This window comes from Paenibacillus sp. JCM 10914, assembly GCF_001315105.1.
In the GTDB taxonomy this organism is placed as follows: domain Bacteria; phylum Bacillota; class Bacilli; order Paenibacillales; family Paenibacillaceae; genus Paenibacillus_AQ.
This window is the reverse complement of sequence record NZ_BAZR01000029.1, coordinates 1-57,671: the sequence shown is the minus strand read 5'-3', so window position 1 is coordinate 57,671 and position 57,671 is coordinate 1. Positions and strand designations below refer to the sequence as shown.

52 protein-coding genes, 6 pseudogenes and 1 riboswitch (1 of these 59 running past the window's edge) are annotated in these 57,671 nt (G+C 50.8%); of the genes and pseudogenes, 37 read left to right on the top strand and 21 right to left on the bottom strand.

Annotated features, from left to right (window positions below; translation table 11 throughout):
• Positions 1-233, top strand: partial view of a hypothetical protein gene (locus JCM10914_RS23095; protein WP_023965274.1) — the 3' end only. The gene continues 670 nt to the left of window position 1, outside the view; only the last 233 of its 903 coding nucleotides appear in the window; its start codon lies beyond the left edge, outside the window; its stop codon occupies positions 231-233.
• A 163-nt stretch (positions 234-396) separates the two neighbouring features.
• On the opposite strand, the gene JCM10914_RS23090 is transcribed toward JCM10914_RS23095, so the two are convergent.
• The 4 genes from JCM10914_RS23090 to JCM10914_RS23075 all read right to left on the bottom strand — a co-directional run bounded on the left by JCM10914_RS23090 (position 397) and on the right by JCM10914_RS23075 (position 3,582).
• Positions 397-624 (bottom strand): YezD family protein, encoded by a 228-nt coding sequence (locus tag JCM10914_RS23090; protein ID WP_023965272.1) that lies wholly within the window; start codon positions 622-624, stop codon positions 397-399.
• Positions 625-733: 109 nt separating this feature from the next.
• Positions 734-1,603, bottom strand: a complete 870-nt coding sequence (gene cysW, locus JCM10914_RS23085) for a sulfate ABC transporter permease subunit CysW (protein WP_023965270.1) — start codon at positions 1,601-1,603, stop codon at positions 734-736.
• Positions 1,604-1,617: 14 nt separating this feature from the next.
• Positions 1,618-2,466: a sulfate ABC transporter permease subunit CysT gene (gene cysT, locus JCM10914_RS23080; protein WP_023965268.1), complete on the bottom strand. Its 849-nt coding sequence runs from the start codon at positions 2,464-2,466 to the stop codon at positions 1,618-1,620.
• Positions 2,467-2,505: 39 nt separating this feature from the next.
• Entirely contained in the window at positions 2,506-3,582 is a 1,077-nt protein-coding gene (locus tag JCM10914_RS23075) for a sulfate ABC transporter substrate-binding protein (RefSeq protein ID WP_036719711.1), read from the bottom strand.
• A 367-nt stretch (positions 3,583-3,949) separates the two neighbouring features.
• On the opposite strand from JCM10914_RS23075, the gene sleB reads away from it, so the two are divergent.
• The gene (gene sleB, locus JCM10914_RS23070) at positions 3,950-4,609 is read left to right on the top strand and encodes a spore cortex-lytic enzyme (protein ID WP_023965264.1); all 660 of its coding nucleotides are present in this window, start codon (positions 3,950-3,952) and stop codon (positions 4,607-4,609) included.
• Positions 4,610-4,715: 106 nt separating this feature from the next.
• Here the strand turns inward: sleB and JCM10914_RS23065 are convergent, their stop codons facing one another.
• Positions 4,716-5,627 (bottom strand): phosphotransferase family protein, encoded by a 912-nt coding sequence (locus JCM10914_RS23065; protein WP_023965262.1) that lies wholly within the window; start codon positions 5,625-5,627, stop codon positions 4,716-4,718.
• 220 nt (positions 5,628-5,847) lie between these two features.
• A complete protein-coding gene (locus tag JCM10914_RS23060; RefSeq protein ID WP_023965258.1) occupies positions 5,848-6,912 on the bottom strand; it encodes a lactonase family protein in 1,065 nt (354 codons plus the stop codon).
• A gap of 177 nt (positions 6,913-7,089) precedes the next feature.
• Here JCM10914_RS23060 and JCM10914_RS23055 point away from each other — a divergent pair, with 177 nt between their 5' ends.
• From JCM10914_RS23055 to JCM10914_RS23045, 3 genes are all read left to right on the top strand, one after another.
• On the top strand, positions 7,090-8,256 hold the full coding sequence (locus JCM10914_RS23055) for a copper amine oxidase N-terminal domain-containing protein (RefSeq protein WP_023965255.1): 1,167 nt from the start codon (positions 7,090-7,092) through the stop codon (positions 8,254-8,256).
• A 145-nt stretch (positions 8,257-8,401) separates the two neighbouring features.
• Entirely contained in the window at positions 8,402-8,767 is a 366-nt protein-coding gene (locus tag JCM10914_RS23050) for a mll3904 protein (protein ID WP_023965253.1), read from the top strand.
• A gap of 206 nt (positions 8,768-8,973) precedes the next feature.
• Positions 8,974-9,384 (top strand): hypothetical protein, encoded by a 411-nt coding sequence (locus JCM10914_RS23045; protein ID WP_023965251.1) that lies wholly within the window; start codon positions 8,974-8,976, stop codon positions 9,382-9,384.
• A 91-nt stretch (positions 9,385-9,475) separates the two neighbouring features.
• Here the strand turns inward: JCM10914_RS23045 and JCM10914_RS23040 are convergent, their stop codons facing one another.
• A complete protein-coding gene (locus JCM10914_RS23040) occupies positions 9,476-10,864 on the bottom strand; it encodes a DUF4179 domain-containing protein (protein ID WP_023965249.1) in 1,389 nt (462 codons plus the stop codon).
• Entirely contained in the window at positions 10,857-11,384 is a 528-nt protein-coding gene (locus tag JCM10914_RS23035; protein WP_036719729.1) for a sigma-70 family RNA polymerase sigma factor, read from the bottom strand. The genes JCM10914_RS23040 and JCM10914_RS23035 overlap by 8 nt, the downstream gene beginning before the upstream one ends.
• Before the next feature lie 560 nt (positions 11,385-11,944).
• Between JCM10914_RS23035 and JCM10914_RS23025 the strand changes: the two genes are divergently transcribed.
• From JCM10914_RS23025 to JCM10914_RS23015, 3 genes are all read left to right on the top strand, one after another.
• Entirely contained in the window at positions 11,945-12,724 is a 780-nt protein-coding gene (locus JCM10914_RS23025; protein WP_023965243.1) for an MBL fold metallo-hydrolase, read from the top strand.
• Positions 12,660-13,247, top strand: a complete 588-nt coding sequence (locus JCM10914_RS23020) for a TetR/AcrR family transcriptional regulator (protein ID WP_036719706.1) — start codon at positions 12,660-12,662, stop codon at positions 13,245-13,247. The genes JCM10914_RS23025 and JCM10914_RS23020 overlap by 65 nt, the downstream gene beginning before the upstream one ends.
• A 132-nt stretch (positions 13,248-13,379) precedes the next feature.
• Positions 13,380-13,871: a CcdC family protein gene (locus tag JCM10914_RS23015; protein ID WP_023965239.1), complete on the top strand. Its 492-nt coding sequence runs from the start codon at positions 13,380-13,382 to the stop codon at positions 13,869-13,871.
• A 76-nt stretch (positions 13,872-13,947) separates the two neighbouring features.
• Here JCM10914_RS23015 and JCM10914_RS23010 read toward each other — a convergent pair whose 3' ends face one another.
• Positions 13,948-14,961 carry an NADP-dependent oxidoreductase gene (locus JCM10914_RS23010; RefSeq protein WP_023965237.1) on the bottom strand — a complete coding sequence of 338 codons (1,014 nt, stop codon included), beginning with the start codon at positions 14,959-14,961 and terminating at the stop codon, positions 13,948-13,950.
• Positions 14,962-15,038: 77 nt separating this feature from the next.
• Positions 15,039-15,299, bottom strand: coding sequence for a metal-sensitive transcriptional regulator (locus JCM10914_RS23005; RefSeq protein WP_023965235.1), 261 nt, complete (start codon positions 15,297-15,299; stop codon positions 15,039-15,041).
• 260 nt (positions 15,300-15,559) lie between these two features.
• Between JCM10914_RS23005 and JCM10914_RS23000 the strand changes: the two genes are divergently transcribed.
• Positions 15,560-17,305 carry an alpha-glycosidase gene (locus JCM10914_RS23000; protein ID WP_023965233.1) on the top strand — a complete coding sequence of 582 codons (1,746 nt, stop codon included), beginning with the start codon at positions 15,560-15,562 and terminating at the stop codon, positions 17,303-17,305.
• 136 nt (positions 17,306-17,441) lie between these two features.
• Here JCM10914_RS23000 and JCM10914_RS22995 read toward each other — a convergent pair whose 3' ends face one another.
• Entirely contained in the window at positions 17,442-17,912 is a 471-nt protein-coding gene (locus JCM10914_RS22995; protein WP_023965231.1) for a hypothetical protein, read from the bottom strand.
• A 193-nt stretch (positions 17,913-18,105) separates the two neighbouring features.
• Between JCM10914_RS22995 and JCM10914_RS22990 the strand changes: the two genes are divergently transcribed.
• The 4 genes and pseudogenes from JCM10914_RS22990 to JCM10914_RS29390 form a co-directional block, all read left to right on the top strand.
• The gene (locus JCM10914_RS22990; RefSeq protein ID WP_023965229.1) at positions 18,106-19,056 is read left to right on the top strand and encodes an AraC family transcriptional regulator; all 951 of its coding nucleotides are present in this window, start codon (positions 18,106-18,108) and stop codon (positions 19,054-19,056) included.
• 120 nt (positions 19,057-19,176) lie between these two features.
• Positions 19,177-20,259, top strand: coding sequence for a Gfo/Idh/MocA family protein (locus tag JCM10914_RS22985; protein WP_023965227.1), 1,083 nt, complete (start codon positions 19,177-19,179; stop codon positions 20,257-20,259).
• A 32-nt stretch (positions 20,260-20,291) separates the two neighbouring features.
• A pseudogene (locus tag JCM10914_RS22980) lies at positions 20,292-21,132 on the top strand (hypothetical protein).
• A 161-nt stretch (positions 21,133-21,293) separates the two neighbouring features.
• Positions 21,294-21,531, top strand: a pseudogene (locus JCM10914_RS29390) (ATP-binding cassette domain-containing protein); the annotation flags it as partial.
• 28 nt (positions 21,532-21,559) lie between these two features.
• Here the strand turns inward: JCM10914_RS29390 and JCM10914_RS22975 are convergent.
• A complete protein-coding gene (locus JCM10914_RS22975) occupies positions 21,560-23,260 on the bottom strand; it encodes an alpha-amylase family glycosyl hydrolase (RefSeq protein WP_023965221.1) in 1,701 nt (566 codons plus the stop codon).
• Between the two features lie 580 nt (positions 23,261-23,840).
• Between JCM10914_RS22975 and JCM10914_RS22970 the strand changes: the two genes are divergently transcribed.
• The 4 genes and pseudogenes from JCM10914_RS22970 (at position 23,841) to JCM10914_RS29385 (ending at position 28,476) form a co-directional block, all read left to right on the top strand.
• Positions 23,841-24,872 (top strand): LacI family DNA-binding transcriptional regulator, encoded by a 1,032-nt coding sequence (locus tag JCM10914_RS22970; protein WP_023965220.1) that lies wholly within the window; start codon positions 23,841-23,843, stop codon positions 24,870-24,872.
• Between the two features lie 121 nt (positions 24,873-24,993).
• Positions 24,994-25,643, top strand: a pseudogene (gene pgmB, locus JCM10914_RS22965) (beta-phosphoglucomutase).
• A gap of 60 nt (positions 25,644-25,703) precedes the next feature.
• Positions 25,704-28,010, top strand: coding sequence for a glycoside hydrolase family 65 protein (locus JCM10914_RS22960; RefSeq protein ID WP_023965216.1), 2,307 nt, complete (start codon positions 25,704-25,706; stop codon positions 28,008-28,010).
• Between the two features lie 274 nt (positions 28,011-28,284).
• Entirely contained in the window at positions 28,285-28,476 is a 192-nt protein-coding gene (locus JCM10914_RS29385) for a transposase (protein WP_023965214.1), read from the top strand.
• A 328-nt stretch (positions 28,477-28,804) separates the two neighbouring features.
• Here the strand turns inward: JCM10914_RS29385 and JCM10914_RS22950 are convergent, their stop codons facing one another.
• Positions 28,805-29,851 carry an EAL domain-containing protein gene (locus tag JCM10914_RS22950; protein WP_023965212.1) on the bottom strand — a complete coding sequence of 349 codons (1,047 nt, stop codon included), beginning with the start codon at positions 29,849-29,851 and terminating at the stop codon, positions 28,805-28,807.
• Between the two features lie 198 nt (positions 29,852-30,049).
• The gene (locus JCM10914_RS22945; RefSeq protein ID WP_036719699.1) at positions 30,050-31,582 is read right to left on the bottom strand and encodes a GGDEF domain-containing protein; all 1,533 of its coding nucleotides are present in this window, start codon (positions 31,580-31,582) and stop codon (positions 30,050-30,052) included.
• 213 nt (positions 31,583-31,795) lie between these two features.
• On the opposite strand from JCM10914_RS22945, the gene JCM10914_RS22940 reads away from it, so the two are divergent.
• The 6 genes and pseudogenes from JCM10914_RS22940 (at position 31,796) to JCM10914_RS22915 (ending at position 36,410) form a co-directional block, all read left to right on the top strand.
• Positions 31,796-32,179, top strand: a complete 384-nt coding sequence (locus JCM10914_RS22940; protein WP_023965208.1) for a VOC family protein — start codon at positions 31,796-31,798, stop codon at positions 32,177-32,179.
• A gap of 126 nt (positions 32,180-32,305) precedes the next feature.
• Positions 32,306-32,419: riboswitch (TPP riboswitch) on the top strand.
• Positions 32,420-32,534: 115 nt separating this feature from the next.
• Positions 32,535-33,572, top strand: coding sequence for an ABC transporter substrate-binding protein (locus tag JCM10914_RS22935; protein ID WP_023965206.1), 1,038 nt, complete (start codon positions 32,535-32,537; stop codon positions 33,570-33,572).
• Between the two features lie 33 nt (positions 33,573-33,605).
• Positions 33,606-33,899 carry an MTH1187 family thiamine-binding protein gene (locus JCM10914_RS22930; RefSeq protein WP_023965204.1) on the top strand — a complete coding sequence of 98 codons (294 nt, stop codon included), beginning with the start codon at positions 33,606-33,608 and terminating at the stop codon, positions 33,897-33,899.
• A pseudogene (locus JCM10914_RS22925) lies at positions 33,896-34,649 on the top strand (ABC transporter permease). Before JCM10914_RS22930 ends, JCM10914_RS22925 begins: the two are co-directional and overlap by 4 nt.
• A 34-nt stretch (positions 34,650-34,683) precedes the next feature.
• Positions 34,684-35,514, top strand: a complete 831-nt coding sequence (locus tag JCM10914_RS22920; RefSeq protein ID WP_023965198.1) for an ABC transporter ATP-binding protein — start codon at positions 34,684-34,686, stop codon at positions 35,512-35,514.
• Between the two features lie 86 nt (positions 35,515-35,600).
• On the top strand, positions 35,601-36,410 hold the full coding sequence (locus tag JCM10914_RS22915) for a TatD family hydrolase (RefSeq protein WP_023965196.1): 810 nt from the start codon (positions 35,601-35,603) through the stop codon (positions 36,408-36,410).
• Between the two features lie 16 nt (positions 36,411-36,426).
• Here JCM10914_RS22915 and JCM10914_RS22910 read toward each other — a convergent pair whose 3' ends face one another.
• From JCM10914_RS22910 to JCM10914_RS22900, 3 genes are all read right to left on the bottom strand, one after another.
• The gene (locus tag JCM10914_RS22910; protein ID WP_023965194.1) at positions 36,427-36,615 is read right to left on the bottom strand and encodes an aspartyl-phosphate phosphatase Spo0E family protein; all 189 of its coding nucleotides are present in this window, start codon (positions 36,613-36,615) and stop codon (positions 36,427-36,429) included.
• Positions 36,616-36,806: 191 nt separating this feature from the next.
• Positions 36,807-37,550 (bottom strand): oxygen-insensitive NADPH nitroreductase, encoded by a 744-nt coding sequence (nfsA, locus tag JCM10914_RS22905; RefSeq protein WP_023965192.1) that lies wholly within the window; start codon positions 37,548-37,550, stop codon positions 36,807-36,809.
• Positions 37,551-37,645: 95 nt separating this feature from the next.
• Positions 37,646-37,849 (bottom strand): cation transporter, encoded by a 204-nt coding sequence (locus JCM10914_RS22900; protein WP_023965191.1) that lies wholly within the window; start codon positions 37,847-37,849, stop codon positions 37,646-37,648.
• 300 nt (positions 37,850-38,149) lie between these two features.
• Between JCM10914_RS22900 and JCM10914_RS22895 the strand changes: the two genes are divergently transcribed.
• From JCM10914_RS22895 to JCM10914_RS22855, 9 genes are all read left to right on the top strand, one after another.
• Positions 38,150-38,767 carry a DUF5317 domain-containing protein gene (locus tag JCM10914_RS22895; RefSeq protein WP_023965189.1) on the top strand — a complete coding sequence of 206 codons (618 nt, stop codon included), beginning with the start codon at positions 38,150-38,152 and terminating at the stop codon, positions 38,765-38,767.
• 324 nt (positions 38,768-39,091) lie between these two features.
• Positions 39,092-40,948 (top strand): diguanylate cyclase, encoded by a 1,857-nt coding sequence (locus tag JCM10914_RS22890; RefSeq protein WP_023965187.1) that lies wholly within the window; start codon positions 39,092-39,094, stop codon positions 40,946-40,948.
• A 98-nt stretch (positions 40,949-41,046) separates the two neighbouring features.
• Entirely contained in the window at positions 41,047-41,280 is a 234-nt protein-coding gene (locus tag JCM10914_RS22885; RefSeq protein ID WP_023965185.1) for a hypothetical protein, read from the top strand.
• A 103-nt stretch (positions 41,281-41,383) separates the two neighbouring features.
• Positions 41,384-42,511, top strand: a complete 1,128-nt coding sequence (locus tag JCM10914_RS22880; RefSeq protein WP_023965183.1) for a glycosyltransferase family 39 protein — start codon at positions 41,384-41,386, stop codon at positions 42,509-42,511.
• 148 nt (positions 42,512-42,659) lie between these two features.
• Positions 42,660-43,421, top strand: coding sequence for an ankyrin repeat domain-containing protein (locus tag JCM10914_RS22875; protein ID WP_036719694.1), 762 nt, complete (start codon positions 42,660-42,662; stop codon positions 43,419-43,421).
• A 142-nt stretch (positions 43,422-43,563) separates the two neighbouring features.
• Positions 43,564-44,061 (top strand): sigma-70 family RNA polymerase sigma factor, encoded by a 498-nt coding sequence (locus JCM10914_RS22870; RefSeq protein WP_036719691.1) that lies wholly within the window; start codon positions 43,564-43,566, stop codon positions 44,059-44,061.
• A complete protein-coding gene (locus JCM10914_RS22865; protein ID WP_023965177.1) occupies positions 44,054-45,223 on the top strand; it encodes an anti-sigma factor in 1,170 nt (389 codons plus the stop codon). The genes JCM10914_RS22870 and JCM10914_RS22865 overlap by 8 nt, the downstream gene beginning before the upstream one ends.
• 107 nt (positions 45,224-45,330) lie before the next feature.
• The gene (locus JCM10914_RS22860; RefSeq protein WP_023965175.1) at positions 45,331-45,843 is read left to right on the top strand and encodes a sigma-70 family RNA polymerase sigma factor; all 513 of its coding nucleotides are present in this window, start codon (positions 45,331-45,333) and stop codon (positions 45,841-45,843) included.
• Positions 45,844-45,866: 23 nt separating this feature from the next.
• Positions 45,867-47,267 (top strand): DUF4179 domain-containing protein, encoded by a 1,401-nt coding sequence (locus JCM10914_RS22855; protein WP_023965173.1) that lies wholly within the window; start codon positions 45,867-45,869, stop codon positions 47,265-47,267.
• 55 nt (positions 47,268-47,322) lie between these two features.
• Here the strand turns inward: JCM10914_RS22855 and JCM10914_RS29380 are convergent, their stop codons facing one another.
• Positions 47,323-47,484, bottom strand: a complete 162-nt coding sequence (locus tag JCM10914_RS29380) for a hypothetical protein (RefSeq protein WP_023965171.1) — start codon at positions 47,482-47,484, stop codon at positions 47,323-47,325.
• Between the two features lie 144 nt (positions 47,485-47,628).
• Between JCM10914_RS29380 and JCM10914_RS22850 the strand changes: the two genes are divergently transcribed.
• The 4 genes and pseudogenes from JCM10914_RS22850 to JCM10914_RS32010 form a co-directional block, all read left to right on the top strand.
• A complete protein-coding gene (locus tag JCM10914_RS22850; protein WP_023965169.1) occupies positions 47,629-50,091 on the top strand; it encodes a UvrD-helicase domain-containing protein in 2,463 nt (820 codons plus the stop codon).
• A 186-nt stretch (positions 50,092-50,277) separates the two neighbouring features.
• Positions 50,278-50,685, top strand: coding sequence for a VOC family protein (locus JCM10914_RS22845; protein ID WP_023965167.1), 408 nt, complete (start codon positions 50,278-50,280; stop codon positions 50,683-50,685).
• 225 nt (positions 50,686-50,910) lie between these two features.
• A pseudogene (locus JCM10914_RS22840) lies at positions 50,911-52,417 on the top strand (MDR family MFS transporter).
• 4 nt (positions 52,418-52,421) lie between these two features.
• Positions 52,422-52,604, top strand: a pseudogene (locus tag JCM10914_RS32010) (PadR family transcriptional regulator); the annotation flags it as partial.
• A 489-nt stretch (positions 52,605-53,093) separates the two neighbouring features.
• On the opposite strand, the gene JCM10914_RS22830 reads toward JCM10914_RS32010, so the two are convergent.
• From JCM10914_RS22830 to JCM10914_RS22820, 3 genes are all read right to left on the bottom strand, one after another.
• Complete coding sequence (locus JCM10914_RS22830; RefSeq protein WP_023965161.1) at positions 53,094-53,924, bottom strand: aldo/keto reductase; 831 nt, start codon at positions 53,922-53,924, stop codon at positions 53,094-53,096.
• A 166-nt stretch (positions 53,925-54,090) separates the two neighbouring features.
• Positions 54,091-54,462 (bottom strand): hypothetical protein, encoded by a 372-nt coding sequence (locus tag JCM10914_RS22825; protein WP_023965159.1) that lies wholly within the window; start codon positions 54,460-54,462, stop codon positions 54,091-54,093.
• Positions 54,463-54,565: 103 nt separating this feature from the next.
• A complete protein-coding gene (locus JCM10914_RS22820) occupies positions 54,566-55,150 on the bottom strand; it encodes a nitroreductase (RefSeq protein WP_023965157.1) in 585 nt (194 codons plus the stop codon).
• Positions 55,151-55,440: 290 nt separating this feature from the next.
• Between JCM10914_RS22820 and JCM10914_RS22815 the strand changes: the two genes are divergently transcribed.
• A complete protein-coding gene (locus tag JCM10914_RS22815) occupies positions 55,441-57,435 on the top strand; it encodes a S9 family peptidase (protein WP_023965155.1) in 1,995 nt (664 codons plus the stop codon).
• The last annotated feature ends 236 nt before the right edge of the window (positions 57,436-57,671 follow it).

Below are 57,671 nucleotides of genomic sequence, written 5' to 3'. Positions count from 1 at the left end.
CGGTGACTCTGGTTAATCTAGTCTGGAGTGAAGCTGCTCCGTATGTCTTAACCACACAATTGTTAATATGCCTGGCCGGGTTTCGAGTCAATATGACTCGCAAGCGGCGAGAACGTCCTTACGTGGGTCATACTGAGCTCCTTGAGCAGTTCGCTCAGCCTGTTGAAGAGCCGATAAGCGAACCTGGTTCGATTGAGGCAGACGTAACCAGCAGTCCGCTAAGGTCGAAATAGCTTTGAATCGTTTGAAGCTTTCGTCCCATATTTCCAGCCCGTCTGCACACCAATGCCGGACGGGCTGATTGACGGTGTATATAGCCAAAAAAGAACCTCCGCATGATATTGCGGAGGTTCTTTAAACATGTACTTATTAAAGATTGCCGATTAAGTAATTGATCTACCTTGAACTCGTTCTTCGATTCGCTGACTGTCCACCCGTGCGCGGCGTTGCAGACGATTTGACGGTGCCGGAGGCCGTATTCTCAAACCGCTTGCGCTCCGTTCGTTCCATCTGAACGATCTGACCCTCATGCACTACAATTTGCAGCGAACCGAATTCCATGTCGTTCAGCAGACCCGCAATGCGTTCAAGCCACATCTCATCCACCTTTAGGGGTTTAGCCATGGATACGCCTCCTCACCGGGCAGAGCCATATTCTATGCGTCTCTTATTTAATCATTCTTTTCCAACCAACATAGTATGAATTAACATTAGCATGAGTTGGAAACGACTGTCAATGGGCATTTTTTCGTGTAAACCAATTTTTGAGTACAAGAGTAACGAGAGCTAGTAACAACAGTAACGAAGCCACCGCGAACGAAGCGGAGAATTGATATTCGTTATACAAAATCTCCACGTGCAGCGGCAAGGTGTTCGTCTCCCCCCGAATATGACCGGATACGACCGACACCGCTCCAAACTCGCCCATCGCTCTCGCGTTACACAGAATGATGCCGTACAGCAGGCCCCATTTGATATTGGGCAGGGTGACCTTCCAGAAGATTTGCCAGCCTTTGGCACCCAGCGTAACCGCGGCTTCCTCCTCGCTTGTTCCCTGATCTTCCATCAGCGGAATAAGCTCTTTCACTACAAACGGAAAGGTGACGAACAAGGTCGCCAGCACGATGCCCGGCACGGCGAAGATGATCTTGATATCATGAGCTCCAAGCCATGGCCCAAACCAGCCTTGACGCCCGAATACGAGTACAAAGATCAGACCTCCGATAACCGGCGAGACGGCAAACGGCAGGTCGATCAGCGTCACAAGCAAATTCTTCCCCTTGAATTGAAATTTGGTAATCGTCCAAGCGGCAATGACACCGAATATCGTATTCAGCGGAACAGCAATGGCAGCCACGAGCAAGGTTAGGCGAAGCGCGGATAGTGCATCCGGTTCGGTTAATGCCGCGATATACACGTCCCATCCCTTCTTGAGCGCTTCTGTCATCACCGTAACCAGCGGCAATACAATCAGCCATAGCAATACGAGCCCCGCTAATCCAACAAGCGTCCATTTCACCCACGTCTTCTCCCCAGCTGCCGGAGAGGAGGAGGGGGCGCTGCGTTTCGTCTTGGAAGCCGCAGCAGGCACAGAACCAGCCATTTCTCTTCCCTCCTTTAGCGCGCGGTTTTCCGCATCCAATGCTGTAGAATGTTAATGCCGAGCAGAAGAATGAAGGAGATGAGCAGGAGCAAGAGTGCGACTGCCGTTGCGCCTGCATAATCGAACTGCTCCAGCTTGGTCATAATGAGCAGTGGCGCGATCTCCGTCTTCATCGGCATGTTGCCCGAGATGAACACCACGGACCCATACTCGCCTACTCCGCGGGCGAATGCCAGCGCAAAGCCTGTCAGCAGCGGAGGAATCAGCGTAGGCAGAATAATGGTGCGGAAGGTGCGCCATCGGCCAGCTCCCAGAGTGGCTGCGGCTTCTTCGGTATCCCGTTCGGCATCCTCCAGCACTGGCTGTACCGTTCTTACGACGAACGGGATACCGATGAACATCAACGCGAGCGTAATTCCGAGCGGTGAGAAAGCGGCCTTGATGCCGAGCGGCTCCAGCAAGGAGCCGATCCAGCCGTTAGAGGAATAGATCGCGGTCAACGCAATTCCTGCCACGGCCGTCGGCAGAGCAAAGGGCAGATCGATCAAGGCATCCCATATCTTTTTGCCGGGAAAATCATATCGAACCAGCACCCAGGCCAATAACAGTCCCAAGATCGTGTCCACCAGCGCCGCCAGCGCTGCCGTCGTCAAGCTCACCCGGTAAGAGGCCAGCACCCTTGGATCGCTTGCGACCGCCCAGAATTTCTCCCATGTCAATCCGGTATGATTCAGAAGCAGCGCCGATAGCGGAACCAGAACGACCAGACTCATATACAGCATGGTAAGACCCATTCCGATTCCGAATCCGGGAAGTACGCGGCGGTGGCTCCGGCCTTGCTTCGTTACTTGGGGCAGACCCATATCCATTCATCCTCTCTTGCCTTCGGCTTGCAATGCCGATCAGCTGCCTGGCACGTAAATCTGATTAAAGATACCGCCGTCGTTGAAATGCTTGCTCTGCGTCTCTTCCCATGTTCCGAATACGTCCTTCAAGGTAAACAGCTCGATGTCCGGGAATTTATCTTTGAACTTCTCGCTTACGCTCGCCAGCGTCGGACGGTAGTAGTTCTCGGCAGCAATCGTCTGGCCTTCTTCGCTGTAGAGATATTGCAGATAAGCTTCTGCAACCTCGCGAGTGCCGCGTTTATCTACGTTTTTGTCCACGATCGCCACCGGTGGCTCGGCCAAGATACTATAAGAAGGATTGACGATCTCAAATTTATCCGGTCCCAGCTCATTGATCGACAGGTAAGCCTCATTCTCCCAAGCCAGCAGCACGTCGCCGATACCTCGCTCTACGAATGTTGTCGTTGACCCCCGCGCCCCGCTGTCCAGTACAGGTACATGGGTGAATAACTCCTTGACGAATTCCTGCGCCTTCGCTTCATCGTTGTTGTTATGCTTCAGTGCATAACCCCAGGCTGCGAGGTAGTTCCAGCGTGCACCACCCGAGGTCTGCGGATTCGGTGTAATAACCTCTACTCCGTCCTTGATCAGATCCGGCCAATCCTGAATGCCTTTCGGGTTGCCCTTGCGAACGAGAAATACGATGGTCGATGTATACGGCGCGCTATTATGTTCGAATTTGCTCTCCCAGCCCTCATTGATCAGACCTTCTTGACGAATCGCATCAATGTCATACCCAAGCGCCAGCGTAACCACATCAGCCTCTAACCCGTCGATAACGGATCGACTCTGCTTACCCGAACCGCCATGTGATTGCTTAAAGGTAACCTTCTGGCCCTGCTCTTGCTCCCAGTGTGTCGCAAATGCCTTATTGTATTGGTCGTATAGTTCACGAGTCGGATCATAAGAAACGTTAAGCAGTTCGATGCTTGCCTTGCTTGAACCCGAAGCAGGCTGATCTTCCTGTGGAACAGCGGCCGTATCTGTTTTTGTTGTGCCGCAAGCTGCAAGCGATACACTCAACATTAATGTTAACCCTGCGAGAACCCCTTGTTTGAACACCTTTTTCATATGGATCACTTCTTCCCCTATTATTCTCTACTAAACAGGCATCAAGGTAGCACAAAAAGACGGAGGAAAGCTCGTCAAAATAAAGTCAAACCGGCCATGATAAACCGTGCCTGCTCATTCTTCGAGCGTTCCTCCGTCGATACGGTGAGAACAATATAATATAATTCCTACCTGTTTAGTATGTTATGTTGTTATTGTAATGAGCCTCTGCCTGTTTGTCAAACCTTTTTTTTCAAAAATTTTCAAGTTATACTCTCTCGTTCTGAAGAACCATTTTAGGGGCTGTAAGTGCAGCAACCACGCTGATTTCCATTTACTGATGGTTGTATGAACCCCTTTCCATCTTTATAATTCAACCCGGAAGGAGATGGTCACAATCAAAAGACAATCATGGAAGACAATTACTGCTCTATTCCTGAGTATTCTTCTATTCATACCCTTATTTGCCCCTGCAGCAGAGGCGGCACCGCTCCTAAAACCAGGGAGCTCTAACGGAGATGTATGGGATCTTCAATATCGCCTGAAAACGCTGGATTTCTATACCCAGCCGCTGGATGGTCAATACGGGCCTAACACCACAGCAGCCGTTAAGCGTTTCCAGCAGGAGTACGGTGTTCCGGCGGACGGAATTACCGGCGCACTGACCTGGAGACAATTAAAGAAATATACGTTAAACCAAGCCGAAATGGACATTATGGCTAAGGTCATCTATAGCGAAGCACGCGGCGAACCTTACAAAGGACAAGTTGCCGTTGGCGCGGTTGTCATGAATCGTATTCAATCTAGTGAATTCCCGAACGATATTCGCGGGGTCGTCTTTCAGCCAAGAGCTTTCACCGCAGTGGATGATGGCCAATACTGGTTGACCCCTGATCGTACCGCTTATCTGGCGGCATTCGATGCTGTCCGCGGGTGGGACCCGACTTACGAATCGCTCTATTATTTCAATCCCAAAACAGCAACCAGTAAGTGGATATGGACAAGGCCGCAAGTCGTGCAAATCGGCAATCATATTTTTGCTCATTAATCTACGGAATCATCATGAATAAAGAAGCAGTTTGAGGCCCGCTTCGGCTTCAAACTGCTTCTTCTGTTATTTCGATACACCAGCCGACTTATAAACGCCCTTCCTTCTATATATAAGTCAACAGCTGCTTCGCATTGCGCTTCATGTCCTCTGGACGCTGTCTGTAAGCGCTGTAAGCGATATGATCGAGGCCAATGTGAACAAGGCAGCACAGAAGACGCTCTTTCATCTGAAGCGGTCGCCCACCGTGTTCGTCCCAGTGGCGGTCTAGAATTTCCTGCAAGTCAATGTCCTGCCACCCCGGATACCACGGCCACCAGTACAGAAACCACGCAATATCATAGAGAGGATCGCCGTAGAATGCATTCCCCCAATCGATGACCCCGGTCAGCCGACCTCCACTCACCAGCACGTTCCGATTCAAGAGATCACTATGGACGATTCCCCGATGCTCACTTAACTGTGGTAACCGTTGACGCAATGTATCCACCCCGGCATCGAATACCTGTGCCTCATACGGAGAGGCATCGAGTCGCTCACGCCAGCCTGGTAGGCGATCTCTGGGTTCAGCTACGGATAGAAGCTTAACCGCCCAATCATGACCGGCCCCCTTCGGATACCAAATGCCAACTTGTTGCGTAGCTGTGAAGTCAAACCTCTGGAAGTCATGAAGAGCGCCTAGCAATTGTGGCAGGACCAGCCGCATCTCAGGCTCGCTCAGCTCATCGAGATGTATTCCCGCTACTCGCTTGGATACGGCATAATAGCCGCTCTCCGTCTCACCTACCTCTAGAACCTTCGGAATCGGAAGCGTTTCAGAGGAATAGAAGCCCATTGCGCGATCCTTTTCGAAGTCCTCCGAATGGGCGCCGAAGCGAATAACCATATCTTCCCCGTCTAGCAGAAAGGAGTAGGCTTTAGACCAGTCCCCGGCCGCAAGGGGCAAGAGGTCACGGGCCCGTTCGCCAAAGCGTTCCTTCACAAAACGATGCGCAGCTTGCATAACATCCTCCACCATACTTCCTCCTTATAGAAATTGCTTGGGGTTAGCCTCCTATATTTAATGCTTCGCTCTTCGATTAGCCCCGTACATACCTAATTTGAAGACGGCGTATGCCGTTAAACCGAGTTTGCCATGATTGAAACAAGGGCTGCCACCCGGCAGCCCTTCTGGTCTTGAACTATGCTGCAAGGTATCTGCACCATGAGCTTCATTCAATTAGCTCGTTTAACAGCTCTCATGCCTTCGCTTTCTCCACAGGACAGATGCACACCGGACGCGTAACTTCTAACGTATAGCCGGTGGCAACGAGATTTCCCGTATCCGGGTCCAAGCGGTAGCTTGCGATCAAGCCGCTGTCCTGATTCGCTGTCAACAGGAAGCCGTCCGGCAGAATATTGAAGTGGCGCGGTGTCTTACCGCCGGAAGAAACCCAGTTCACCGCACGCAGCGTTCCTTCCTCTTCATCGATGACATATTGTACGATACTGTCATGCCCCCGGTTGGAGGCATACAGATAACGTCCGCATGGCGACACGAGCAGGTGCGCTGACGTGTTATTCTCCATGACTACATCTTCCGGCATCGTTGAGATATGCTGAAGGATTTTCAAATCGCCGAACGTTGTGTCATTGGCATAAGCCGTTACCGTGCTGTTCAACTCATTCGTACCGTACACCCACTTCCCTGTCGGATGAAAAGCAACATGACGCGGGCCGGCTCCTGGCGGAGCACTGATCTCACGATGCGTGACCAGCTTGCCGTCTTCCAGACGATACAGATTCACATCATCCATTCCCAGATCACTAACGACGATATATTTGTTGATCGGATCCTCGAATATGGAGTGCGGATGAGCCTCGGACTGACGATCATCACGAAGGCCACGTCCACTATGTTTAATCTTTGAGGTTACCTCTCCGACTCTGCCGTCCTGCTCCAGCGCCAATACCGAGATCTGTCCATCGCCATAGCCGGTCGTCAACAGATACTTCCCATCGGCAGTACGGGATACATGGCACGCACCCGATGAACCGGTACTCTGTACATTTAACAGCGTTAACTCGCCGCTTACCAGGTTCGCCGAATATGCCGACACTTCGCTCTCACCCTTCTCACTGGCAGCATAAAGGACTGAAATAGACTCATCAAAATCGAGATAGGTCGGATTCTCAATCCCCGCAGTCCCCCCCAGAAGGCGAAGCTCGCCTGTAGCGCGATCCATGGCGCCCCAATGAATCCGGTTCTCATCCTCCGAGCCGTATGTACCTATGTAAAATATCAATTCCTGCCCTGTTGCCATGTGATCCACTCTCCTTGTTATATTGTGAATAGAGCCGATAAACGACTCGATGCTTTACTATGTATTACCCAGTGCCGCCCACTTCGAAGAAATGTATTGCCGCTAATAACTTTATCATGTAATATTTACCACAATTACATCCCTATTCTACCATTCGTTAAAGGAGATGACATCTACTTGAAGAAAAAAATCAGCCTTATCGCCATCACGCTGCTGTTCGTATTCGCGAGTGCCGTACAAGCCGCTCCTGCGAAGGCGCAGGCAAGCATCCGCGTCTATCTGGACGGACAGGAGATCAAATTCCAGGCACCACCAGTCATGAAGAACGGTGTCACCTTCGTGCAGTTCCGACCGCTGTTTCAAGCGCTCGATTACTCGGTCCAATGGAATAACACAAACAAGCAAGTTACGGGTACATACATCGACCAGAAGCTTCAGATGACGATCGGGCAGAAGACGGCCTACGTGAATGGTGTAAAGACCACACTAGAGATTGCACCTTTTACTGAATCCGGCAATACGTTGGTCCCACTCCGGTTTGTAGCGGAAGCTACGGGACTACCTGTCAAGTGGGACCAGAAAGCGCGCACGATCCACATTGATCGCCAAGGCGCGATCGATAAGGCGGAGGCTGCGGCGACCAAACTTTATCAAGCGCTGGATGCAGCAGAGACCGCCAAGAACCTTGAGCTGGCTAAGCAATCCATCCTTCCGAAATCGCCGGCCCTGGCCTACCAGCAGGAACTCTACGATGAACAATTCAAGCGCGACCTGAAAGTATCCAGTCGAGTACTGGAGGTTACGGTGGCCGGCTCTTCCATTCATGCCTTCACGGCGCGCAGCTTTGAACGGGTTAGTGGACCGTTCTCCTGGGATGCGACAATCTATTATGAGTCGTTGCTGAAGAAAGATGCCGGCGGCAACTGGAAGCTGCATGACATCAACGAATATGATATGGAATATCTGGTAAGCGATGAACTGCTTGATGCTAAGCCTAACGTGCCTGAGAACGTACAGAAGGCCATCAGCGAGACGATTGATACACAGTACAAAGGCTTTAACGATGAAGACGGGCCGCTACTCATGTCGGTCATCCATCCGGAGTCATCATTCTACGATATTTTCAAGACCAGCATCGATGAAGGGATCTTTGATGAAGTTAACTTCAACCTCAAGGCTGAGGTGATCCGCACCATATTCCATCAAGGAGATGATGCGGTCCTCTATATCGAAGAGGTCGATGATGCCGACGGCGATATGTTCTACAGCACTTCGCTATACTGGCTCAAGCAATCTGGCGGCAAATGGTTGATCTATGATGTGCTTGAACTCGATATTCTATAAATTCACTTAAGCGTTCTATCATAGTGGGGCCGATGATCCTGAAAAGGATGGTCGGCTCTTTTTTTTCAGACAGAATGTCCTGCTACTGGTCTACTTTACAGCCTATGGCATATATCATAGTAGTAATCCTTAAAGGAGGAATTTCATGGGAATCCGCTTAATCAAAATTGCCGTCGTCTATTTTGTCATCGGGGTATTGCTCGGCATGTACATGTCCATCTCCCATAGCTACGACTACGCTTCGGTGCATGCGCACGTGAATCTTCTCGGTTGGGCTTCATTGGCCCTTGCTGGCGTGATCTATCATATATTCCCTGCTGCGGGTGAGTCCACCTTCGGTAAAGTCCACTTCTGGCTGCATAACATCGGTCTGCCCATCATGATGATCGGTCTCTTCCTGCTTATGAGCGGTGTCGAGCCGGTCGAGCCGGTTATTGCTGTAGGTGGCATACTCGTTACGCTGGGTGTACTCGCTTTCCTGTACAATGTTTTCACGCAGGTGAAAAAGTAAAAATTGTTCCCTTCATTTGAAATATAGTCATCTTATGGTAGAGGGTATCTCAAAAGATCCTAGATCTTGCGAGATGCCCTTTTCTCGCGGTTTGAAGACACGGCGCGTAAGCGACGCAGTAATAACACTCCGGGATGGGTGTGGGTCAGCATGACCGACTTTTGGGTATAAAATAAATACCTTTCATTGAAGGAGGAATCATACTAATGAAATCGACAGCAGATATACAAGTTCATTTCAACTGCCATCAATGCGAAACGGATATCCGGGTTACGTTCCGTACACAGCAATTTACGACCTTGCAGTGCCCGCGATGTCAATATAGCCATTCCTTAATGAAACCCACCATCGGTCAGGAAATCCTGCTGGATTGGGAGAAGGAAGCCGCCTTCCAGAAAATACGGGCTGACCAGACCGAACACGACAAGATGGAGCTGATGCTCCTTGTCATTAAGGTCGTCGAGCTGCTGACCTGGAGAGATGAGGGTAACGGACAAGTCCGGGCCATCGAGACCCTGCGGCAGTGGCTGCTGCTGAATGGCGTACCCAAGGCACTCGTCGAGCTGCTCGACGCTAGAGGCCCTGACGGCAGTTCCCCTACCGAGCACCGAGTTTAACCATCAAAAGCGTGAATCCTTATATAGGTACAACTTAGAAAAAGGAACTGCCCTGTGCAGTTCCTTTTCGCGCGGAAGATTCTCCCTGGTTCTATAGTATGGGCACTCGCAAACCTTGTTTCATAACACCAGGATAACTGCTCAATTCAAACGTCAGTGGTTGTGGATAGGTTTCCGGTTCGAGATAGAGGTATTGCGTCATTTTATTTATCCCCCCCGCAGAATCAGATCGTGTCGAGAAGCTAATGCCTCTCCCTGTATCGAGTGTATGTTCGTTCCCTTCGCCATCCATAAATTCAGGCTTGATTGAGACACTTCCCCTATTACTGTCTACTTTCTCTTCGTATTCCAGGGTCAGGGTATGTTCCGCATACTCACCAAAACGAATGCCTCCGTCAGGTGATCGGAGTACCTGCCCTTTATCTGTGTCCACGACTACCGTCATTTCCGCAGGATCAACGGCATGGAAGCCCCCCGCCTTCAACGTGATCGACTCCGGATTGTCCAGGATGTTACTTGCGAAGAAATACGTCATCTCGTCACCTTCACCTGGTAAGAATGCGGAACCGCTCCCTAAGCGAACCGGCTGTCCGTCCACAACGGATTCTAAATACACATCCCATAAACCGGTTACCTTCATGGTGTTGCCGGAGGGAACCTTGGCCTTCAGTACGATGCCGGCTGGTGACAGCACAGCTTCCACCAAATAGAACCGCTGCTTCTCAATCTGCAGCATCTGGTTCAGCGGAACGGTTTTAACATACTCGCGAACAGTACCCAGATCCAGCGTTACATTGATATCGAGCACTTGTTCATTCTCGGTTTTGCGATCATACACGGTGTTGGTTGAATACGGCGCTATCGCAAAAGAGAACGTCAGATTCTGCTGCAGCTGGCCGCTTTCTTGCATAAAAACATTCAGTTGAGCCTGATGAGTGCCTTTACCCAGCTGATAACCTCCGGACGAGCCTACACTATAAGGCAACTCTTCAGCGGATCCTTGACGTTTGATCTCCACTCTCTTCACGTCCAAGGGCACTTCTGTCTTATTCTCGATGGTATAAAAAATCTCCATTTGCTGCGTGCCGATTAATATGCCGTTCACGGTTACCCTGTAATCGCCTTGGTCCGCCGATTGATGGATCGGCTGGATCAGGCCGTGTTTATTGGCTGTGTTCAGCGTAATATCCTCACCCAGATCAAATCCCGTCAATGGGGGATAAGGCCCTTGAGCCAATTGATGCTTAGGCCCTACTAAGCTGCCCGGAACACTTCCCCACATAACCAGCAGCAAGGCGGCGGCTAGAACCACCGCAATGGCCGAGAAAGTGCCCCGTCTGCTTCTGTACTGTAACCTGCGCTTCCCGCCCCGAATGCCGCTTCGAATCACCGCATCCAGCGCTTCGTCAGATACGGCTTCGGTATTGTCCGCCGTCTCCCGTTTCATCTCCCGTAGCATCCGTTCTTCCTTCTCAAACATGAAGCATCACACCTCCCGGGCCAATTTTATGCTTCAGCAGCTTCAACCCCTGATGTATTCGAGTCTTCACCGTGCCCTCGGGACACTCCAGGATGTTCGCGATATCTGCAATGGTCATATCCTGGTAATACTTGAGGATCAGTACATGCCGATATTTAGGCTTTAATCGTCCCAAGGCTCGTTCCAGATCGAGCTTGCTGTCACTGATCATCTCGGTCGATGCTCCCGTATTCGGAACGTGATCAACCGGCACCATCCGTTTCCTTCGCTTCTGCTCATCCACGCACAGATGAATCAGAATTCGGATGATCCACGGCACAAACGCTTCGGGCTGCTTCAGCTTCCCGCACTTCATCCAAGCCCGGCATACCGCCTCCTGCAGCAGCTCCAGCGCGTCACCCTCATTGTGCAAATAACTATATGCGATCTGATACAGACGCCTGCGGTGGATCGTAACGAGGGCATAAAACGCCTCCTCATCGCCCTTGCAAGCCGCCCGAGCAAGCTCCAGCTCCTCCATGTTCTTCAACTTCCCTTCCTCTCCCGGTCTCTCGATCTTTAACATCTATATAGTAAAGACTGCGAAGCACCACCAAAACGTTTTTTAATTTTTCCTCACAAAAAAAAGCCTGCCTTGACGGCAGACGGACGCTTTATTGCTATATGATCAAGCTTAGCTAACCTCGTCTTCTACGTCTTTTGAACAGGTAATGATAGCCCAAGAATCCGATGCCGCACAAAAGTAACAGGAGTGCCGAAAACCAGATGACTGGAAGCAGATAGGGCGCATGTTGACTGGCCACGTAGAGCAGCATTGCGGATAAGACATACATCACCATCAAAATAACGATGCGTTTGAATATATCCATATCCGTCCGCCCCTCATTGTTTTGATGAAACGCAATCTACAGTATTTACCGTAATTCTAACTTTATGGTAACGCATATCCTTCCATATTGCATTCAATATTTGGTAGAAAAAAGTTTTTTTTTATTTTAGTAACATTTAGCATTGCATAAACTAATAACATTAGTTATTATACTAATATAATTAGTTAACAACGAAAGGGGTTTATTATCCATGATTAAAACGACGATAGCCCAAGTAACGCAAGTATCATTCCTCCCCCGCCTTTTCCCAATCAACGTATACCTCGTTGAGGAGAACGATGGTTTAACACTTATTGATGCCGGTATGTCTTTCACGCAGAAAGGGATCGTTCGTGCCGCTGCCGCGATGGGTAAGCCCATTACACGCATTGTATTAACCCACGCTCATGGTGATCATGTCGGCGCACTCGACGGGTTAAAGGCCGTCTACCCCGATGCCACCGTATATATTTCGCAGCGCGATGCTGAATTGTTAAAAGGCAACAGCGCGCTTCAGCCGGGGGAACCCCAGACTCCCGTTCGTGGTGATTTGCCCAAGAATATTCAGACCGTTCCTGATGTCCTGCTGAAAGATGGCGACACGGTGGGCTCTCTGTTAGCGATAGCGACCCCAGGACATACACCCGGACATATGGCATTCATGGATCAGCGCTGCCGCATACTGATCGCTGGCGATGCTTGGCAGACCCGAGGCGGATTAGCCGTATCCGGCGTCCTTAACCTCTGGTTTCCGTTCCCCGCCATAGCGACGTGGAATAAAGAGCTCGCACTACAGAGCGCTGCCGCACTGACCGCGCTGAAGCCTACCGTTCTGGCTGTTGGCCATGGCAATATGCTGAAAGACCCTGTAGAACAAATGCAGCAAGCGGTCAACAGGCAGAATCTCTCCTCAAGGAGCGTACAACATGAGTCCAAGACCCGGTATCGATCGACTTCATCTACTTCAGACCGCAGCAGAACTTGCAGATGAGAGCGGATTTCATACGATTACCTTGGCAGCGCTAGCAGGCAGACTCGGAGTCCGCTCTCCCTCTCTATATAATCATATCGATGGGCTGCCAGGCCTGCACCAGGCCTTAACCCTGTGTGGCCTTCAGGTTCTTCAGCAGCAGCTGTTGAACGTGCTGGCTGGACGTTCCGGCCAAGATGCGCTTCGCCATGCCTGTCTCACCTATGTTCATTTCGCTAGAACCCGGCCTGGATTATATGAAGCTGCCCTGCAGCCGATTCTGCCGGAGCAGAGGGAGATACAGCAGGTTGGCGACCAGATCGTAGAACTGCTTCTGCAAGTGCTGGCCCCCTTCTCGCTGGAGCGAGCGGAAGCCCTTCATACGGTGCGCATGCTGCGAAGCTTATGCCACGGCTTTGCCTCTCTGGAGCGTGCCGGTCAGTTTGCACTCGACTTGGACCGGAACGCAAGCCTGGAGTTCATGATAACCGTGTTCATCGATGGTTTGAACCTGCATGAGGACGATCATGAGCATAATGTTTAGCTAATGACCTTGCAAGTGTCTACATCACCCTCGACCCCTTAAGCCGCCTGATTTTGTGTGAGATCAGAATATGCTATAATCGAAGCACAGCATCTCGGATGTTATCTTAATTAGGGAAAGAGGTTTTGAATTGTGGTTGATTTTAACTCCCCAATTCTTCAAATAGGTTCAACGGTTGCGATGCTCGTGATGGCGTTGACGGTCATTTTCATCCGGATGAAGGCCAGCCACCGGCCTGTTACCGTCAAGAAGATTATTATCCCGCCGCTCGCCATGAGCACGGGCTTTCTCATGTTCGTAGAGCCGCAGGTTCGCATTCCCTTATGGTGGGCTGGTATTGCCTTTCTGGTCGGATGGTTCATCTTCTCCTATCCCCTTATTCGCAGTACAAAGTTTCAGAAAGTCGATGGTCAGATCTTCATGCAGAAATCCAAGAGCTTCGTCTATATCCTGCTCGGTTTGCTTGCTGTCCGGCTGCTCCTGCACGGATACATAGAACAACATATCTCCATCCCACAGACGGCCGCCTTATTCTTCTTGCTGGCTTACGGCATGATCACGCATTGGCGCTTCTCCATGTATCGGCAGTATCAACAGATTACGAGCCCGGAAGCCGCCATGTAGAACAGATAACTTCATCATTAGCAACAAGAGTGCCGATGTCTTGATCGGCACTCTTGTTATATTCACGCCATTAAGTTCATGCTTCCCCTTCACTGACCTTCACGAGCTGCTTTCCGAGATTTTCTCCAGAGAACAGGCCCAGGAAGGCTTCCGGCGTCTTCTCGAACCCTTCCACGATGTTCTCTACGTACTGAATTTTGCCATCGCGCACCCATTCGGCTAACTCATGCAGCGCCTCGTTATATCTCTCCGTATAATCGCCGATTAAGAATCCCTTCATCAACGCCGTATTCGTCAGCAATAAACTCTGAGTGCGCGGCCCTGTATCAGGCTTCTCCAAGTTATACAGGGCAATCTGGCCGCAGATTGGAATTCGCGCGTTCTTGTTGATCAATCGCAGGACGGCATCCGAAACGTCACCGCCGACATTATCAAAGTAGACATCAACGCCATCAGGACATGCTTCTGCCAGCGCTAAAGCCACATCCTCCGTTTTGTAGTTGATCGCTTTATCGAAGCCAAGCTCCTCAACCAAATATTTGATTTTCTCATCCGAGCCGGCAATGCCAACGACGCGCGCTCCCTTGATTTTGGCGATCTGACCGACCACCATACCCACTGCCCCCGCCGCACCTGAGACGACAACTGTTTCACCGGATTGGGGCTGACCGATATCAAGCAGGCCGAAATATGCCGTCAGTCCGGTCATACCAAGCACGCCGAGCGCTGTAGTGACGGGCGCCAATTCCGGATTAATCTTGCGCAGTTTGGAGGTGCTTACGGCCGCATATCGCTGCCAGCCCCAATTCCCTGTCACGTAATCGCCTACTCGGCACTGCGGATCTGAAGATTCCACAACGCGCCCGATCGCTCCGCCTCCGATCACTTGACCGACGTCATAAGGCTTGGCGTAACTCTTCGCATCACTCATTCTGCCTCTCATATACGGATCGACCGACAGATATAGCGTCTTCACCAACACTTCCCGATCTTTGGGTTCTGGAAGCGGCTGCTCTTCGAACGTAAACACAGACTCATCCGGCAATCCCTCCGGACGTTTAGCTAGAATGATCCGCTCATTCATAGACATATCATTTCCCTCCTCTTCAAAAAAGCCTTCTCCATACATGTACCCAAATTGCGAGGCTCCTAAAGACATGGAAATATTTATCTACTCTTCACCAACAGGTTCACCGCATCTTGCACCAGCTTCTCCGTATCCTGCCCATTTACTTCAGCTTCACGAACACACTCCACCAGGTTGGAACTTACGACAACGCCGATCGTACGATCGATCGCTGTTCGGGAGGCCGATAACTGCGTAATGACATCCCGGCAATCCTGATTCTCCTCCATCATCTTGAGGATGCCGCGCAGTTGTCCTTCGATTCGCTTAATCCGATTTTTCATCTGATCATCGTACTGCATATATGATATCCCTCCTCGTATTCTTTCTCGTTGCTAATGGTTCTGCCAGTATAGACTTCTCTCTATTATACAACAATCGTCTCATGATTCATTGCAGCTTGCCGCGTGGGTCTTGTGCACCTCGGAAAGCCATGGTATATTCAATAAAGATCGAACATCATAATTTAAAGGCAATGTTATCTTACGAAGGTACAACCTCGGCTATTTATAGTCCTGGCTGTACCTTTTTTTATTTTCTAAATTTAAAGGAGGAATCATTCATGTTCTTGGAAGCCATCTATCACCGCCCGCGCAAAAACTGGTCCTATGCCTATGACGGTACAACCGTCCACCTCAGAATTCGTACCAAAAAAGACGATCTCAGCGAGGTGTACGCCCTTGCCGGCGACAAATACATGTGGGACAAAACAATGGAATACATTCCGATGAACAAGCTCTCATCCGATGAAATGTTTGATTATTGGGAGTGCGAAGCGACACCGCCCTACCGCCGCTTGAAATACGGGTTCCTGCTGCAGCAAGGCGAAGAAAAGCGCTGGATGACCGAGTACGATTTTCTGACAGAGCCACCTGTGAATCCGGATCGTCTATTCGAATATCCGTTCATTAATCAGGAAGATGTGTTCCAACCGCCGGCTTGGGTGAAAGACGCCATCTTCTATCAGATTTTCCCGGAGCGCTTCGCGAACGGAGACCCTAGCAATGACCCTGATGGAGCTTTAGCTTGGGGCAGCGCCGAGCCGACGCCTAAGAATTTCTTCGGCGGAGATCTTCAAGGGGTCATCGATCATCTCGACCATCTTAGCAGCCTGGGCGTGAACGCGATTTATTTCACCCCCCTCTTCACGGCAACAACGAACCACAAGTACGATACGGAAGACTACATGGAGATCGATCCGCAATTCGGCGATAAGGATACGTTGAAGAAATTGGTGGACCTGTGTCATGAACGCGGCATTCGTGTTCTGCTCGACGCCGTCTTCAACCACTCGGGTAGAACCTTTGCGCCATTCCTCGACGTGAAGAAGCACGGCAACGACTCCAAGTACAAAGATTGGTTCTATGTACGTTCACTGCCACTGGAAGTCGTGGATCGAATTCCAACCTATGATACGTTCGCATTCGAGCCGCTGATGCCGAAGCTGAATACCGAGAACCCTGAGGCAAGAGCGTATCTGCTGAAGGCGGCGGAATATTGGATCAAGGAAACCGGCATTGACGGCTGGCGGCTGGATGTAGCCAACGAGGTTGGACACGGCTTCTGGCGTGAATTCCGTCAGGTTGTAAAAAAAGCCAATCCGGATGCCTACATTCTAGGCGAGGTCTGGCATGAATCCTCCATCTGGCTCGAAGGCGATCAGTTCGATGCCGTCATGAACTACCCGTTCACCAACGCCGTGCTGGACTTCTTCATCAACCGTACCGCAGATGCTGAGAAGTTCTCTTTCATGCTGGGCAAGCAACTGGCAGGGTATCCAAGACAGGCTAGCGAAGTCATGTTTAATCTGCTGGACAGCCATGATACGGCCAGGCTGCTGACACAAGCTCAAGGAGACAAACGCTTGATGAAACTGGCTGTCATGTTCCAGTTCACTTATTTCGGCACACCTTGTATCTATTATGGCGATGAGATCGGCATGGATGGCGGGCATGACCCAGGCTGCCGCAAATGCATGGAATGGGATGAGGGGAAGCAGGATCAAGATCTGTTCAGCTTTTATCAGACTCTGATCAAGCTGCGCAAGGAGCATGCCGCTCTTCGCACCGGATCGTTCAAGTTCCTGAAAGCCGAGAAGAACGGCGGACGGATCGCTTACCTCCGTCAAGACGATAACGAGACGATCCTCGTTGCCGTCAATAATGACAAAGCTGGCCACACGATCACTGTCCCGGTGCTGGAACAGCAATGGACGAACCTCTGGAATGGCGAGCAGCATCTTGCCAAGCAAGGTCAACTGACCGTAAAACTGCCGGCATACGGATTTGTTATTTTGAAAGCTAACTAAATCATGGCCTGCGCCCCTCCTTCACCCCCTTGCCTCGCGCAAAGGGTCGGTTGAAGGGGGGTTTTTAGGTTGGCTTGCGCCGTCACCTTATTGCTTCGCATGAGCTGGCGGAGACATGCTTGTTCTGGGGAAGTGGTTACAGCTGGCCGATCAGGTTCTTAAGCTCTGTCGTGGATTTGATCGTCACACGATACCCCGTATGCGTGTCCGTACTGTATATGACCATGCCTTGATCTGAATTTGAATCGAGCCACAGATATACCGTCACCGGCTTCCCTTCAAGTTCGAGTTCTGCTTCATAATCCGGCATGCTTACATCGAGGATGCCTTGCTTTTGCATGGCATCTTGAATTGCCTTGTGGAACCGTTCCACGTCCTCCGGTCGCTCCAATCGTCCAAGAACACGTGAGTCCGTATCCGCGTTCGTGCCGGATGCCAGACCCCGTTTGATCACGATCATCCCGTCGGCGGGCACCGTGCTGGACGCAGATTCACTACGATCTACCCCTGCAGAAATCATCAGCCCTGCTGACGTTCCGCAAGCTGTAAGCGATATCGAGGCGAGCAGCAGAACCAGTCCCTTTATAAACCTGCTGTATACACTCATTCCGATCCCCCTGCTTTCGCTTGATTTTTGCGTTCCTTATAGTCTTAGACCATTCATTGCCTGCAAATGTTACAGCTCATCTCAATACTTCATCGATTTCATGTGGATTTTCCAGATTTCCGCTTCCTTCATGCCCTAAATCAGTTATGCTATGAATAACCTATATCACAAGAACGATGAGGAGGTACCCTGGTTGGCTATACATTGGAATGAGCCGGATATTGCCGATTATACAAGCAGAGGCATTGCCTACTTCCATTCGGAACACGAGATGATCAGTGGGCTCCCTTGCAAAATGTACCGAATTACCGAGGATTTCGGTTCACTCTCCGACCATATGCATGACTATCTTCAAATCTGGTATGTCAGCAAGGGCGAATTCATTCACACCCTCAACGGAAAACGCTACCGGATGGTACAAGGTAACCTCTTCGTCCTCCCTCCATACAGCGTCCATCGGGTAGAGATGATCCCCAGCCAGGAGCTGGAGGTGCTTGGCTGCGAATTCATGCCTGCCTTCATCCACGAGAAATTACAGAACAAGCCCACGGACGAACAACTCTTTGACCTCACGTTCATTGAACGCTTTATCGCACCGGAAGAGAATGTTCCGCCGAAGATTACCTTAACCGGAAGCAGTGATCTGGCCGCCAGAGCGCTGCTGACCGAGATGCTGAATGAATACAATACCCGCGGACCTTATTACCATATCCTCCTTAAAGCTAACCTACTGAAGCTGCTGGCTATTATTAATCGCGAGCATGACGATCAGATTCACCATCTGTCCAAATCCGCAAACGCCAGCATTCTGTATCGCGAGCCAATATTGGAATCAATCCGATATATCCATGACCATTACGACCAGCCGCTGCGGCTTGATGATCTGTGCGCTAGAACGATGATGTCCCGGACGAACTTTTGCCGTCAGTTCAAGGAGATGACCGGCCGTACCTTCAGTCAATATGTAGCCAACTACCGGATCCGCATGTCCATGCGCCTGTTATCCGAGCCGGATATGACCGTCACCGAGGTCTGTTATAAGGTCGGCTTTAATGAACTGCCTTATTTCTGCCGCATTTTCAAGAAGTATACCGGCACGACGCCGGCTTATTATAAGAAGAACGCCTTTACTCCTGTACAATAATCCAATAAATAAACACGATAATGAAATCGGTTCCTCGCTTCCCGTGCTATACTCAAACGCAAGTCAACCCTTGCTCTTGTATTCATGGCATGAACAATCCACATATCCGGAGGAGAAACGATGAACAACATTACGATTGCCGTTATCGGCTGTGGCACAATAGCCAATAGTGCCCATATCCCTGCTTATGTCGCCAATGCAGATGCGAAGATCAAATACTTCTGCGATATTCAGAAGGACCGGGCCGAAGCCGCCGTGACCAAATACGAATGCGGCCAAGCCATTGAGAATTATCACGTCATTCTGAACGATCCCGAAGTCGATGCCGTCTCCATCTGTACCCCCAACGACGTCCATGCCTCGATCGCAATCGACTGTCTGCGCGCGGGCAAGCACGTTTTGTGCGAGAAGCCGGCTGCCCGAACTTATTCGGAAGCGCTGGAGATGCAGAAGGTTCAGCACGAGACGGGCAAGACCCTCAATATCGGCGTGGTGAACCGTTATAATGCCAGCGTGAATCGCATTAAGAAAATGATCGAGAACGGCGATCTCGGCGAGCTGTACCACGTATATGCCAGCTTCCGCTCCCACCGCTCCATCCCAGGGCTCGGCGGCGCTTTCACAACGAAGGCCATTGCGGGCGGCGGCGCGCTGATTGACTGGGGCGTTCACTTTCTGGACGTGGTTATGTATTGTACCGGCGATCCGGCACCGAAGACTGTATCCGGGCAAGCTTATTCCAAGCTCGGCAAAGACATGGAGAATTATACGTATCTCAAAATGTGGGCGGGTCCGCCGAAGTACGATGGCACCTACGATGTTGATGATTTCGTCACGGCACTCGTTCGGACCGAAGGTCCTACCATCTCCCTCAACGGAGCCTGGGCCCAGAATATCGGCGCGGAAGAGATGTTTATCGACTTCCTGGGTGACAAGGGCGGTATTCGCTTGAAATATGGCGCGGACTTCACGTTCTACACGACCGATGACGGCGCCCTGATCGAGACGACACCAAAGTTCAATCTCGGCAGCATGTTCCAGAATGAGATCGACAGCTTTATCGAATGCATCCAGACCGGAGAGAAGCAGCCATCGCATATCGACACGGTCATTCTGTCCTCCCAGATCATCCAGGCGATCTACGATTCATCGGACAGAGGCGAGGAAGTTTCACTGCAAGCGGTAGCCCAGAGCAGCAAGTAACCTCATTGCGAACGGCCAGGGAGGCTAATATGATGAAAAAAATCGGGTTTATTGATCTTCACCTCGACCAATTTCATGCGAATAAATACCCCGCCTGGATCGAACAGGCTTCAGGCGGGGCCATGAAAGTCGTCTATGCCTACGGCAAGCGGGACAAGGAGAACGGCATTTCCAATGCGACTGGTGTAAGGAGCACGGCATTGAACTGCTGGCTACCATTGAGGAAGTCGTAGCACAAAGCGACTATCTCATTGTGCTATCACCCGACAATCCGGAATGCCACGAGGAGCTGTCGCAGCTCCCGCTGAAGTCCGGCAAGCCGACATATATCGATAAGACCTTTGCTCCAGATCGGGCTACGGCCATCCGTCTGTTCGATCTGGCGGAAGCCCATGGAACGCCGATGTTCTCCACCTCTGCGCTGCGCTTCGCCAGCGAGTATGCCGAGCTTGATTCGCAGGGCATCCAGACGATCAACAGTTGGGGACCCGGAGCATTCTCCAATTACGCAATACATCAGATCGAACCGATCATCAGCCTGATGGGCGCGAACCCGCTGCGCGTGATGTATACCGGGACCGCCGAGTCCCCCGCGCTTCTGATCGACTTCGGCGACGAACGTCAGGCGACAATCAACCATCTCGGGGATAACTGCCCCTTTACGCTTGGCATCAAGCAGGATACGGGAAGCTTCAGCCAAGTAACGGCGAATTCGAACTTCTTCCTGCTGTTTATCGAGCAGCTTGTAAGGTTCTTCGAGTCCGGCCGGCCTACCGTGGCTTCCGCGGAGACGATCGCCGTCATTACGGTGATCGAGTATGGTATGAAGCAGCTCAGACGCCTTACGTATGGGTGGATCTGCCTACAGCCTAATCAAACAAAGGGACTTGCTCAAGGCCATATCGGCCTGGTGGCAAGTCCCTTTGCGCATGTACAATCTTATACTTCTTTTCGCACGTTCTTTCTACCTTTTATGTGCAAAGGGTTCCATCATTCGTCATTGTAACATGGGAGATCATACGTTCAGATATCGGATCGGCCAGCCCTTAAGCACACTGTCGGGAGGAGAGCGGCAGCGGGTTAAACTGGCGGGCAGAGCTCGACAAACGCAGTGAAATATATGTTCTGGACAAGCCCTCAACCGGGCTTCATCTATCCGACTGCGAACGCCTGATGTCCATCATTAACCGGCTTGTCAGTCAGAACAGCACGGTCATTGTCATCGAGCATAATTTGGATATCATCAGCCAAGCGGATTGGATCATCGACATGGCTTCCACTGTTATAGATTGGCCGCTGCCTACTCCAAAATGACGGTCGTATAAGGCGGTAGCGTTAGGCTGCTGCCGTTTAATGCTGCACTGTCGTCCGTTGTTCTCGCCAGCGACTGGAACGCGTCATCTCCGCTCTTCGGTGCCAGCTCCACTGTCTGCTCCTTGCCAGACAAGTTATGGACCACAAGCGCTTTGTTGTCATCGGTACGGCGGACGTAAGCCATGACCTGCGCATTGCCGGAGGCAAAAGATTCAATGGTGCCGCTATGGATGGCAGGCATGTCATTACGCCATCCTATCAGCGTACGGTAACGGGATAGCAAGGAATCGGCATCCCTTAGCTGCTGCTCCACGCCTTGTACCGAATCGCCTTGATTATGCTTCAAGGGCTCCCAGGTCGTCTGCCCCTTATCGCTGCCTGTATTGGACCAGATCATGGGCTCCCGGATCTGCTCGTCAGGCTTCGTCCCCTTCATGCCGATCTCTTCGCCGTAATAGATGAACGGATTGCCGGGCATGGTCAGGAGAATGCCTGCGGCCATTCTGGCGTGATGCTCATTACCTTGCAACTGTGACATGGTCCGATTGATATCGTGATTTGTCAGGAATGTGGCATCGGAGAATGCGCCACCGGATACCTGGCTGAACAAGCCATACGTGCGCTCCAGTGTGAAGGCCAGATTATTGTCCTTCTCGTTCTTGACTGCGCCCAAGATGCTCTCGCCCAGTCCAAAATTAAACCCGGAATCGAATGCCTTATCCAAGTACGGTGCGATCACCGCGGCGGAGTTATCCCAGATCTCCCCGACGATGTAGGCATCCGGATTCACCTCGTTCAGACTTGCGCGAAACTCCTGCCACCACGCCGTGTTCTTCGCCGTCGTGGCCTCGCCCTTGTCGGTCACCAAGTCTTCGAATATATGCTTGGCCGCATCAATCCGGAATCCATCAACACCGAGTTCAAGCCAGAACTTGCCGATGTCCTTCATTTCCTCGCGTACCTTGGGATTGTCGAAATTCAGATCCGGCATACCACCCCAGAATGTGCCCATATAATGGGCCCCGTTCTTCTCATGCCAAGGTGTTCCGCTTCCTGCCGCACTTGCGCCGGTTGGCTCCTTGCCCTGGTCTTCGGCCCAGACGTACCAATCACGGGTATCGGCGTCCGCACCTTGAGCCGATTCCTGAAACCATGGATGCTCGGTGCTGGTATGGTTGACGACCAGGTCCATAATGACTTTGATCCCGCGCTTATCGGCCTCAGCCAGCAGCAATTTAAAGTCCTCCAACGTGCCATAATCCGGGTGAATGTCGCGATAGTCGGTGACGTCGTAGCCATGATAGCTTGGAGAAGGATGAATCGGCATCAACCATATCCCGGTCACACCAAGATCATCGGTTGTATCCGAATTGCCATCATTCAGATAATCAAGTTTCTCGATAACTCCCTGCAGATCACCTATACCGTCACCATCAGAATCATAGAATGAGCGTACAAATATCTCATAATAAACGTCGGATGGCTGCTCATCCACCTCCGTCTTCTCCGATACGACTGGTGTTGTCACCTCAGGCTGCAGGGTTTCCTCCGTAACGGAAGGCTTGGCCTCTTCTTGAGGTGGAGATGTATTCTCGCTGCAACCTGCAAGCAGCAGACCTGCCGTCACCGTAAGTGCTGCTAACCACACTGGAACTGAGCTGCGTTTTACTCTCTTTTTTAAAACCATGTAGAATCCTCCTGTTACTATATATCGATGTACCGCATATACTCTATGTATTTTCACGTCATATTAAAGCGCAAACGTTTGTATAATAACATCCTTAAACTGTAAATTAAGCGGTTACAAATCATTAAAAGTTTACGGATTACCTCGAATTTCTTATCCTATATCCAATTCGAGGTAACTATATCATAACTCACTTGTCGCATTTGTTAAACCGTTTGCACAATGTCGTAATAAGCTGTTTTCCGGATTTTTTGCGCAATTATATCCCGCTTTCTCGATTTTTCTAATCTTTTCTTTTATTTAATAACATTTGTGAATAAATGCGCTCAGCTGACTTGGATACGTATTTACAACCCTTGCAATTAACGTTAATATAGCAGTGTGAAACCGTTTAACATGGTGGACCCAAGCGGCTAGAATCCTGCGATTCTTCGCATATTTACACTCTCGCCGGCTCACCATGAGACAAATAAAAGCGAAACCGTGCCAGCAAAGATTGATCTTCATCTGATAAGAAGAGACCGCGTCGGTTCTATCTTATTTTCAAATAATACGCAAACGGTTCCACTGGAGGTCCTATATGGCTGTAACGATTAAAGATGTTGCTAAACGTGCAGGGGTATCCCCCTCAACTGTCTCACGCGTACTGTCCAATCACCCTAGAATCAGCCGCGAAACATCACGCAAAGTGAAAGAGATCATGGATGAGATGGGTTACCATCCGAATATCATGGCTAAGAGTCTTGTCTCCAAGACCACGGAGAGCATCTGTGTCATTCTGCCGAAGCCGGCAGAGGAGCTGTTTCTCAACCTCTTCTTCATGGAGTTGATTCGCGGTATTGTTACTCAAGCGAACCGCTCCGGCTATGATGTTGTCCTTAGCTCCGGAGGCACGGAACAGGAAGAAGTCGCTGCAATATCGCGACTTCTCAATGGCCGCCGGGTAGATGGTGCTATCCTGCTCTACTCCAGACAAGATGATCAGGTCGTCGATTTTCTCAAGGCGAATAACTACCCCTTCGTGCTTGTCGGTCGAAGCGAGAAGTATCCGGATATATTGTCGGTCGACACCGACAACATACAGGCTGCTTATGATGCAACCAAGCATCTGATCTCCCTCGGGCACAAGCGAATCGGCTTTGTTAGCGGCCCTCCCAATCTGATCGTATCCCAGGATCGGATGAAGGGTTACCGCAAAGCGCTCGCCGATGCGAATCTTGAGATGCGCAAGGAGTGGATTGTAGAAGGCGAGTTCCTGCAGGAGAGCGGTTATCGAGCCATGTCCTTTTTCATGAACTTGCCGGAGCGCCCGACTGCGCTTGTCATCGTAGATGATATTGTTGCCTTTGGTGTGCTGCGGGGATTGCATGAGCTTGGATATAAAGTTCCGGAGGATGTATCGATTATCAGCTTCAATAACATTTCGCTCACGGAGCTGTCCACACCGCCGCTTAGCAGTGTAGATATCGGCATCTATAACTTGGGTTACACCGCCTCACAGGCGCTGATCCAGGCGATACGCAACGATGAGAATGCGGTGCTACCTAACCGTTATATCATCCCGCATCGATTGATGACCCGTGAGTCCTCTATGTTTGCACCGCCGAAGTAACGCCTGGTTAACTGGATTACGACCCTGCCGTACGATTCCATAAATAAAGAAGCATTGCGGTGCTTCCTTTATTTTTACGATTTAATTCAAACGTTTGCACAAGAATTGATGGAGGTTTATCATGTCATCTGTATCCACATGTTTATTCGATCTTGACGGCGTTCTCGTGGACACCGCCAAGTATCACTACATTGCCTGGAAGCGCCTTGCCGAAGAGCTCGGCTTCTCCTTCACAGAGCAGGACAACGAAAGGTTAAAAGGAGTCAGCCGAATGGCCTCCCTGGACATCCTGCTAGAGATCGGCGGCATTACGCTCGATGAGCACACCAAGCTCATGCTTGCCGATAAGAAAAACGCCTGGTACGTCGAGTACATTTCCACCATGGATGCGTCCGAGATACTGCCTGGTGCTCTGGAGTTCATTCAAGCCTTGAAGCTGCCGGCATCCAAGTGGCGCTCGGCTCTGCCAGCAAGAACGCAATGCTCATTCTCCACAACACCGGACTCACCCCCTATTTCGATGCGATCATCGATGGCACCAAGACCAGTCAAGCCAAGCCTGACCCGGAGGTGTTCACGATGGGTGCCCGGGAACTTGGAGTTGAACCCACGGCCTGCGTGGTGTTCGAGGATGCCGAAGCCGGCATTGAAGCGGCGATTCGTGCGGGCATGCGCAGTGTCGGTATTGGTTCGCCTCAGACGCTGGGGCGCGCCAACCTGATTGTGTCCTCCCTCAAGGATATTACGGTGGACCGTCTGCTAACCCTTTAGCAGCATCATCCCATAGAATGACCCCCCTATTTTTTCTAAGATTAAAGGAGTTGATGGATTGTGAAACCATATTTAAAGCTTGATGAATGGTCGATTATTGAAGAAGGCTTTGATCCTCATACACACGAAATCTCCGAGAGCGTCTTCAGCATTGGCAACGGATTTATGGGCCAGCGTGCGAATTTCGAAGAGACTTACAGCGGCAACTCCCTCCAAGGCAGTTATATGGCTGGGGTATACTACCCTGACAAGACCCGGGTCGGCTGGTGGAAGAACGGTTACCCGGAGTATTTTGCCAAGGTGCTGAACAGCACGAACTGGATCGGCATCCAGATAGATATCGACGGTACTCCGCTTGATCTTGCTCAGTGTACCGTGAAGGATTTCGTACGTGAACTCAATATGAAGGAAGGAGTCCTGTCCCGTCAATTTACGGCCGAATTGGAAGACGGCAAGCAGATTCGCGTGGAAGCCATCCGGTTTGTCAGCATGGTGCGCCATGAGATTGGAGCGATCCGCTATGCGGTGACACCACTCAATTTTGCCGGTAAACTAACCATCACGCCTTACCTCGACGGTGATGTAAAGAACAAGGATTCCAACTATGACGAGAAGTTCTGGCTGGAAGTGTTCAAGGAGACAGCACCCGGTTCTGCCGCACTGACCGTAAAGACCAAGAAGCTTGACTTCCATCTCACTTCCGTGATGTCCTATGACATTCTCAAGAACGGCGAGAAGCTTGACCTGCAAGCCGTAGAACTGATCGAGCAGGAAAAGTATGCGGCGAACCGACTTACCGTTAACGCATCCGAAGGTGAAATCGTTACGATCTACAAGTACGTAGCCAATGTCACCTCTCGCAATCATGGGCTTGGCGAACTGCTGAATGCGGCACGTGCCGTATTGGCGCCTGCGGTAGAGACGGGATTCGAGTCGCTGCTTCAGGAACAGTCACAAGCGTGGGGCGACAAGTGGAAGGAAAGCGATATCGTCATTGGCGGCGACGTGGCGGCGCAGCAGGCGATCCGGTTTAACATTTTCCAATTGAACCAAACCTATAGCGGCGAGGATGATCGTCTGAACATTGGACCTAAGGGCTTCACCGGAGAAAAATACGGCGGCAGCACGTATTGGGATACCGAGGCTTACTGTCTGCCGTTCTACCTCAGCACCGCGGACGCCAGCATCTCGCGCAACCTGCTCATCTATCGCTACAAGCATCTGGAAAAAGCGAAGGAGAACGCCAAGAAGCTCGGCTTCACCAAAGGCGCACTCTATCCGATGGTAACGATGAACGGTGAAGAGTGCCACAATGAATGGGAGATTACGTTTGAAGAAATTCATCGCAACGGTGCGATTGCCTACGCCATTTATAACTACGTGAACTACACCGGTGACTTCGCATACCTGGCTGAATATGGGCTTGAGGTGCTGGTCGAAATCTCCCGCTTCTGGGAAGAGCGCGTCAATTACGTACCCGCGAACGACCAGTATATGATGCTGGGGGTAACTGGGCCCAACGAGTACGAGAACAATGTGAACAACAACTGGTACACGAACCGCATCGCTAGCTGGACCATGGAATATACGCTGGATGTGCTAAATTATGTGAAAGAGAATGAGGAAGACCGCTACGCCGATCTCATCCGTCATCTGGAGCTGCTGGAGACCGAAACATCCAAATGGCAGGATATCATCAGTAAAATGTACTATCCGGAAGATCCCGAACGCGGCGTATTCCTGCAACAGGACGGCTTCCTGAACAAGGAATTGATCCCCGTCAAGGATCTTGACCCCGTACAGCTACCGCTGAATCAGAACTGGTCTTGGGACCGCATTCTGCGTTCGGTCTATATTAAACAAGCTGACGTGCTGCAAGGGTTGTTCTTCTTGGGCGATCAGTACGATCTGGAGACCAAGAAACGGAATTTCGACTTCTACGAGCCGTTTACCGTACACGAGTCCTCCCTCTCGCCTTGCGTCCACTCGATTCTCGCATGCGAGCTTGGCTATCAGGAAAAGGCGTACGAGATGTACCTCCGTACAGCCCGGCTCGATCTGGACAACTACAACAACGATACCGAGGACGGTTGCCATACCACGAGCATGGCGGGCACCTGGATGTCGGTCGTGCATGGCTTCGGTGGCTTGCGCGTGAAGGATGGCGTGCTGCATCTCAACCCTTTCGTACCTGGACACTGGACCTCCTTCTCCTTCAAAGTGATGTTCCGTGGAGCTCGCTTGAAGGTCAATGTCACGGACAAAGAAATCCTGATCGTCAACGAGACAGATACGTCTGTCGAGCTGAATGTAAACGGTAAGGAGTATGCAATGGACGCTCTGGGCGAGATCAAGTCGGCCCGATAAGCTTGCTGCAAACAACAAGGGTGTCCCAAAAGATCTTAGATCTTGCGAGATGCCCTTTGCTGCTGGGAGACGCTCCGCGTACGAATCGTTCCTCCCCTCGCTGTTGCTCTCACATTTCTTGGAATGGTTCTAGGCAAGGATGAAATGTGAGAGCAAAGGCGACCGCTCTCGCTTGTCCGGAATCGATTCGTCCTCTCCGCTGCGCTGTGCAGATGCTCTACTTTTTAAGACGCAAAGAAACCGTTCTTTGGTAAAATGGAAGTGCTACCCACCATTGACGAAAGGAACGGTTTCTTTGTACATTCCATATAGCATGGACCAATTTCATCTGCCAATGGATCTGGAGGACGATATTCCTCCACATCATCTCGTCAGTGTGGTCAACGAAGTGGTTAAACGCTTGGACGACCGCATCTTTTCAGCCGTCTACCCTGGCGGTGGGCGAGACAGTTACCATCCAAAATGATCACCAAAATCATCCTCTACACCTACACCCAGCATCTACTCCTCTCGTCAGATGGCCACAACGGTCCGTGAGAATGTTTACGTGTGTACTTCAGGTTCTGGCATCTGGGGCAAAGCGGCCGTTAAGCACAAAGCGAAGCTCCAAAAAAAAGTCCAGACCTTGTTCGCAACCATCGAAGCTACTTCCACATCTAGCTGTTTCAAGAGCAATTGAACCTTACTTCTGAGACGGCCCCGTTTCTCTACACATAAGGCTTATATATAACAAAACTGACCCCTCTATGTTGACGAAGGGTCAGTTTCACTTCTCTAGCAATCGACACCTCTGTCTAGTTATAGATCAGTTGTGACTGCGGATCGCGCGGCGGCCGCTCCGACGGCTTCCCGAATAAATATCCTTGCGAAAGTTCAATGCCGATATCGCGGCAGAAATGAAACTCTTCCCGTCTTTCTATACCTTCTGCCAACACCATCGCTCCAAAATCATGCGCTACCTTCGTAATCGTCTCCAACTGCTTCTGATGTGCGGCGTTCTCGTCGCAATGATCGATCAAACTCCGATCGATCTTTACATAATCCGGCTTCAGCCGAATCATCTGCTCCAATGTGGAGTAACCCGCGCCCACATCATCCATCGCCACCGAAATACCGTGATTACGATATACTTCAAAAATAGACTGCAAATGCTTCACATCATCAATGCGCTCGGTCTCCACTACCTCAAACACGAAATCCCTCGGGTCCAGATGGAGTCTGTCAATCGTGTGGAATGTATGACTGAGGCACATTTGTGCGTCATATATGGACGAAGGAAGAAAATTCACAAAGCGTTTGACACCCGTGGGAAGCCATTCCGCACTGGTCTCAATCGCGCAGGTCCGCGCCGCTCGATCAAGATAAGCTTGAAGCCCCGTCTTTCTGGCCGTTTCGAACAGCTTATACGGCTGGAAGGCTGCCCCTCCCTCAATCGGACGCAGCAAAAACTCATACGCTACAATCTGCTCGAACGAGTCTACAATAGGCTGCATATAGCTCGTAAACTGCTTATGTACAATAATGTTGACCATATCATAATGCTCCACCTGCAGTTTGAACATCTCCATAGAGGACCATGTATACCGAGGCTGCGGAGCGGTGCCGCCAGTCACACAGAAAGACAGCGATTGACGAATCTGTAGCGGAAGTGCTTGCAGACACTGTACCATATCCAACAGATCCGCACGTTCCATATACTGCACAGCACAACCTTCATCGTTCTCTTGCACCGTGTAGCCGTTCTTCGCAAGTATGTCGGATAGCTCACTACATGCAGGTCTCATATGAACGGTCCCCTGTTCCTCAATCGGTTCAAAGGTGCTGCAATTGTCGCAAATCATGTTCGTCCTCCTTGGCAAGCTAGCTCTCACTAAGCTTCTTATCGGCATTTTGAATATGATTTCTTTGCATTTTATGGATTTTATATCGAAGTTATAACCACTTGCGCAAGATTCGTGCAAAGTTTGCAGAAAGTCTGACAAAAATCGACTTATATTGCTCTTAACAACTTATTGTCGACACTTGTCTGTTAATTCCGGTTAATCCAGCTTCTGCTCCAGCAACTGCAGCATCATCGTCTGCTCCACATCGAAATGCCAACGGGCATGCCGTTCCTTCGCGGCATACATCGCAGCGTCCGCTCGTCCAATCAGTTCTTGGTCGTTCTTCGCATGATCGGGATAGACCGCGATGCCGATACTGGGCGAAGTACGGATGTCGTGTCCCTCCAAGTCGTACGGTTCGCTGAGCAAGATCCAGATCTCCTCTGCCATCCAGATGAGCTCTTGGTCTTCACCTGCTGGGCATATCATCACCGTGAATTCATCTCCGCCAAGACGTGACACGAGAATCCCTTTGGATTCGAGCGATTGAAGTCGCTGCGCAACCTTCTGGATCAACAAATCGCCGGTACGATGTCCATAGCGGTCGTTGACGCTTTTGAACCGATTCAGGTCCATGTACAGCAGTGCAACCCTTGAACCGGCCCGGTCGGCGCGATGCAGGGACCTCGATAGCTGGGCATTAAAATACCTGCGGTTGTACAAACCTGTCAAATCATCACGATGGGCCAAAGACTCACTCTGCTTAAAACTCGAATGAAGCTGCTCAAGCAACCGGTCATTCTCGATCTGGATCAGCACTTGCCGGACCAGAATTAGGACAACGCACAGCGACAAACCGGTAAACAGGCTGTTCCAGCCTCCGAACCGCTGGGCCAATAGCACAAACATGAAGCTGAGGACGCTATAAGGAAGCACATATTTAACGAGCAGGGTCCCTAGCGGCCTGGACCTTCTCTCTTGCAGTAATCTCTCTTTTGCCTGGATGTGCTGTCCTCCCGCAAGCGCCACGAAAAATACGGATAAACTATGTAAAGGATACAAATAAGAACCGATATCAACATGCATGAATCCGCCTAAATAGATATGTAGCAAGGTTCCGGCTATATAGAAGCTTCCTCCCAGACACAAATATAAGGCGGTCTGTTTGGTCAACTGCTTGGTTTTGTAATACAATACCCATATAAAAAATAAAAGCACGCAGATGCACACGAAATGCAGTATATCGATCCATAACGCACGCCAGACGGTTGGAACCACGCCTTCGCTTAGCTCGGGTATGGTCATGTACTCCCATCCCACCGTTAAGAATGTAACGCAGATTATAACCATATCTAGCGTAAACCTCATACCACGTAGTAAGCCTTGTGCACGGCGGAATAAGTAGATTATGGCGACAGCAAACATAACAACAGAAGTGCTCCAGAGAATATTCTCAGCGTTCCATTCCGATGGTCCTGCCAATACGACTCCATCATTGCCGGAAGAGATCCATCTGGCCACTGCGTCCAAGAGCAACCCCATGATGATTAGCAGCCAGAATGTGCGATTCGGCGCTTCATGATGGCGAGTTGCCCAGACCAGATACACACAAGCGGCTAACGGGGCCATAATCACCAACGCGCGTTGAAGCAATAAAGCATCCGTCATCCACATTGAAACCATTGTCTGAATGAATGTGTACAGAATCGCGAGTCGAATCCATAACGAATCGGTTGGAGATCTACTCATAAGCATTCCCCCCGGGCAAAAGGTAAGCGTGCTCACTTATGATGAATTAGGACTTAAGAATTAATGGTTTCATTTCCCATGATACTTTTTACCCAAGCAAAAGTAAAGATGGCCTGTCCAGGAAATCTCACTCTCAAAGCCAACTTGACTCATAGGAATAATATGATAATATTTCTTATCATACCTCGGTTTATATGGAAAGGATGTTATCCCATGTCTCAAAAAAGATTGGATCATGTCGGTATAGTGGTTCGTGACCTTGAAGCAACCATTGCTTTCTATACCTCTGTTGTCGGTCTGGAACTGAAGGACCGGCTCACCCATACGAACGGTGTCTTTCAGTTAGCGTTCCTTGGTTTTAATGGCAGTGATGAGACCGAAGTGGAACTTATTCAAGGTTATAGCGACTCGCTCCCGTCCGAAGGCACCGTGCATCATTTTGCAGTCAGCACCGACGACATCGAGGCCGAGCACGCACGTGTTCAAGAACTTCAAGTATCTCATGTCGATGAGGAGATCGTCTCTTTGCCTAACGGCTACCGTTACTTCTTCGTTCATGGACCAGAAGGAGAATGGATCGAGTTCTTTCAACGTTAGATACAGTGAAGCCGAACGTTAACGCGATTAATTAAATCACGTGCATATGAGCCAAGGCCTGTCCATTCGGTGTACTCCGAACTAGACAGGTCTTCGTGTTAGGTCTATAATAACGGATGTATAACTTCATATTAACAGGGGAGCTGGAATATGGCCGGCTGAGAGTGTATCACGACAGGATACTGACCCTTTCAACCTGATCTGGGTAATGCCAGCGTAGGAAGCTCATGTGTACGGCTGTTTTCATAGGCCGTAGTATATACTTACGCCGTCATGCGTCCCGATTATCGGGACGCTTTTTTTAGTTGTGAAGTTACACATCATTTACTGCGATTTCAAGGGGGAAACATCAACAATGATCAAGAGCAAATGGTTGCCTTTGCTTCTGGCCGGCATGCTGCTGCTGGTAGCAGCTGGTTGCGGCGATAGCGCGCCAAACAACACGAACAATACGGGAGCTGGGGGAGAAGGCGAACAACCGCCAGAGAAGCTCCGCAGTGTGCAGCTCATGCTCGATTGGTCGGCCAATACGAATCATACGGGTCTGTATGCCGCCAAAGAGCTTGGATATTATGAAGAAGAAGGACTAGACGTGCAGATCGTACAGCCAGGCTCCGGTGGCACGGATGCAATGGTAGCGGCCGGTAACGTACCGTTTGGCATTAGCTATCAGGAAGGCGTTACCCTTGCACGAACTCAGGGGCTGCCACTCGTCTCGATCGCCGCCATCATTCAGCATAATACTTCAGGCTTCGCGGCACCAAAGGATAAAGGTATTCTCAAAGCCTCTGATTTTGAGGGCAAGGCGTACGGGGGCTGGGGGTCTCCGGTTGAGGAAGCCGTGATGAAATCGATCATGGAGATTGATGGCGCAGATGTAAACAAGGTAAACATGATCAACATGGGCGATGCCGATTTCTTTACAGCCGTGAAACGGGACATCGATTTTGCCTGGATATTCTATGCGTGGACCGGCATTGAAGCCGAACTGCGCGGCGAACCGCTGGACATGATCTATGTGAAGGACTATTCCGAGGCACTCGATTATTACACGCCCGTCATTGTGACTAATGAGAAGTTGATTCAAGAGGATCCGGAACTCGTGAAGGCGTTCATGCGGGCAACATCCAAAGGTTACGACTATGCTATTAAGCAGCCGGAGGATGCAGCAGCCTTGCTGTCACAGGCCGTACCCGATCTCGATGCGGAACTCGTGCTGGCCAGCCAGAAGTGGCTAAGCCCGCGTTATCAGGATGATGCCCCTCGCTGGGGTGAGCAGAAAGCCGAGGTCTGGTCCGGTTACGCCGACTGGATGTTCGAACGTCAACTGCTGGAGCAAGAGCTTGAAGCCGACAGCGCATTTACGAATGAGTTTTTGCCTGAACAACCATAGATTACAATTAGATGAACGAAAGGATGAACCGTGATGGCCAATACCCTGTTAAGCATTCAAGTGATTCCCCGGACACCGGACGGTGGCGACAGCATTCCATATGTTGACGAAGCCATCCGCGTGATTCTGGAATCCGGTGTGAAGTATGAGGTGCACGCACTCGAGACGACTATGGAAGGCGATCTGTCCGAGTTGTTGCGTATTGTCGAGCGTATGCATGATGCACTCGTGCAGGCGGGAAGCCCTAGCATTATTTCTCAAATCAAAGTTGCCCACCATCCGAAAGGCATCAGCATGGATCGGCTGACCGAGAAATATCGTCCATGAAGAGTATGTGGAGTTCGATCTGGCCGCCCGTCGTGGCGGTCATCTTCTTGTTGACGGTGTGGCAGACGGCGGTCTGGCTGTTCGATATTGAACCTTTTATTTTGCCTCCCCCCTCCGCCATCGGCCTCGAAGCCATTAACGGAGCATCCGGACTCATGCAGCATACCTTGGCTACTCTGCAGTTAACGCTGGTCGGATTTACGATAGGCACAGCAACAGCTGGTTCTTTCACTGACGCTGCACATCATACCTTTCTTGAAGACAGCCCTTTATCCGCTGCTTATTCTTAGCCAGAATGTGCCGACCATCGCTCTAGCTCCACTGCTTATGATCTGGTTCGGCTTCGGCATGCTGCCCAAGGTCATTGTCATCACGCTCGTCTGCTTTTTCCCCGTCGCCGTCGCTGCATTGGACGGATTGGCGCGAACGGATCGTACCATGATGAATTATATGCAGATGACAGGTGCAACTTCATGGCAGATCTTCAGCAAGCTGGAGCTGCCTCATGCCTTGCCTTCGATCTTCTCCGGTCTGCGAATCGCTGCCACCTACTCGGTGATGGGAGCCGTGATTGGAGAATGGATCGGCTCGGACCGCGGCATCGGATATTATATGCTGCTGCAGAAATCCGGTTATCGTACCGACCGGGTATTCGTGGCAATACTCGTAATCGTACTGCTTAGCCTGTTGATGGTTGCCCTGATTACATGGCTGGAGAAGAAATTAATTCGTTGGAATCAAAAAGCGTAAGCTGTACGCATTTCAAGAAGGAGGCCGTATCCTAATGAGAACACCATCTGACACGCATTCTCGCGATGATCACATCACGTCCGCCGAGGATGCGCACGCTCCGGCGCTGGAGATTCAAGGAATCAGCAAGACCTTCTCGAATCGGCGCCAGCACGTTCATGTACTGGATAACCTTTCGCTGGAAGTGCATCCCGGCGAGTTCGTGTCCATCATCGGCCCGTCCGGCAGTGGCAAGAGCACGCTTTTTCACATCATCGGAGGACTTACCGCGCCGGATAAAGGCAGCATCTTGATGGATGGCCTGGAGATCACTGGGGCGAAGGGGCGCATCGCCTATATGCCGCAGCAGCCGGCCTTATTTCCTTGGCGCACGATTGAAGACAATGTGCTACTGCCGGAGGAACTGCGCGGCACATCCAAAGCCGCTGCTCGTTCCCAAGCCCGCAGTTGGATGGAACGCGCCGGACTCACCGGCTTCGAACAGGCTTATCCCCATACGCTCTCTGGTGGCATGCAGCAGCGAGCCGCTTTTCTGCGCGCGCTCATGAGTCCACAGGAAGTCATGTGCCTGGATGAGCCTTTTAGCGCGCTGGACGCACTAACCCGCAGCGATATGCAGCGCTGGCTGCTCGATATATGGGAGGATACGCGGCGGTCGGTGCTGATGATTACCCATCATATTGAGGAAGCACTGTTACTATCCGACAGCATCTATATTCTATCGGCGCGTCCAGGAACGGTTCTTCAACGGGTAAAAGTCCCCTTTCCTCGTCCTCGCCCTGAAGCTATCCTGTTCGACCCCACGTTCATCTCCATGAAAACCGAAATAGCCGCGATGATGAGAGAAGAACAGCAGAAGCGTTAAGCGAGGTCCTGCTGTCCCTTTCAATGATCAACACGTACACATCGCAAAAAAACGCCACCAAATCTCTCGCGTGAGGTGATATAACGATGGAATCACAATCCAGTCAACCCGTCCGTTCCCTGATCGATACCCATATCCATCTGGACAGCTACGAGGAAAGCGACCAAACAAAGATCCTGCGGGATCTTCGAGTCGGCGGCGTGGAAACGGTAATCTCGGTATCCATGCATCTGGCATCGTGCAAACGAAATTTAGAGCTTGGGCGGGTACATGATAAAGTTCGCCCGGCCTTCGGCTATCATCCGGAACAGCCACTGCAGTCATCATCGGACCTAAAAAAGCTGCTGGAATGGATGGAACAACATGTGGATGAGATGATTGCCGTGGGAGAGGTCGGTCTCCCCTACTACAACCGAATGGAAGCGGAGACTGATGGTCATTCCTGGGATAATCGGCCTTACGAGGCGATGCTCGAACAATTCATTATCTTCGCGAAGAAATTCCATAAACCCGTCATTCTCCATGCCGTATACGAAGATGCGGACATCGCATGCCGCCTGCTCGAGAAGCACGATGTTACCCGCGCCCATTTTCATTGGTTCAAGGGCTCGCGTGAGACACTCGGACGGATGGCAAGGAACGGATATTACATATCCTTCACGCCTGATATTCTCTATGAAGAGGAGATTCGTGAGATTGCTCGATCTTATCCGGAGCATCTGGTAATGAGTGAAACGGATGGACCATGGCCGTTCGAGGGGCCTTTCGCCGATCAGATGACCCATCCCGAGATGACCGCCGCCGTGGCCTCAGCATGGGCTGAGCTTAAAGGGATGTCAGAGACCGAGGCGCGCCAGCGCTTGTATGATAATGCGGTTACTATGTATGGTTTGTAAATCGTTCTGACAACTATTACGTGGAGTGTCTGCGCTTTGACTTCGTCGCTCTAATGGAGCTGCTGTACTGGTTCAGCAATTCATCGAGCACTACGGATTGCCTGAGGACTTTAGGATGATTAAAGTCACAATATCGCTGCTTCATCCGATGAAGCTTATGTCTCTCTTGTTCGATATCATTCTTTATAACTTCCATAGTTTTCATGACAGTATGTCCTCCTCTCATGTAATATTTTACACTTTAATGTAAAATTATAGGATACCAGATATTAGACATCAGGAGTGTCCACCCGGAACTCTTGGGACGGCAAATCCACACATTGCTGCAGCGCTCCAAAGACCTCATGCACACAAAAAAAAGCGTCCCTACAATAAAGTAGTTACGCTTCCTCTCCATTATCGCTTCATAAATCCTTTCTGCTTGAGAAAATCCTGCATATGCAGTCTTACCGGTTCGGCAAGTCGTCTGGCCATCAGCTCAGACCACGGCGTGCTGTTCTTGCCCCCTGTCCGCTCGGACAAATACGCCGATGAAACCTGGTCATACTTGGCCACCTCAGTCTCGATGCCGTTGCAGTTATAGGTCCCTTGGTGAAGCACGGCTTCAACCGGCAATCGCGGGCGCAAGCCCGGCTCCTGATCCGGATAACCAAGGCACATGCCAAATACCGGGTACACCAGTTCCGGCAGTTCCAGAGCTTCAGAGAATTCGGCAATGTGATTGCGCACCCCGCCGATATAAACGATGCCCATACCTAGCGATTCGGCCGCAATTGCCGCATTTTGCGCAGCCAGCGCGGCATCCACCGTAGCCACGATGAAATTCTCGGTCGAATCGGCATACGCCTGTTTGTCGGCCAGATGCGCGTCTGCTCCTTTTTTCAAACGATACAGATCAGCGCACCATACTAGAAATACCGGACACTCTACGATATACGCTTGATTACCCGCTAAGCCCGACAACCTCTGCTTCTGGGCCGCATCGGTGATCGCAATCACGCTATAAGCCTGTACATTACTGGAAGTGGATGCCATCTGGGCCGCGGATATTATGGCTCGCAGATCCTCATCCATAACCGGTCTGGCCGAATATTTACGAATGGATCGGTGATTCATTAATAATGATAGCGTATCATTCATCCTGCCTTCACTCCTCATCCCGAGAAAATAGTGGGGTACGAACTAAAGACCGACAACTTTATGATCGCTGTCGGTCAAATCGTGCATATATGCCATTAAGATACGATATCGTACCCTTGCTCCTCAATGGCTTCCTTCAAGGATTCGAGGCTAACCTTCGTTTCATCGTATTCTACAGCTACCGTGTTGGATGCCAGGTCTACTTTGCCATTTGCACCGGCATTTTTCAGTGCACCTTCAACGGAACTTACGCAATGGTTGCAGGACATGCCTTCAACAGTTAATGTAACCTGAGTCATATTAACGCCCTCCCCTTTCATTCTATAAAATTCCACTCTTTCACTGTACTATACCCCCCATAGGTATGTAAAGTTCATAAATTTGCTCTTTTCTGCAACATAAACACGAAAAAAGTAGGAAGAATTATCCTATTAATCTGTTATAATCTACTTAAATCCATACCAACATACATATTAAAACAAAATGAATTGATTTCTTCCAAATTTTCTCGGTTATTCAGGATTTTGTTGAAGGAATTTCCAAATCGCTGTCGAACTATCTTATAACAGAGTTAAAGATATGAAGGAAGGAATTCTATCATGGTATTTGACGGCATTATATTAGGGTTCATTGTCGGACTGATACGTGGGGGGTTTCAGCACGGGCTCCAGCAATTCAGTCGAATTCGTCTTAAGGGCGGCTTGATCTTCCCGATTCTGCTGGTGTTACAGCTGCTGATCTTTCGCTTCCAAGGCGATTCCGAATGGCTGACAGCCGCGAGCGGCTATATCTTCTTATCGATCTATGTTGCCGGCATGATCTTTCTGTGGCTCAACCGCGATCAGAAAGGCTTTCGCAGCATACTCGTCGGCGTATTCCTCAATTTCCTGGTGATGGCGGTCAACGGTGGCCGAATGCCCGTCTCGATGAACGCAGCCATGGTGCTGGATCCGATCTATATCGAGCGGCTTATGGACACAACGGCTACTACCAAGCATTTCTTGATGGACGCCTCAACCCGCTTGTCGCTTCTTGGAGACATCATTCCGCTTTCACCGCCTTATCCAAGAACACAAGTCATTAGCATCGGAGACATCATTATGAACATCGGGATCTTCCTCTACATCGTCAACCTGATGACCGTCGGGAAGAACACATCCTCTTCATCTGTGGTGCGCACATCCGATGCACCCGAACATGCGGAACCGCAAAATTAATCATACATCATACTAACTGGAAAGGAGGGAGAACTATGAAAAAAATGGATAAAGTTATGTATTCCCGTCTTGTGCTCAATGCCATCATCGTAGCTTCCGTTGTTATCGCTCTGACTTCCGGATACAGACTGGGAGGCTCCATGTAATTTAGGTGTGAGCCTTTAGGCAAATCATCTATCATTTCAGTTGGAGAATATATAGAATTATGGAGAGACAGGCAGAATTATTCGCCTGTCTTTTTATATATTTTTCGTTGTTTTGCGCCGCAATATATCTTAAAATGTGGAGAATACATCATGTTTTTTTAATTGAGGAGAAACCATTATGTCCATATTTAAGCGTCCTACTATTTCCAGGGAACTTTCGGGACAGCTGTACTTTGTTTTCATTTCACTTATGGGCTGTTTAACCTTCCTGTTAGTACATAGAGGAGAGTTTATTCACTATACCCCATCGGACTGGGTATGGGTATATGCCATGCTGGGTGCGGCCCTGATCTTAAATTACTTCACGTTTCAATTGCCTCCTGAGGGAAATCTGCAATCCATGGATTCATCTGTTTATTTGGCTTGTATCTTTATCTACGGCGCACCATTTGCACTCTCTATCATTCTATTCAACACACTGGCCACGGCATTGTACGATCGGAAGATCCCTTTCTGGAAGCATTTTGTTAATTTCTCCATATACACACTCATGATAGTAGGCTCCTCCCTTGTCTTCAAAGCAACCGGAGGGCAGACAGGCCCCATCCTCAATGACCATTTCGGTGCTTATCTTGCTGCCCTGATCATCTACTTTATTACCAATGTGCTTCTGCTTGGACTTTATTATTACTTGCTGTATAGAGGCTCTTTATACGACATTCTGAAATCCTTCATCAAAGACACGCTGCTGGTGTACCTGAGCACGTTGATCTTATCGATGGTCCTATCCGTGCTGATTGTTCACAATGGGGTGTTCGGCCTGACGTTGTTCATCGGTCTAAGCGTTCTGCTCTCTTATTCCTTTAAGCAGCTCTTCTCAATGTATAATGAAGCCCAGAAGAGAGCGATCAAGGATCAGCGTACCGGGCTGTACAATCATAGTTTTTTTGAAAGCCTGCTGGAAGATGAGATCAAAAAGGCGAAGTCCTGCGATACCCCGCTCTCGTTAGCCATGATCGACATCGATGATTTCAAGAAATACAACGATCAGTTCGGACATCTAAAGGGCGACATGCTGCTCGGCTTCCTCGGCAATTATCTGAAAGTCGAATCCGAAGCGGCTGACATTGTAGCGTCACGCTTCGGGGGCGAGGAATTCACGATTCTCATGCCGGGTTATGACGAGAACAAAGCCCGTACGTTCATCAACAAACTTCGCAAAAAATTGAATGATACGTATTTTGACGGCGTTGAGATTTTTCCGTCAGGCTGTCTTTCCTTCTCGGCTGGTATCGCTACTTATCGAATTGATATCCACGACAAATCACAATTGGTGGAACTCGCAGATCAGGCATTATATTATGCCAAGAAGCAAGGCAAGAACAACGTCCACGTATACGGCAGCGGGGCGGAGAAAGAATCGGAAATTGATTTTGCCGACGATGTAAGAGAGATCGAGCAGCAGCTTAAGTTGTTTCTATATAAGGACGTGGATACGTTCAAGCATTCCAAGCGCGTGTTCCGGTATGCGATGGATATGAGCGATGTGCTGAATCTCGATAGCATTGAGCGGCGCAACTTTGTGCTTGGGGCCTTAATACACGATATTGGCAAGCTTGAGATTCCGTGGGGCATACTGAATAAGCGGGACAAGCTCACGGCCGCTGAATGGGAAACCGTAAAGCGTCATGTGAGCTGGGGCAAGCGAATCGCCGAAACGAACGAGAAGTTCAAGGAGCTTGTGCCGTATATTGAATTGCATCATGAACGATATGACGGCGGTGGGTATCCGCACGGCTTCACTGGCAGCCAGATTCCCAAACTGTGCCGCATGCTGACGATTATCGATTCGTTTGATGCGATGACCACGGAGCGGCCTTACCAACAGACCAAAACCTTCGAAGAAGGAATTGCGGAACTGCTGGAATGTTCCGGCACCCAATTCGATCCTGAACTGGTGGAGCTGTTCATTCGCTACCTGAGACTGAAGGCGGAGACGCAACAACAGCCGGCAGCGGGTCTTGAAACTACCTGAAACGCATGTTGACGAAGCTGTTCACGCTAACAACGGATGTTTGATCTTCCCTCAAAAAAGGTATAAAGGTATTACTACTCCTAAATGAGGTGAGATCAGTGGCTGATAAGAAGAAGAAAGATCTTCCGCTTGATAACGGTCCAGGCAATATGGATCACCCTGAACAATATCCGACTGAGACAGAAAGCCTCTTCGACAAATTCGAAAGCGAACAGCATGTGGACCCCATTCCGATGGAGGACGCCAGATTGGAGCGCCAAGAAGAGAAACAGCGAGATGGCACGTCCAAGAACCGCTCCTCCAGTGACGATAAATATCACAGCGGTTTCTAGTTACGAGGCTCCGTTCTGACGGAGCCTTTTTATTTCCGTTGTTTTTCTTTAATATAATTGGGGATCCATTGATTAGATTAAACAAGAGTGGAGTTGGAACCATTTGTTTTCCATATGGACATTAAATTCGCTGCATCGAAAAATACTACTGTTCACTATTGCAGCCGTACTGGTGATGTCATGTCTTCTGGTGTGGATCGGATCGCATCAGCAGGCGCACAGCTTCACCGATGTGATTGAGGAACGCTATATAGATACCGCCATCATGATCAATCAATCCGGATATGTAGAGAATGAACATGCACCTAACGTCATGCCGGGTGTACCCTTAATGATTGTAGGACTGACTGGGATATTCGGTAATGTGGAGCGAGCGCTGCTCGGCTATCAACTGCTTCAGTGCATATTCCATGCGTTCTCGGTTTATCTGGTTTTTGTGCTGTCTCGCTACATGTTTAATACCCGGGTTGCTTTTCTAGCGAGTATCATCTATGCATTGTTCTGGCCAGCTTATGGCGCGGTCGGTCTGATTCTGCCGGATGTGACCATGCAGATGCTTATGCTCCTTCTGGCATGTGCAGTGATCGGAGCATTGGAACTAAAGCAAGCCGGCTGGTACGCCGCCGCGGGTGCACTCACCGCGATCTTGGCCTGCTACAATCTGCAGGCGCTGCTCTATCCGGTCTTGTTCATTCCCTTCTGGATCAAGTACCGAAGTCCCATCAAGATCGTAGCTGGCGGTACGCTGTTGATTGTCATAGGCTATCTGCTGATTCTGTCCCCATGGTGGCTCAACATCCCGCTATTCAATCGGATGGCCCATCTGCAAGGACCGTGGAATCTGGCTTCCCTCTGGCTGGATTCCCGCTATATCGAAGGCAATCCGCTCGTACACTTGTTCCGCAGCATATTTGAAGGTCGCACCTCCAAATATGCTGCTGCGCTTGGCAATGCTGAAGCGCGAAGGGTGATGCAATCCGCACTGGACGCCATCCGACTTGTAATGCTGTTCGCCGGAGTGGCCGGGGTAATCTGGTCGGTGTGGTCCTACCGCCTGAAGCGACAGCTTCCCGTGCTGCTTACCCTGTTATACTTTATTGCGGCAGAATGGTTTGTCCCAAGTCTCGACGGTACCGGCTTCCCGTATGCTGTGTTTCTGCTGCTCTACACCGCCTTCATGGCGGATAAGGCGATCATCTATACGCATAAGAAGCGGCTGCTGCGTAATTGACCCCGAATTTCGGACGAGGAAATAAAAATTTGAACCTTTTCCCCTGCCGCGAGCTTAAGGAACACCTGCTTGAGACCGCCAGCGCGGAACGCAAATTGATTGTGCTGGACCCAACCATACAATGGATAACGAAGGAGGATGATTGATCTTGAAAAAACGTTTAACTTCCATTCCCGCTTTTGCTATGGGCGCCATCGTGGGCGTTACGCTCACCGCCGGCTCGGCTGTAGGGGCAGCGGTTTATCTGAAAGCCACCCCCTCTCTTGTCGACATTAGCGTTGACGATACGCCAATACGATGGTCCGCTCCCCCCGTCATCATTCAAGACAAGCTGTATGTGCCAATCCGTGAGATGTCCGATGCGCTGGGTTACCAGCTTCGATCCGCCACCAATCAAGAGGTTGATATCGTAAGCCGACCATCAAAGGGCAGTGAAGGGACAACCATTCCATCATCCCCGGCTACCATACCCGGTGGAAATCTGCACGTCCGCGACTTCGTTAAGGATATGGAGCAACTGATTCTCCCGAATAACGAGTTTAAAACCGAGCGGCTGATGGTCATCATCGCCGCCGGCGAAGCCGATCTGGAAAGCCGCGATGCAGCAACCGGCAACAGTATTCTGCACTATTTGATCCTTCATGGCGAAACAGCCGCATACGATACATTGAAGCAGATTGACGGGCAAGCCGGACGGCTCGATTATAATCTGCAGAACTTTGAGGGGCAGACCCCACTACATCTGGCGGTCATTCACGAACGCGATGCGTACATCGATAAATTGCTTAACCTACATAAGGTCGATGCCACTACGAAAGACAACGAAGGTAAGACAGCGCTCGATTATGCCGAAGCAGACAGTCCAACCCACAAGAAGCTGACAACCTATCTTAGCAGTCATTCGAAATAAACGGCTGTTCAATCCGATAAAAGACGTAAGCCCGCTGATCAGGCGGGCTTTTTTTATTGTGCGGGTGTCGGCAGGTTTTTTCTAGGAAAGTGTAACTAATCCAGCGGCTCATACGTGTTGTATACAGAGAGGAGGAGCATTACTGAACAGCTTGGAGCATATCTACCCATATTATGTAAAAGACATTTACCGGTACTTGTACTCCCTCTCTTACGATCACCACACGGCTGAAGACCTGGTGCAGGAAACCTTTTATCGAGCTTACCTGTACTTGGAGAATTGGAAGGATGAACGTATTAAAGCCTGGCTGTTTCGCGTGGCTCATAACGCATTTGTCGATTACCAGCGCAAAGCCAGCCGCAGTACGGTGAAGGAGCCCGACTACTTCCATCAAATGATCGATAGGCATACCCCAGAGCAGGCCCTGCTTCAACAAGAGAGGCGGCTGGAGCTCGATCGGCTCCTAACCGTTCTTCCCGATAAGCAGCGTCAGGCTATTCTGCTCGTGGATGTGCATCAGTTCACCTATCAGGAAACGGCGGATATTATGGATATCTCGTTATCTTCCATTAAAATTACACTGTTTCGCGCCAGGCAACGGCTGCGCGATCTGAATCGAAAGGACGAGTACGATGAGTGAAGCATTCAGACAGAAGCTGAAGGATTACGCAGACGGAAAACTAAGCGATAAGGAGCGGCTTGAGGTTGAGCAAGAGCTGCAGAAGCTGGAGGTGTATCAGGCTTATCTAGATGAAATCATGGATCGTGATCCTCATCATGAGCCAGTTCCCTCCCCCCCTTCCAAGAAGGAGAAACGCATCGTCCGTCGTGGGAAATGGAAAGCGCGAGTCTCCAATACGCTGACCGTGATTTCGGCACTGTTAATCATAACGGTAATCAGTTCCATCTTAACAGCATTATTTTTTGCCATGGGCACTCCTTCGCGGGATACCAAATACCGGGATGCCGTCCATTCGGCGATCTCTATTTCCCAACCTAACGTCGAGGTTGCCTTGAATGGACAAGGCAAACCCTTCTTCATGATGGAGATGTACGGAGATATGCAGAAAAAAGTAGGCCAAGATCGGGTCAAGGCGGGGACATATTCCGTTAATTTCTTTTTTGGTCTGCCTTCCGTTACTTCTGAATGGAATAACCACCAGGGCCGAGCGGCTACCGTGTTCTACCGCCCTGAGGGAGCATCAGGTGCGTCTTCCGAACATGGCGGGGATTGGTCCAGGCTGGAGAAACTGCCGGAAGGCACCGTTGCCGAAGCAACCGTCTCCTTCAGCCGCTACTTCGCGACGGATGACATACTGAAACAATTCGAAGGCCTGAATATGGAACCGGTCTGGTTCGCAGTAGATACCGGTCCAGATGAGAGATTCGGTGACAGGGATCAAGTTATTTCCGATCCTGTGGGATTTCCCGCATATCCCGTCTGGCATCATGACGACCTGACGGTTACGCATTACGAAGAGCAGAAGACCGGCTGGTTCGGCAAAACAGTGAGCAGCGGAGGACATTACCCTGCATTGGAAACCTACAGAGACGGGGACATACGCAATCAACATTTCATTAAATCCTTGCGGTTGTTACAGGAATATACGCTGATAGCTAAACGTGTCGCCCCCTTCATCGATATTGACGCCAGTCTGGATTACATCGACCAGAACGGGATCCGCATCTACGGTGCCGTGATTACCGGACCGGTGAAAGAACTGCTGGCCTTGCGCGAAGCATCATGGATCTCCAACCTAAGGGTAGGCGAAGTGCAACTATGGAATTGGAGCGATCGCTGATTCTAATATTTTTTTCAATCGTTTCTCCCGTCTGCTCCGTCTTATTAATATGAATGCAAGATAAGGGTCCTCTGCTGCAACGAGAAAGGGGGGGTGAAGTCTAACCCATGATCGATCACACCCTGCATGAGGTCCAGATGCACGATGACGAATGGTCGGAAAAAGAACTATTCTTCCAGCGCTTGTCCGGAGAACAGCGCAAATTGTATGCGATCGCATACAGCTATCTACGTTCCGAGAACGATGCGTTGGAGGCTGTACAGGAAGCCTCCTGCCGCTCATGGATGAAGCGTAAGAAGCTCAAGGACACACAGGCCTTTGCCCCTTGGCTGATCCGGATTACGATCAACTGCTGCATGGATGAACTGCGACGCAAGCAGAAGGTGTTCCCCGTTGCCCGGATGAACGAAGACGCTGCCGCCCAAGAGATGAAGAACAATGATCGATTGGATCTGGAACGGGCCATGCAGCGCATGAAGCCGAAATATCGGCATGTCGTGATGCTGAAATACTATCAGGATATTACGGTCCCCGAAATCGCGAAGGTGCTGCAAAAACCGGAAGGCACGATCAAGACCTGGTTGCGCGAAGGACTCAAACAGCTGCGAAATGATCTTTAGCGTACAAGGAGGTTGAACGACGAATGCCAGACAAAGCAGAGCAGCTATTAAGCCAAGATGCGTCTGATGTTAACCAAAAGGTAGAGGCTCTACCCGAAGCCGTGCTGATTCGTTCGGCTCGCGATGGGATGCGTCGCGGAATGGCCCGCGAGAAGCGACGCCTGCTCTCCTTCGGACTGAGCGCAGTAGTAGCTGCAGCCGCGGCAATCGTGATTTTCCTTTCTAACTTGCCGACCTCCGAGCAGAACACATCCTATCACGCTGAGCAGCCTGCGATTATGAACCAGCAGCAATTGGACGCTTATCTGCCAGCATTGGAGCTTATGCCCATCCTGCCCGCTCCGCTAGAACATAGTTTGATCCAGCCCATCTGGCAAAGCATGGATGCCGATGGTTTACGCGTGGAGGTGACCGGGGGATTCAGTGATGGCCGAAAAGTATTTATCCTGTACAGCGTACAGAATAACAGTGACGTAGAGCTTATAACCTCTTACACTTCGCTGGATCTCGGTATAGGAAACAAAGTGTCAACGACAGGCGTACTCTTGCAGCATGCCAATAGCATGTTCATCGCGCCAGGCGAGAAAAATCACTTCGTCTATGCCGCTAACCTGGATTCATCCATTGATTACACAAGCGAGGCAAGTTTCAAATTGCTCTTCATCGGAACTTCGGATTTGGCAATGTACTCGAGCAGTACCAAGTATAGAAAAGCGGTTGATATTCAATTCTCGTTGGATCCTCAGCAGCTCAGTGATCAGGTCCATACACTTCATACAGACCGTACAATCAAGGTCCATGATCAAGAGATTCATATTCGGCAGGTGCAGTACACACCGCTGAACACCTATGTCGATATCGAGTATGATGTGAACAACAGCCAGCACGTCTTTTCATGGCTTGCCCCTGAACTGAAACTTACGAACGGCGACCGTACAGCCGACTTAAGCTATCGCGCCAGCACGCCTACGGAAAATTCCAGGGCTACCCTCATCTTCGAGAATACACCATACGATCCGAATGCCTCCCTGATCTTGAAGACGACCGGCATCAATGCATTGGATAAGGATGACATGGAACTCGTCCTCGATCTGAAGCAGCAAGTGATGAAGGCGCCGGACACCAGCCTGACGTTCAGTCCAACTGATCATAATGCGGAACCGGGAACGATTGTTCTACAGCAAACGAATCAGCATGACCCGTCACTAGGCAACTTCAAACCAATGATCCTGGCGGACAGCTACACCGATGCAGCTGGCAACACGCATCAGCAAAGCATCAAGTATACGTCGGGCAGCACAAACTTGTCAGAGTATGCTTATGATTTAGGTGTCGATGCTCTGAATTACCCCCAACCCCTCACCCTAACGATCGAGCAGTATTGGAACCCGATCACAGACGAACAGACCGTCGAACTGAATTGAGATCGACGGAGAAGAAGCACGGTCGACTAGGACCGTGCTTCTCTTATTCCAAAGTCTAATCCTGCCCCACCTGCTCAAACTTTCGCTCCCGCTCCTCCCTCATTTTCCGATCGCGCTCCATAGCGTCAGCGACAAAGTCCCGCGGTTGAAGTTTACTGTTGATGCTCAACAAAATTCCGATAATAACGAACAACTGGATGAAGATCATGACTAGCATCGTTTTTTCCTCCTGATACAATTTCAACTTTCCTATTCTATATAACGCGCCTACTCGTTATAAGTTAGGCCGAAGCTTTACCATACCGCCAATTATCCGTTACACTGGTTAGGCTACAGAAATACGATATGATGGGTGAGCTACATGACATTAACCCCTTTCTATAAACGCCCCTTCGGCGGTTCGCGTCAGGATATCCCGTTTGCGAAGCTGGCTACCCTGGAGAATAGCCGGGATCTCATCGATGATGCTGCGCCGGATGCGGCTTTTTTCCGTGGATTAGAGTCCCAAGGCTTGCTGCTTAACCGGGCTCAAATTCAGGCAGTACGACATATGAATGGCCCGCTGCTAACGCTGGCGGGTGCCGGCTCCGGGAAGACCTCCGTGCTCGTTAGCCGGACCGGCTATCTGATCGCCGTGCAGCGCATCGATCCGGCTTCGATCCTGCTCGTAACCTTCTCGTCCAAGGCGGCAGCCGAGATGAAGGAACGTATTCTGGCCCTTCCCGGCTTAAGACATAACGAGGCGGGCAAGGTTACGGCACGGACCTTCCATTCCTTTTTCCTGTACCTTCTGCGAACGAGAGGGTATAAGCAGGAGATCCTTAGTAATGCAAGGCATCAGCAATTCATCTTGAAGCGGATTCTGCGTGAAATGGGACTTACAGACAGCTATGAGGCAGAGACGCTGCTCTCCCTGTGGTCGGCCCACCGCATGAATATGACGGGACTCGATGATCTGCCGATGAGAACCCCTGCTGAAGTGGAGCAGAAGCAGATTTTTGCACGCTATGAAGACTGGAAGACCGATCATGGCCAAATGGATTTTGATGATATTCTCGTCTTGTCCTACCGCTTGCTCTCCCATGATCCGGGATTACTTGCCTCCCTTCAACGGCGCTACCGTTATGTCATGGTCGACGAATTCCAAGATACAGGGCTGCTTCCCTATGAACTGCTGAAAAAGATCATTGCTAAGCACGGCAATCTGATGGTAGTTGGTGACGATGATCAGACCATCTACGGCTTCAACGGCGCGCGCAATGAATTCATTCTCGAATTCGATCAGACGTTTCCTGGAGCCAAGGTCGTGACATTGGACATCAATTACCGCTCCCTGTCTTCCATCGTAGGGCTTGGGAATGAAATTATCCGTGTTAATGAACGCCGCCGTCCCAAGCAGCTGCGCTCTACCCGCAAGAGCAGCGGCGTACCGTTGTACCTTCGTCCCGGAGACCCTGACCAGGAAGCGGAGCAGCTGCTGACGCATATCGCCGAACAGGTCCAGCATCACGATCGGCAGTACCGCGACCATGCGATTCTATACCGTACATCCAATAACAGCCGGGCGATCTTCGAGCAGCTCGTCATGCGGGAGATTCCGTTCATTCATTACGAGAATGGGGATCTGTTCTACGAGCAGTGGATGGTCAAGCCGCTCATGGACCATCTGCGGCTGTCGCTGGATCGCCGCAATTTCACGGCGATGGAAGGCATGCTGCACACGCTGTACTTGAACCGGGACAAGGGTATGGCCTTTATCCGGCAGCAGGATGCTCCGCGTCCCAAGAAAGGACCGCTGGCTCACCTTCTGTCTTTCCCAGGCCTTAAGGATTTCCAGATCGAGAATATAAGAGAACGCTCCAAGCTTATAAAGGGACTTAAGGCGCTGGAGCCTGTAAAAGCTGTACAGGAAATGAGGCGGCAATTCTATGATAAATTTCTGGAGGCAGATGAGCGTCAGGAGCTAACCCTCCATAAGGAATTTATCCAGGAGGGTCTCGATGAGCTGGAGACTTCGGCGAAGCGTTTTGACAATATAGCGGAGTTTGTCGAGTTTGTGGATCGACTGATTGTCATTCACAAGGAGATGGCAGCCATGAAACGAGATGAGCATGCCGATGCCGTCCGCCTCATGACCATCCATAAATCCAAGGGGCTGGAATTCCCTTCGGTATGCCTGATCGGAGCGAGTGAGGGGATTTTGCCGCATACCTCCGCCTTGGACGCTGAACGCAGAGATGATCAACGTCCGCTGTCGGACAAGCAAGACAAGGCGCTCGATGCACTGGAAGAGGAACGCAGACTCGCTTATGTCGCGATCACAAGAGCACGGGACGAATTGGTGATTAGTTCCCCGGGCTTTTATCGAGGACGAAAAACGGAAGTGTCCCGCTTCTTCCGCGATGTGTTCCTGACAGACGAACAGAGCAAACAAGGCAATCGTGTCCCGAACAAAAGCACGGGGTCTACGACCCGTACGACCTTTACGGCGCAACGCACCATTCACATCGAGAAACCTGCCAAACCGGCATCCCCGTCCCCTTCGTCAGTGCGGGGTACCCGCAGCGCCGTGAATCTGAACAGCCAACAAGTCCGTTCCGTTTCCACTTCCAGCTCACAGCATCAAGCTGCGCCTGTTGCTACGGAGACCGTTGATGCGTGGCTGTGCAGCAGTACCGTCTGCAAGGGCTGGCAGAGAGTCAACGCGAGAATCCCTGCTCGTACACGAGCCCGGGAGAACAAGGCTTGCCCGTTATGCCAGTCTCCCATGAAACAGGGGCGAAAAGAAGTTCCGGCGCAGCAACGGAGCCGCCCGGGTTCATAAATCAAAGGACTGAACCAGACCGTTCTGCTGCGAATGGTCTGGTTCAGTCCTTTATTTTCACCGACAAATTGATATCAGACAATAATTTGATCTGGCAAATATTGTGGAAACGCATACAAAATGAGTTACAATAGCCTTATGAACGTCTGCGCTCAAACTTAATACATACTGAGGAGGAATACCGTTATGATTAAAGGAATTGCCCATCTGGCATTTGATGTTGCCGATATGGAGAAGTCCCTGCATTTTTATTGCGATATTCTTGGATTTAGCCGTGCTTTTGATATTCCTAATGATCAGGGCGAACCGTGGATCGAGTACATTAAGGTGTGTGATGGACAGTTTATCGAGTTGTTTTACGGTGGACAGAATAAACCGGAACCTGTCAAGCGCCCGATTGGATTCTCCCATCTGTGCCTTGAGGTTGAAGATATCAACAGCATTGCAGAGCATCTTCGTAAGTTTGGCGTAACACTCGACGTTGATCCGGTTCAAGGGAAGGACTTCAACTGGCAGTGCTGGGCCAGGGACCCGGACGGCCACCGCATCGAATTTATGCAGCTTGATCCGAAATCGCCCCAGATGAACTGTTAGTTTCGTCCCATGGTTATCACGTTCACGTTAGATGTATTAAGCATCACAATCAGAAGGGCTATCCGTTATACGGATGGCTCCCTTGTGGTACATTCCAAAAATTAGTTTGTTCCCCATTTCAAACATCTTGCCAACATCTGTTAATCCGGATACAATAAAACCACCATATATTCAAATTTGAATAATATGTACATAGTTCAATATGAAAGAAGGGGCATCCATTAGATGAATGCACAACAAAGCAACATTAAGTTGGTCGTGGCCGGGCTGCTGCTCGGTATTTTCATGTCGGCCATCGATAACACCATCGTGGCCACCGCGCTGCCTACGATTATCCGTGACCTGCAAGGGTTTGATCAGGTCGTATGGGTTACGTCCGTATATATGGTGGCTGTTATGGCGGGTACGCCGATCTTCGGCAAGCTGTCTGACATGTATGGTCGAAAGCGATTCTTTATCTTCGGATTAATTGTGTTCCTGCTTGGCTCTGCACTCTGCGGCATGGCCGGCAGTATGGGAGAATTAATTATCTACCGTGCCATTCAAGGCATCGGTGGCGGCGCTCTGATGCCGATTGCCTTCACCATCGTATTCGACCTTTTCCCACCGGAGAAGCGTGGTAAAATGACCGGCCTGCTCGGAGCTGTCTTCGGTACCTCAAGCATCATGGGTCCGCTGCTCGGGGCGTTTATTACCGACAGTATTGGTTGGGAATGGATATTCTATGTCAATTTACCGATCGGGGTCGTGGCCTTTATCCTGATCATGACGTCATATAAGGAATCCCTGTCCCACGCCAAGCAAAAGATCGACTGGATCGGTGCCGCCACCCTCGTGGGAGCCATCGTTTGTCTCATGTTCGGGCTTGAGCTCGGTGGTCACACCTACGCCTGGGACTCTCCGCAAATCATGGGATTATTTGCAGGCTTCATCGCCCTGTTCATCATCTTTCTAGTCGCTGAGACGCGGGCGCCCGAGCCGATCATCTCGTTCAAAATGTTCCAGAAGCGCCTGTTCGCTTCCAGCAACATTGTCGCCTTGTTCTATGGCGCGACCTTCATTGTGGCGACCATCTTCATTCCGATCTTTGTCTCTGGCGTGTACGGCGCTCCGCCACCAACGCCGGCCTGATCCTGATGCCGATGATGCTGGGAAGTGTCTTTGGCAGCCAGGGCGGCGGGATGCTGACCACTCGTACGTCGTTCCGCAATATCATGATTGTGTCTGTTATCTGTTTCATTGCAGGCATTGCCTGCTTAAGCACAATTAGCCCAGAGACTCCGCGCTATCTGTTGACGATCTATATGGTTCTGACCGGTTTCGGCGTTGGCTTCTCCTTCTCCGTATTGAGCATGGCGTCCATTCATAATTTTGACGCCAGACAACGCGGAGCAGCGACATCCACCAATTCCTTCCTGCGCTCCTTCGGGATGACCGTTGGCATCACGATCTTCGGTATTATTCAGCGCAACAGCCTGAACAATCAGTTGTCGGAACTGACTGGCGGCGGCAAGGCTCCGGTAGGCGACCAACTCAACGCCGATGCCGTGCTCTCGCCCGAGGTGATGAATCAGATCCCGCCGAATGTGCGCGAACAAATCACGAACGCATTGGCCGACTCCATCGCCACCACCTTCATGTGGGCGCTTGTACCGGCCGTATTAGCCTGGTATTCGTACTGATGATGGGCAATGAACGAGTAACGGTCCCAAACAAGGCTAAAGGAGCCTAGCATCATGTCAATGAAACTGGCCATTCTGGGCCTACTGCTTGAGGGGAATCACCATCCATACGAGATCCGGCTCAAGATGAAAGATCGCGGGATGGATCAGTATACCAAGCTTCAGATGGGCTCTATCTACTACGCTGTTGATCGGCTGGCCGAGGAGCATTACATTGAAGCCGTAGAGACCATTCAAAGCGATAGCCGCCCCGACAAGACGATCTACCGCATTACGGACAACGGTCGTCGATTGTTCGAGCTGCTGCTGCTCAAGAAATTCCGCGATATCGAGCCGGTGCATCATCCGCTATATATCGCCCTCCCCTTCTCGCGCCATGCGGAGCCGGATGTGCTCGCCCCGATTCTGCTGGGGCGAATTCGGGACGCGGAGCACAGGGTGAACCAAGCGTATCAACTATACGAGGAGCATAAGCATATCGTGCCGCGCAGCGCCCAGCATCTTATGGTCGGTATGTACGAACATGCAAGGACGGATCTGGACTGGCTGAAGCGGCTGTACGAGGATCTGGTGGAAGGGAGGCTCGGCGTCATCGGCGAGCCGCTCCTTCCCGAGGAGAAGGATGAGGCTGAAAGCCGTTCTTCCGTGACGGTGTTGGATATGCGCAGCAAAAGAGCGAGGACCTCCCAGTGGGGTGTCCTCGCTCTTTTTTCATATAAAGCGGATCTAGAACAGGAATTCGTCCGGGTTGGAGCCAAAACGTTTGTTTTGATTCAAACCGTCAATCGCCGCCATGTCCTCATCCGACAATTCGAAATCGAAAATCTGCGCGTTCTCGATAATGCGATGCTCCGTAATCGACTTCGGAATGACGATCACGCCGTTCTGAATATCCCAGCGCAGGATAACCTGGGCGATCGTCTTGCCGTATTTGTTGGCGATTTCGGCCAGGCCAGGCTGATCCAAATTGCCCTGCATGAGCGGACTCCACGCTTCCAGCACGATCTTGTTCTCGCGCGCGTATTGCAGCAGCTCCTTCTGACTCAGCAGCGGATGCAGCTCGACCTGGTTCACCACCGGAACGACGCCGGTATCTTCGATGATATGCTGCAGATGGCGGATTTGGAAATTACTTACCCCGATGGAGCGAACAAGTCCTTCCTTCTGCAGATGAATCAGCGCCTTCCAGGTATCAAGATACTTATCTTTGCCCGGCCAGTGAACGAGATACAGATCCACGATGTCAAGGCCAAGCTTCTTGCGGCTCGTCTCAAACGCCTGCAGCGTATTCTCATAGCCTTGGTTGTCGTTCCATACCTTCGTCGTAATGAACAGTTCGTCGCGGGAAACGCCGGATTCGCGGATAGCTTGTCCCACACCCTCTTCGTTGCCGTAGACAGCAGCTGTATCTATGCTCCGGTATCCGGCAGCAATAGCGGATTTAACGGACCGGATAACTTCTTCGCCCTCTTTGGTCTTCCATACACCAAGGCCCAGCCAAGGCATTTTGACGCCATCGTTCAGCGTAGGTCCTTCGGTAAACACTTGATTAGCCATTCTGTTCCCTCCTGTATATGTAATGCAAACTGCGGCCGGACACGGCCACTCCTTTAATTATAGCAAAACCCTGCGATGCCGCTCAATGTTACATGCGTTTTTCGGAAATATAAAAAAACCGATTCCCTAAACGGCAAGCGCCCGGAAACCGGCTTCGATCTCAGAATCAATATTTACGTTTGAAAATACCAAAGGTCAACAATCCACACGCCACCATGAACAGATACGGTCCTGCTGCGGCGCCACGGATCGTCTCACCGAAGAAATCTATGGTCTTGGAGTTTACATATAACGTAGTGAAAATAACCGCGGCCAACGCGCATGCAAACGCTATGATCTTGTTAAGCTTCTTCTCACGGACAACCTGCAAGAGCGGATAAATGAAGCATACGATAAAAAATGCACCGCCCTGCAAAAATCCATTCTCGGCCGCTACGCCGATATCAAGCCATTTAAAGAAAAACGAGACGATGGCCAGGCAAGTGGCAATAAAAATAAATTTGCTCCCCAAATCCCATTTCATAAATCGAAATTTCATGTTTCAAGTACACTCCCCTAATCTCAATCGCTTGGAACGTTGTCCCGTTTCTTCGACAATCTTAGGGACATTATACCGGATATCCACCATCTGGGGTAGTCAATTACAGGTCTGCCGCACGGTTCAGCCACACCGTTTTGCTCGCAGCGGGTTGACGCTTGCCTTGCTTCGGCTCCATATCCGGATAGCCGATGTAGAGGAAGCCCAGCATTTTATCCTGAGGATTCAGGCCGAACGCTTCATTCATCAGGTTGTGGAAACAAGGTTCGCCGGTTCTCCATACAGCACCAAGTCCAAGCTCATGGATCTGCAAGAGCATATTCTGAATCGCGGCAAATACCGCGCCGTACTCCTCAAGCTCAATCACCTTCGGATCCGTGGAAGGTTCCACAGCCACACCGATAACGACAGGTGAACGGTATGCCTTGGTACGGCCGGATTCCCGCGCCGCAACGACCGCATCTTCGCTCGTATCTCCCGCGCCAGCTGCCTGAATGTCGCCCAGCGCGTTGCCCAGCACATCCCGGCCTTCCCCTTGCATGACGAAGAACTTCCAAGGCTCGGTAAGCTTATGGTTCGGTGCCCATGTCCCCGCTTCTATGATCTGTTCCAGTAATTCCTGCGCGACGGCATCCGGCTTAACCTTGCCCAGACTGCGTCGTGTACGGATCGCTTCACTTACGTTCATATCTGATTCCTCCTAGGCTATATATAAGATAATATGATTTACGCACTCTAATTGAGAGTCTATCTCAATTGTAGCAAAAAGAGAAGGAATTGTTCCAGCACCGCCATCAACTAAATTGACCATTAGCTAATTAAGATGTGCTGAATGTTTCATGATTCTGGTAGTTTGGCTCTAATCTACTAGCATTTGTAAGGTTAATTAGATTAAGTGTCGGAGTTTCATATAGATTTTCATAACATTATCTGGGATAATCGATGATAACCCGCATAGTAGAATAGGAGGATGAATCAATGACTAGCCCACGCGTTATGACCCCAGAGGACTTATACCGGATGCACTGGGTGAACGACCCGGTTGTATCGCCTGTAAGCGGTGCCATTGCCTACGTACATAAATCTGTCAGCGACAAAAAAGACGGCTACCGCTCCCACATCCGTTTGCTTAATGGTTCGGAGGATATCCCCTTCACTTCCGGCGAAGGCGATGCTGCCCCGGCATGGTCCCCGGACGGGTCCAAGCTCGCCTTCCTGCGCAAGAAGGGGGAACGCCCACAGGTATGGACCATGCCAGCCAGCGGCGGTGAAGCCCGTCCCGTGACGGACCTGAAACATGGCGCCAGCGCGTTCAAGTGGTCCCCGGACGGCAGCCTCCTCCTCGTGCGAAGCCAGACCTGCGGGACGGATGCCGACGAAGAGAGCGCTTCGAAGTCTGAGGAGAAGGATAAGCTGCCCGAAGAGATGATTATCAACCGGATCCGCTACAAAGGCGACGGCGTCGGATTGTGGAATGGGCGACGCCATCATCTATATATCGTAAATCCGGTCACAGACGAATCGCGCGCAGTGACCGAAGGCGCCTTCGATATCGGCAGCTTCGACTGGTCGCCGGACGGAGCCCGGATCGCATACACCGCCGGCGTCTCCTCGGATCAATATCCGGACCCGGACCTGCGTCTAACCAACGATCTGTTCCTGATGGACGCCTCCGGACAGAACACGAAGAAGCTGACGGATGAATCTTTGAGTATCTATAGCATTGCATTCACGCCAGACGGCGAACGCATCCTAATGCTCGCCAGCGATCTCAGCTGCGGCTTCGCTACGCTGACCCGAATCCATCTACTTCCGCTTGCGGGTGGACCATCGCAAGCGCTCTACACGGAGATGGATGTTCAGCTTGGACATGCTGCTGTCAGCGATATGAGAGCTGGCGCAGGCACACCCCCACTGTTCAGCAAAGACGGGCAAGCGGTATACGTGCAGCTGAGCCAGGACGGAAGCGTGCATATCGGACGATTCGCCCTGGATGGTTCTTCATATGAGCTTGTGGCCGGCGGCGAGCGTGAAATCTATCAATTCGATCTGACCGAGGACGAGAACCTGATTCTAGCCGCAGCCGACCCGCTGCAGCCTGGCGATCTCTTCAGCCTGACGGTGGCTAGTCAAGAAGAGTCCCGCTTGACTCACTGCAACGAGGAATTGTGGAACGAACTGAGATTCAGCACGCCGGAGAGCTTCACGTTCAAGACTTCGGACGGATGGCCGATCCAAGGCTGGATCATGAAGCCCGTGAATTATAAGGAAGGCTCCAAGGTACCTGCGGTGCTTGAGATCCACGGCGGACCACAAGCGATGTATGGGCATACCTTCATGCAAGAATTCCAACTGCTTGCTGCTGCAGGTTATGCCGTGTTCTATACAAACCCGCGCGGCGGTCACGGCTACGGACAAGTTCACGTGAACACCGTTCGCGGCGACTATGGCGGACGGGACTATCAGGATCTGATGGAAGCCGTCGATTACGTGCTGGACACGTATTCCTACGTGGATGCCTCGCGCCTCGGCGTGACCGGTGGCAGCTACGGCGGCTTCATGACCAACTGGATCGTCGGCCATACCGACCGCTTCCAGGCCGCCGTTACCCAGCGCTCCATCTGCAACTGGATATCCTTCTATGGAGTCAGCGACATCGGCTACACGTTTACCCAAGACCAGATCTGGGGCAATCCGTGGGACGATCTGGAGAAGCTGTGGCAGCATTCGCCGATCGCGTACGTCAAAAATGTCGACACGCCGCTCCTGATCCTGCATGGTGAGCAAGACCTGCGCTGTCCGATCGAACAGGGCGAGCAGTTATTTATCGCCTTGAAGCGGCTCAATAAAGAGACGCAGTTCATTCGCTTCCCGGGCGCAGACCACAACCTCTCTCGCAGCGGGCACCCGCACCTGCGCGTGAAGCGCCTCAGCCATATAGTGCGCTGGTTCGTGGAGCATATTGAAGTTTAGATTAGGCTAACGTTTAAAAACCATCCTCACGGAAGTTCGAGTTATCGAACATTCCAGGGGGATGGTTTTTTGGGAGGTTGGGCGGGTGAGCGCTACGCGAGGCCGCTCGGGCCATGCAAGTCCCTGCGAGGGACTTGTGGCGTTACCGCGGGGCCGTTCGGGCCCGGGCAAGTCCCTGTGAGGGACTTGTGGCGTTACCGCGGGCCGCTCGGGCCATGCAAGTCCCTGTGAGGGAC

Excerpts from the sequence above, each read along its gene's own strand:
- JCM10914_RS23090 (WP_023965272.1), bottom strand. The coding sequence starts at position 624 with ATGGCTAAACCCCTAAAGGTGGATGAGATGTGGCTTGAACGCATTGCG.
- cysW (WP_023965270.1), bottom strand. The coding sequence starts at position 1,603 with ATGGCTGGTTCTGTGCCTGCTGCGGCTTCCAAGACGAAACGCAGCGCC.
- cysT (WP_023965268.1), bottom strand. The coding sequence starts at position 2,466 with ATGGGTCTGCCCCAAGTAACGAAGCAAGGCCGGAGCCACCGCCGCGTA.
- JCM10914_RS23075 (WP_036719711.1), bottom strand. The coding sequence starts at position 3,582 with ATGAAAAAGGTGTTCAAACAAGGGGTTCTCGCAGGGTTAACATTAATG.
- sleB (WP_023965264.1), top strand. The coding sequence starts at position 3,950 with ATGGTCACAATCAAAAGACAATCATGGAAGACAATTACTGCTCTATTC.
- JCM10914_RS23065 (WP_023965262.1), bottom strand. The coding sequence starts at position 5,627 with ATGGTGGAGGATGTTATGCAAGCTGCGCATCGTTTTGTGAAGGAACGC.
- JCM10914_RS23060 (WP_023965258.1), bottom strand. The coding sequence starts at position 6,912 with ATGGCAACAGGGCAGGAATTGATATTTTACATAGGTACATACGGCTCG.
- JCM10914_RS23050 (WP_023965253.1), top strand. The coding sequence starts at position 8,402 with ATGGGAATCCGCTTAATCAAAATTGCCGTCGTCTATTTTGTCATCGGG.
- JCM10914_RS23045 (WP_023965251.1), top strand. The coding sequence starts at position 8,974 with ATGAAATCGACAGCAGATATACAAGTTCATTTCAACTGCCATCAATGC.
- JCM10914_RS23040 (WP_023965249.1), bottom strand. The coding sequence starts at position 10,864 with ATGTTTGAGAAGGAAGAACGGATGCTACGGGAGATGAAACGGGAGACG.
- JCM10914_RS23035 (WP_036719729.1), bottom strand. The coding sequence starts at position 11,384 with ATGGAGGAGCTGGAGCTTGCTCGGGCGGCTTGCAAGGGCGATGAGGAG.
- JCM10914_RS23025 (WP_023965243.1), top strand. The coding sequence starts at position 11,945 with ATGATTAAAACGACGATAGCCCAAGTAACGCAAGTATCATTCCTCCCC.
- JCM10914_RS23020 (WP_036719706.1), top strand. The coding sequence starts at position 12,660 with ATGAGTCCAAGACCCGGTATCGATCGACTTCATCTACTTCAGACCGCA.
- JCM10914_RS23010 (WP_023965237.1), bottom strand. The coding sequence starts at position 14,961 with ATGTCTATGAATGAGCGGATCATTCTAGCTAAACGTCCGGAGGGATTG.
- JCM10914_RS23005 (WP_023965235.1), bottom strand. The coding sequence starts at position 15,299 with ATGCAGTACGATGATCAGATGAAAAATCGGATTAAGCGAATCGAAGGA.
- JCM10914_RS23000 (WP_023965233.1), top strand. The coding sequence starts at position 15,560 with ATGTTCTTGGAAGCCATCTATCACCGCCCGCGCAAAAACTGGTCCTAT.
- JCM10914_RS22995 (WP_023965231.1), bottom strand. The coding sequence starts at position 17,912 with ATGAGTGTATACAGCAGGTTTATAAAGGGACTGGTTCTGCTGCTCGCC.
- JCM10914_RS22985 (WP_023965227.1), top strand. The coding sequence starts at position 19,177 with ATGAACAACATTACGATTGCCGTTATCGGCTGTGGCACAATAGCCAAT.
- JCM10914_RS22975 (WP_023965221.1), bottom strand. The coding sequence starts at position 23,260 with ATGGTTTTAAAAAAGAGAGTAAAACGCAGCTCAGTTCCAGTGTGGTTA.
- JCM10914_RS22970 (WP_023965220.1), top strand. The coding sequence starts at position 23,841 with ATGGCTGTAACGATTAAAGATGTTGCTAAACGTGCAGGGGTATCCCCC.
- JCM10914_RS22950 (WP_023965212.1), bottom strand. The coding sequence starts at position 29,851 with ATGATTTGCGACAATTGCAGCACCTTTGAACCGATTGAGGAACAGGGG.
- JCM10914_RS22945 (WP_036719699.1), bottom strand. The coding sequence starts at position 31,582 with ATGAGTAGATCTCCAACCGATTCGTTATGGATTCGACTCGCGATTCTG.
- JCM10914_RS22940 (WP_023965208.1), top strand. The coding sequence starts at position 31,796 with ATGTCTCAAAAAAGATTGGATCATGTCGGTATAGTGGTTCGTGACCTT.
- JCM10914_RS22935 (WP_023965206.1), top strand. The coding sequence starts at position 32,535 with ATGATCAAGAGCAAATGGTTGCCTTTGCTTCTGGCCGGCATGCTGCTG.
- JCM10914_RS22930 (WP_023965204.1), top strand. The coding sequence starts at position 33,606 with ATGGCCAATACCCTGTTAAGCATTCAAGTGATTCCCCGGACACCGGAC.
- JCM10914_RS22920 (WP_023965198.1), top strand. The coding sequence starts at position 34,684 with ATGAGAACACCATCTGACACGCATTCTCGCGATGATCACATCACGTCC.
- JCM10914_RS22915 (WP_023965196.1), top strand. The coding sequence starts at position 35,601 with ATGGAATCACAATCCAGTCAACCCGTCCGTTCCCTGATCGATACCCAT.
- JCM10914_RS22910 (WP_023965194.1), bottom strand. The coding sequence starts at position 36,615 with ATGAAAACTATGGAAGTTATAAAGAATGATATCGAACAAGAGAGACAT.
- nfsA (WP_023965192.1), bottom strand. The coding sequence starts at position 37,550 with ATGAATGATACGCTATCATTATTAATGAATCACCGATCCATTCGTAAA.
- JCM10914_RS22900 (WP_023965191.1), bottom strand. The coding sequence starts at position 37,849 with ATGACTCAGGTTACATTAACTGTTGAAGGCATGTCCTGCAACCATTGC.
- JCM10914_RS22895 (WP_023965189.1), top strand. The coding sequence starts at position 38,150 with ATGGTATTTGACGGCATTATATTAGGGTTCATTGTCGGACTGATACGT.
- JCM10914_RS22890 (WP_023965187.1), top strand. The coding sequence starts at position 39,092 with ATGTCCATATTTAAGCGTCCTACTATTTCCAGGGAACTTTCGGGACAG.
- JCM10914_RS22865 (WP_023965177.1), top strand. The coding sequence starts at position 44,054 with ATGAGTGAAGCATTCAGACAGAAGCTGAAGGATTACGCAGACGGAAAA.
- JCM10914_RS22860 (WP_023965175.1), top strand. The coding sequence starts at position 45,331 with ATGATCGATCACACCCTGCATGAGGTCCAGATGCACGATGACGAATGG.
- JCM10914_RS22855 (WP_023965173.1), top strand. The coding sequence starts at position 45,867 with ATGCCAGACAAAGCAGAGCAGCTATTAAGCCAAGATGCGTCTGATGTT.
- JCM10914_RS29380 (WP_023965171.1), bottom strand. The coding sequence starts at position 47,484 with ATGCTAGTCATGATCTTCATCCAGTTGTTCGTTATTATCGGAATTTTG.
- JCM10914_RS22850 (WP_023965169.1), top strand. The coding sequence starts at position 47,629 with ATGACATTAACCCCTTTCTATAAACGCCCCTTCGGCGGTTCGCGTCAG.
- JCM10914_RS22845 (WP_023965167.1), top strand. The coding sequence starts at position 50,278 with ATGATTAAAGGAATTGCCCATCTGGCATTTGATGTTGCCGATATGGAG.
- JCM10914_RS22830 (WP_023965161.1), bottom strand. The coding sequence starts at position 53,924 with ATGGCTAATCAAGTGTTTACCGAAGGACCTACGCTGAACGATGGCGTC.
- JCM10914_RS22825 (WP_023965159.1), bottom strand. The coding sequence starts at position 54,462 with ATGAAATTTCGATTTATGAAATGGGATTTGGGGAGCAAATTTATTTTT.
- JCM10914_RS22820 (WP_023965157.1), bottom strand. The coding sequence starts at position 55,150 with ATGAACGTAAGTGAAGCGATCCGTACACGACGCAGTCTGGGCAAGGTT.
- JCM10914_RS22815 (WP_023965155.1), top strand. The coding sequence starts at position 55,441 with ATGACTAGCCCACGCGTTATGACCCCAGAGGACTTATACCGGATGCAC.